The sequence below is a fragment of the Sneathiella sp. P13V-1 genome, assembly GCF_015143595.1.
GTDB lineage: Bacteria > Pseudomonadota > Alphaproteobacteria > Sneathiellales > Sneathiellaceae > Sneathiella.
Window position 1 is genome coordinate 1 of record NZ_WYEU01000002.1, and the last position, 57,671, is coordinate 57,671.

At 46.5% G+C, this 57,671-nt stretch carries 53 protein-coding genes (1 of these 53 running past the window's edge); 21 read left to right on the forward strand and 32 right to left on the reverse strand.

Features of this window, described 5'->3' with window-relative positions; translation table 11 throughout:
• Positions 1–347 precede the first annotated feature (347 nt).
• Positions 348–695, forward strand: coding sequence for a hypothetical protein (locus GUA87_RS06945; RefSeq protein WP_193715849.1), 348 nt, complete (start codon positions 348–350; stop codon positions 693–695).
• A 39-nt stretch (positions 696–734) separates the two neighbouring features.
• On the opposite strand, the gene katG is transcribed toward GUA87_RS06945, so the two are convergent.
• The 3 genes from katG to GUA87_RS06960 form a co-directional block, all read right to left on the reverse strand.
• Positions 735–2,885 (reverse strand): catalase/peroxidase HPI, encoded by a 2,151-nt coding sequence (gene katG / locus GUA87_RS06950; RefSeq protein ID WP_193715850.1) that lies wholly within the window; start codon positions 2,883–2,885, stop codon positions 735–737.
• Positions 2,886–3,001: 116 nt separating this feature from the next.
• On the reverse strand, positions 3,002–3,538 hold the full coding sequence (locus GUA87_RS06955) for a GNAT family N-acetyltransferase (protein WP_193715851.1): 537 nt from the start codon (positions 3,536–3,538) through the stop codon (positions 3,002–3,004).
• Positions 3,538–4,719: a hypothetical protein gene (locus tag GUA87_RS06960; RefSeq protein ID WP_193715852.1), complete on the reverse strand. Its 1,182-nt coding sequence runs from the start codon at positions 4,717–4,719 to the stop codon at positions 3,538–3,540. Before GUA87_RS06960 ends, GUA87_RS06955 begins: the two co-directional genes overlap by 1 nt.
• 83 nt (positions 4,720–4,802) lie before the next feature.
• On the opposite strand from GUA87_RS06960, the gene gcvA reads away from it, so the two are divergent.
• Complete coding sequence (gene gcvA, locus GUA87_RS06965; protein WP_193715853.1) at positions 4,803–5,741, forward strand: transcriptional regulator GcvA; 939 nt, start codon at positions 4,803–4,805, stop codon at positions 5,739–5,741.
• On the opposite strand, the gene GUA87_RS06970 is transcribed toward gcvA, so the two are convergent.
• Positions 5,738–6,187 (reverse strand): SRPBCC family protein, encoded by a 450-nt coding sequence (locus GUA87_RS06970; protein WP_193715854.1) that lies wholly within the window; start codon positions 6,185–6,187, stop codon positions 5,738–5,740. The two genes, gcvA and GUA87_RS06970, sit on opposite strands and share 4 nt — an antisense overlap.
• A gap of 240 nt (positions 6,188–6,427) precedes the next feature.
• Here GUA87_RS06970 and GUA87_RS06975 point away from each other — a divergent pair, with 240 nt between their 5' ends.
• Complete coding sequence (locus tag GUA87_RS06975; RefSeq protein ID WP_193715855.1) at positions 6,428–6,805, forward strand: VOC family protein; 378 nt, start codon at positions 6,428–6,430, stop codon at positions 6,803–6,805.
• Positions 6,806–6,861: 56 nt separating this feature from the next.
• Here the strand turns inward: GUA87_RS06975 and GUA87_RS06980 are convergent, their stop codons facing one another.
• From GUA87_RS06980 to GUA87_RS06990, 3 genes are all read right to left on the reverse strand, one after another.
• Complete coding sequence (locus GUA87_RS06980) at positions 6,862–7,479, reverse strand: hypothetical protein (RefSeq protein WP_193715856.1); 618 nt, start codon at positions 7,477–7,479, stop codon at positions 6,862–6,864.
• Positions 7,480–7,576: 97 nt separating this feature from the next.
• Entirely contained in the window at positions 7,577–8,089 is a 513-nt protein-coding gene (locus GUA87_RS06985) for a hypothetical protein (protein ID WP_193715857.1), read from the reverse strand.
• Positions 8,090–8,104: 15 nt separating this feature from the next.
• Positions 8,105–8,983, reverse strand: a complete 879-nt coding sequence (locus GUA87_RS06990; protein ID WP_193715858.1) for a helix-turn-helix transcriptional regulator — start codon at positions 8,981–8,983, stop codon at positions 8,105–8,107.
• 169 nt (positions 8,984–9,152) lie between these two features.
• Here GUA87_RS06990 and GUA87_RS06995 point away from each other — a divergent pair, with 169 nt between their 5' ends.
• Both GUA87_RS06995 and GUA87_RS07000 read left to right on the forward strand, forming a co-directional pair.
• On the forward strand, positions 9,153–10,055 hold the full coding sequence (locus GUA87_RS06995) for a DMT family transporter (protein WP_193715859.1): 903 nt from the start codon (positions 9,153–9,155) through the stop codon (positions 10,053–10,055).
• A 106-nt stretch (positions 10,056–10,161) separates the two neighbouring features.
• The gene (locus tag GUA87_RS07000) at positions 10,162–11,805 is read left to right on the forward strand and encodes a GAF domain-containing hybrid sensor histidine kinase/response regulator (protein ID WP_193715860.1); all 1,644 of its coding nucleotides are present in this window, start codon (positions 10,162–10,164) and stop codon (positions 11,803–11,805) included.
• Between the two features lie 8 nt (positions 11,806–11,813).
• Here GUA87_RS07000 and GUA87_RS07005 read toward each other — a convergent pair whose 3' ends face one another.
• Positions 11,814–12,215: an STAS/SEC14 domain-containing protein gene (locus GUA87_RS07005; RefSeq protein WP_193715861.1), complete on the reverse strand. Its 402-nt coding sequence runs from the start codon at positions 12,213–12,215 to the stop codon at positions 11,814–11,816.
• A gap of 233 nt (positions 12,216–12,448) precedes the next feature.
• Here GUA87_RS07005 and GUA87_RS07010 point away from each other — a divergent pair, with 233 nt between their 5' ends.
• Together GUA87_RS07010 and rimK are read left to right on the forward strand one after the other, a co-directional pair.
• The gene (locus GUA87_RS07010) at positions 12,449–13,756 is read left to right on the forward strand and encodes an alpha/beta hydrolase family protein (RefSeq protein WP_227711790.1); all 1,308 of its coding nucleotides are present in this window, start codon (positions 12,449–12,451) and stop codon (positions 13,754–13,756) included.
• A gap of 288 nt (positions 13,757–14,044) precedes the next feature.
• Complete coding sequence (rimK, locus tag GUA87_RS07015; protein ID WP_193716987.1) at positions 14,045–15,445, forward strand: 30S ribosomal protein S6--L-glutamate ligase; 1,401 nt, start codon at positions 14,045–14,047, stop codon at positions 15,443–15,445.
• Positions 15,446–15,474: 29 nt separating this feature from the next.
• On the opposite strand, the gene GUA87_RS07020 is transcribed toward rimK, so the two are convergent.
• On the reverse strand, positions 15,475–15,669 hold the full coding sequence (locus GUA87_RS07020; RefSeq protein WP_193715862.1) for a DUF2061 domain-containing protein: 195 nt from the start codon (positions 15,667–15,669) through the stop codon (positions 15,475–15,477).
• Positions 15,670–15,806: 137 nt separating this feature from the next.
• Here GUA87_RS07020 and GUA87_RS07025 point away from each other — a divergent pair, with 137 nt between their 5' ends.
• Positions 15,807–16,646, forward strand: a complete 840-nt coding sequence (locus GUA87_RS07025; protein ID WP_193715863.1) for a helix-turn-helix domain-containing protein — start codon at positions 15,807–15,809, stop codon at positions 16,644–16,646.
• A gap of 3 nt (positions 16,647–16,649) precedes the next feature.
• Here GUA87_RS07025 and GUA87_RS07030 read toward each other — a convergent pair whose 3' ends face one another.
• From GUA87_RS07030 to hemP, 16 genes are all read right to left on the reverse strand, one after another.
• Positions 16,650–18,227, reverse strand: coding sequence for a hypothetical protein (locus GUA87_RS07030; protein WP_193715864.1), 1,578 nt, complete (start codon positions 18,225–18,227; stop codon positions 16,650–16,652).
• Positions 18,224–19,321 carry a saccharopine dehydrogenase family protein gene (locus GUA87_RS07035; protein WP_193715865.1) on the reverse strand — a complete coding sequence of 366 codons (1,098 nt, stop codon included), beginning with the start codon at positions 19,319–19,321 and terminating at the stop codon, positions 18,224–18,226. Before GUA87_RS07035 ends, GUA87_RS07030 begins: the two co-directional genes overlap by 4 nt.
• Positions 19,318–19,914, reverse strand: coding sequence for a DUF4166 domain-containing protein (locus GUA87_RS07040; RefSeq protein ID WP_193715866.1), 597 nt, complete (start codon positions 19,912–19,914; stop codon positions 19,318–19,320). Before GUA87_RS07040 ends, GUA87_RS07035 begins: the two co-directional genes overlap by 4 nt.
• A complete protein-coding gene (locus GUA87_RS07045; protein WP_227711792.1) occupies positions 19,911–20,393 on the reverse strand; it encodes a DUF2269 family protein in 483 nt (160 codons plus the stop codon). The genes GUA87_RS07040 and GUA87_RS07045 overlap by 4 nt, the downstream gene beginning before the upstream one ends.
• 279 nt (positions 20,394–20,672) lie before the next feature.
• Complete coding sequence (locus tag GUA87_RS07050; RefSeq protein WP_321575885.1) at positions 20,673–21,224, reverse strand: PAS domain-containing protein; 552 nt, start codon at positions 21,222–21,224, stop codon at positions 20,673–20,675.
• Between the two features lie 130 nt (positions 21,225–21,354).
• The gene (locus tag GUA87_RS07055) at positions 21,355–22,068 is read right to left on the reverse strand and encodes a transporter substrate-binding domain-containing protein (RefSeq protein WP_193715868.1); all 714 of its coding nucleotides are present in this window, start codon (positions 22,066–22,068) and stop codon (positions 21,355–21,357) included.
• A gap of 107 nt (positions 22,069–22,175) precedes the next feature.
• Positions 22,176–22,961 carry a 2OG-Fe(II) oxygenase gene (locus GUA87_RS07060; protein ID WP_193715869.1) on the reverse strand — a complete coding sequence of 262 codons (786 nt, stop codon included), beginning with the start codon at positions 22,959–22,961 and terminating at the stop codon, positions 22,176–22,178.
• A gap of 110 nt (positions 22,962–23,071) precedes the next feature.
• Positions 23,072–23,812 carry an ATP-binding cassette domain-containing protein gene (locus GUA87_RS07065; protein WP_193715870.1) on the reverse strand — a complete coding sequence of 247 codons (741 nt, stop codon included), beginning with the start codon at positions 23,810–23,812 and terminating at the stop codon, positions 23,072–23,074.
• A 3-nt stretch (positions 23,813–23,815) separates the two neighbouring features.
• Positions 23,816–24,769, reverse strand: a complete 954-nt coding sequence (locus GUA87_RS07070; protein ID WP_265332206.1) for a FecCD family ABC transporter permease — start codon at positions 24,767–24,769, stop codon at positions 23,816–23,818.
• Positions 24,770–24,849: 80 nt separating this feature from the next.
• Positions 24,850–25,692 carry a heme/hemin ABC transporter substrate-binding protein gene (locus GUA87_RS07075; RefSeq protein ID WP_193715872.1) on the reverse strand — a complete coding sequence of 281 codons (843 nt, stop codon included), beginning with the start codon at positions 25,690–25,692 and terminating at the stop codon, positions 24,850–24,852.
• The gene (locus GUA87_RS07080; RefSeq protein ID WP_193715873.1) at positions 25,689–26,117 is read right to left on the reverse strand and encodes an ExbD/TolR family protein; all 429 of its coding nucleotides are present in this window, start codon (positions 26,115–26,117) and stop codon (positions 25,689–25,691) included. Before GUA87_RS07080 ends, GUA87_RS07075 begins: the two co-directional genes overlap by 4 nt.
• Positions 26,114–26,659, reverse strand: coding sequence for a MotA/TolQ/ExbB proton channel family protein (locus GUA87_RS07085; protein ID WP_193715874.1), 546 nt, complete (start codon positions 26,657–26,659; stop codon positions 26,114–26,116). Before GUA87_RS07085 ends, GUA87_RS07080 begins: the two co-directional genes overlap by 4 nt.
• Positions 26,649–27,719 (reverse strand): hemin-degrading factor, encoded by a 1,071-nt coding sequence (locus GUA87_RS07090; protein WP_193715875.1) that lies wholly within the window; start codon positions 27,717–27,719, stop codon positions 26,649–26,651. The genes GUA87_RS07085 and GUA87_RS07090 overlap by 11 nt, the downstream gene beginning before the upstream one ends.
• A gap of 8 nt (positions 27,720–27,727) precedes the next feature.
• On the reverse strand, positions 27,728–28,597 hold the full coding sequence (locus GUA87_RS07095; protein WP_193715876.1) for an energy transducer TonB: 870 nt from the start codon (positions 28,595–28,597) through the stop codon (positions 27,728–27,730).
• On the reverse strand, positions 28,591–30,630 hold the full coding sequence (locus GUA87_RS07100; RefSeq protein ID WP_193715877.1) for a TonB-dependent hemoglobin/transferrin/lactoferrin family receptor: 2,040 nt from the start codon (positions 30,628–30,630) through the stop codon (positions 28,591–28,593). The genes GUA87_RS07095 and GUA87_RS07100 overlap by 7 nt, the downstream gene beginning before the upstream one ends.
• Before the next feature lie 86 nt (positions 30,631–30,716).
• Positions 30,717–30,890 (reverse strand): hemin uptake protein HemP, encoded by a 174-nt coding sequence (gene hemP / locus GUA87_RS07105; protein WP_193715878.1) that lies wholly within the window; start codon positions 30,888–30,890, stop codon positions 30,717–30,719.
• Positions 30,891–31,139: 249 nt separating this feature from the next.
• Between hemP and GUA87_RS07110 the strand changes: the two genes are divergently transcribed.
• Both GUA87_RS07110 and GUA87_RS07115 read left to right on the forward strand, forming a co-directional pair.
• On the forward strand, positions 31,140–31,643 hold the full coding sequence (locus GUA87_RS07110; protein WP_193715879.1) for a PAS domain-containing protein: 504 nt from the start codon (positions 31,140–31,142) through the stop codon (positions 31,641–31,643).
• Between the two features lie 102 nt (positions 31,644–31,745).
• Positions 31,746–32,492, forward strand: a complete 747-nt coding sequence (locus tag GUA87_RS07115; RefSeq protein ID WP_193715880.1) for a pentapeptide repeat-containing protein — start codon at positions 31,746–31,748, stop codon at positions 32,490–32,492.
• A 75-nt stretch (positions 32,493–32,567) separates the two neighbouring features.
• Here the strand turns inward: GUA87_RS07115 and GUA87_RS07120 are convergent, their stop codons facing one another.
• A complete protein-coding gene (locus GUA87_RS07120; RefSeq protein WP_415774791.1) occupies positions 32,568–33,104 on the reverse strand; it encodes a fasciclin domain-containing protein in 537 nt (178 codons plus the stop codon).
• A 210-nt stretch (positions 33,105–33,314) separates the two neighbouring features.
• On the opposite strand from GUA87_RS07120, the gene GUA87_RS07125 reads away from it, so the two are divergent.
• On the forward strand, positions 33,315–34,064 hold the full coding sequence (locus GUA87_RS07125) for an SDR family NAD(P)-dependent oxidoreductase (protein WP_193715882.1): 750 nt from the start codon (positions 33,315–33,317) through the stop codon (positions 34,062–34,064).
• Positions 34,061–34,504, forward strand: coding sequence for a nuclear transport factor 2 family protein (locus tag GUA87_RS07130; protein WP_193715883.1), 444 nt, complete (start codon positions 34,061–34,063; stop codon positions 34,502–34,504). Before GUA87_RS07125 ends, GUA87_RS07130 begins: the two co-directional genes overlap by 4 nt.
• Positions 34,505–34,511: 7 nt before the next feature.
• On the opposite strand, the gene GUA87_RS07135 is transcribed toward GUA87_RS07130, so the two are convergent.
• The 3 genes from GUA87_RS07135 to GUA87_RS07145 are packed head-to-tail and all read right to left on the reverse strand — an operon-like array spanning position 34,512 to position 37,866.
• Positions 34,512–35,759, reverse strand: a complete 1,248-nt coding sequence (locus GUA87_RS07135; RefSeq protein WP_193715884.1) for an SAM-dependent methyltransferase — start codon at positions 35,757–35,759, stop codon at positions 34,512–34,514.
• A complete protein-coding gene (locus GUA87_RS07140; RefSeq protein ID WP_193715885.1) occupies positions 35,756–36,538 on the reverse strand; it encodes a DUF1365 domain-containing protein in 783 nt (260 codons plus the stop codon). The genes GUA87_RS07135 and GUA87_RS07140 overlap by 4 nt, the downstream gene beginning before the upstream one ends.
• Complete coding sequence (locus tag GUA87_RS07145; protein WP_193715886.1) at positions 36,538–37,866, reverse strand: NAD(P)/FAD-dependent oxidoreductase; 1,329 nt, start codon at positions 37,864–37,866, stop codon at positions 36,538–36,540. The genes GUA87_RS07140 and GUA87_RS07145 overlap by 1 nt, the downstream gene beginning before the upstream one ends.
• Before the next feature lie 132 nt (positions 37,867–37,998).
• On the opposite strand from GUA87_RS07145, the gene GUA87_RS07150 reads away from it, so the two are divergent.
• The 7 genes from GUA87_RS07150 (at position 37,999) to GUA87_RS07180 (ending at position 52,943) form a co-directional block, all read left to right on the forward strand.
• Entirely contained in the window at positions 37,999–38,601 is a 603-nt protein-coding gene (locus GUA87_RS07150) for a sigma-70 family RNA polymerase sigma factor (RefSeq protein ID WP_193715887.1), read from the forward strand.
• Positions 38,598–39,263: a ChrR family anti-sigma-E factor gene (locus GUA87_RS07155; protein WP_193715888.1), complete on the forward strand. Its 666-nt coding sequence runs from the start codon at positions 38,598–38,600 to the stop codon at positions 39,261–39,263. The genes GUA87_RS07150 and GUA87_RS07155 overlap by 4 nt, the downstream gene beginning before the upstream one ends.
• A gap of 153 nt (positions 39,264–39,416) precedes the next feature.
• Positions 39,417–41,192, forward strand: a complete 1,776-nt coding sequence (locus tag GUA87_RS07160; protein WP_193715889.1) for a peptidase domain-containing ABC transporter — start codon at positions 39,417–39,419, stop codon at positions 41,190–41,192.
• Complete coding sequence (locus tag GUA87_RS07165; RefSeq protein WP_193715890.1) at positions 41,189–42,472, forward strand: HlyD family type I secretion periplasmic adaptor subunit; 1,284 nt, start codon at positions 41,189–41,191, stop codon at positions 42,470–42,472. The genes GUA87_RS07160 and GUA87_RS07165 overlap by 4 nt, the downstream gene beginning before the upstream one ends.
• Before the next feature lie 3 nt (positions 42,473–42,475).
• The gene (locus tag GUA87_RS18195) at positions 42,476–44,692 is read left to right on the forward strand and encodes a CHASE2 domain-containing protein (RefSeq protein ID WP_193715891.1); all 2,217 of its coding nucleotides are present in this window, start codon (positions 42,476–42,478) and stop codon (positions 44,690–44,692) included.
• Positions 44,693–44,819: 127 nt separating this feature from the next.
• Positions 44,820–46,145: a TolC family outer membrane protein gene (locus GUA87_RS07175; RefSeq protein WP_193715892.1), complete on the forward strand. Its 1,326-nt coding sequence runs from the start codon at positions 44,820–44,822 to the stop codon at positions 46,143–46,145.
• A gap of 537 nt (positions 46,146–46,682) precedes the next feature.
• The gene (locus GUA87_RS07180) at positions 46,683–52,943 is read left to right on the forward strand and encodes a Calx-beta domain-containing protein (RefSeq protein ID WP_193715893.1); all 6,261 of its coding nucleotides are present in this window, start codon (positions 46,683–46,685) and stop codon (positions 52,941–52,943) included.
• 35 nt (positions 52,944–52,978) lie between these two features.
• On the opposite strand, the gene GUA87_RS07185 is transcribed toward GUA87_RS07180, so the two are convergent.
• The gene (locus GUA87_RS07185) at positions 52,979–53,752 is read right to left on the reverse strand and encodes a TIGR02285 family protein (protein ID WP_193715894.1); all 774 of its coding nucleotides are present in this window, start codon (positions 53,750–53,752) and stop codon (positions 52,979–52,981) included.
• 216 nt (positions 53,753–53,968) lie between these two features.
• Here GUA87_RS07185 and GUA87_RS07190 point away from each other — a divergent pair, with 216 nt between their 5' ends.
• Together GUA87_RS07190 and GUA87_RS07195 are read left to right on the forward strand one after the other, a co-directional pair.
• Positions 53,969–54,646 carry a nitroreductase gene (locus tag GUA87_RS07190; RefSeq protein WP_193715895.1) on the forward strand — a complete coding sequence of 226 codons (678 nt, stop codon included), beginning with the start codon at positions 53,969–53,971 and terminating at the stop codon, positions 54,644–54,646.
• Between the two features lie 223 nt (positions 54,647–54,869).
• On the forward strand, positions 54,870–56,309 hold the full coding sequence (locus GUA87_RS07195; RefSeq protein ID WP_193715896.1) for an aldehyde dehydrogenase family protein: 1,440 nt from the start codon (positions 54,870–54,872) through the stop codon (positions 56,307–56,309).
• Positions 56,310–56,362: 53 nt separating this feature from the next.
• On the opposite strand, the gene GUA87_RS07200 is transcribed toward GUA87_RS07195, so the two are convergent.
• The gene (locus GUA87_RS07200) at positions 56,363–57,235 is read right to left on the reverse strand and encodes a haloalkane dehalogenase (protein ID WP_193715897.1); all 873 of its coding nucleotides are present in this window, start codon (positions 57,233–57,235) and stop codon (positions 56,363–56,365) included.
• Positions 57,236–57,256: 21 nt separating this feature from the next.
• Positions 57,257–57,671, reverse strand: the end of a protein-coding gene (locus GUA87_RS07205) for an iron-containing alcohol dehydrogenase (protein WP_193715898.1). It continues 719 nt past the right edge of the window; only the last 415 of its 1,134 coding nucleotides appear in the window; its start codon lies beyond the right edge, outside the window; it ends in the stop codon at positions 57,257–57,259.

Below are 57,671 nucleotides of genomic sequence, written 5' to 3' on the forward strand. Positions count from 1 at the left end.
GAAAAAACGACAAGATCAGGGCTCGAAACATCCAACAAGATGTTCTGTCCACCCTCAACCGCAACAACTGTACCGCTTGCACTGCCACTTACTGTACCGTTTTCCGTCTTCGCCATTATCTCTCTCCGGCATCATTATGCTCATGAGCATTAAAATTGATTACGAAACATCACACTTCGTTTAATTGGATTACATACTATATTAGTATTAAATCAATTCCATCCCTCATTTGGGGTACATTCGCGGAAAAAGCGTAAAATTTTATCTTTTGGGTATGGTTAAAATTGGGCGTCGGGTTTCGAGCCTAAAAACCACAGCCTATAGTCAGCAAAATTGGGAGTATTCTTATGGTTCCAATCTTTAAACGCTTACTGGGAAGTGCGCCCTTGTGTGGGGTAGTGTGCTTTCTGACCTATCCCTCTATGGTTGTATCGGCAGAGGAGCCAAAGCAATATGAAGTTGGTGTGGCTTATATTCTGACGAAACCCGACGTAAAAATGTGCGGCTACTACCAAAACGATAACGGGGAAGAAGTTCCTGAGCTTTCAAAAATAATCAGGCGGAAAGATACGAGCGTTATCAAATATTCGGACGGTCGCACTATTCGAGGGAATGTGAAGATGACGGATTCTGAAAGAACGTGCTGCGTCAAAGGAAGATGCAGCTATCCGAAAGAGAACCTGTTTATAAAATAAAAACCCGGGCGGTGATTTTCACCGCCTGGGTTGAGGGGATTAAGTCAAATCAAAGCGGTCGGCGTTCATCACTTTTGTCCAGGCCGAGATGAAGTCGGAAACGAATTTTTCCTTTGCGTCATCTTGGGCATAGACTTCTGCATAGGCCCTTAATATGGAGTTGGAGCCAAAGACCAGATCTGCTCGGGTCGCTGTATATTTCACTTCACCTGAGTTGCGATCCTGAATTTCATACAGGTTTTTGCCTGCTGGTTTCCACGCATATTGCATATCGGTCAGGGTCACAAAGAAGTCGTTGGTCAACTGCCCTTTTCGTTCTGTAAAGACACCATGTTGGGATCCGCCGTAGTTGGTATCCAACACCCGAAGACCACCAAGCAACACGGTCATCTCTGGCGCTGTCAGGTTCATCAATTGAGCACGATCCAGCAGGAGTTCTTCTGGTGTGACAACATAGTCTTGTTTCTGCCAATTTCGGAAACCATCCGCAACAGGCTCCAGCGGGGCAAAACTATCTGCGTCCGTCTGGTCTTCTGTTGCATCACCGCGACCTGGAGAGAAAGGCACCTTCACCTGAATGCCAGCCGCATTTGCGGCTTTTTCAACACCAACATTACCGGCAAGAACAATCATGTCTGCCACACTGGCGCCGACATCGGTCGCGATAGCTTCCAGAACTGACAGGACTTTTGCCAAGCGCATGGGCTCATTTCCTTCCCAGTCTTTTTGCGGGGCAAGGCGAATGCGGGCACCATTGGCACCACCGCGCATGTCAGACCCGCGATAGGTGCGGGCGCTATCCCATGCGGTTGCAACCATCTCGTTGATGCTAAGACCGCTTGCAGTGATTTTCGCTTTCGCGTCTTCAACATCATAACCTGTTGGCCCAGCAGGGATCGGATCTTGCCAAATCAGATCTTCGGTAGGAACATCTGGCCCGATATAGCGGGCTTTCGGCCCCATATCGCGGTGCGTGAGTTTGAACCATGCACGGGCAAACACCTCAGAGAAGTACTCAGGGTCTTTGTGGAAGCGTTCGGAAATCTCTCGATAGATCGGATCCTTGATCATCGCCATATCCGCATCAGTCATGATCGGATTGGTACGAATGGATGCGTCTTCCACATCAGCAGGACGATCTTCCTCTTTGATATCCACAGGTTCCCACTGCCATGCGCCGGCTGGGCTTTTCTTCAATTCCCATTCATGTCCGAGCAACATATCGAAATAGCCGTTATCCCATTGGGTTGGATTGCTGGTCCACGCGCCTTCAATGCCGCTGGTAATGGTGTCGCGTCCTTTGCCGGATCCTGACGGATTGCTCCAGCCAAGGCCTTGATTTTCCACATCTGCGCCTTCTGGGTCAGCCCCGAGAAGACTGGCATCTCCGTTGCCATGGGCTTTACCAATCGTGTGGCCACCAGCGGTAAGCGCTACAGTTTCCTCATCATTCATAGCCATGCGAGAGAAGGTTTCGCGCACTTCCAAAGCGGTTTTAAGTGGATCAGGTTTACCGCCAACGCCCTCCGGGTTCACATAAATCAGGCCCATTTGAACGGCGGCAAGCGGGTTTTCAAGGCTGTCCGGTTTGTCATCACTGTCATACCGACCCCGATCCAACCATTCTTTTTCAGATCCCCAGTAAATATCTTTTTCTGGGTGCCAGATGTCTTCGCGGCCAAAGGCAAAGCCGAAGGTTTTAAGGCCAACGGAAGAGTAGGCAACTGTACCTGCAAGGATGATCAAATCCGCCCAGGAAAGTTTATTGCCGTATTTTTTCTTGATCGGCCAGAGAAGGCGGCGGGCTTTATCCAGGCTGACATTATCCGGCCAGGAGTTCAATGGGGCAAAGCGTTGATTGCCTGTGCCGCCGCCACCACGCCCGTCTGCTGTTCGGTAGGAACCCGCAGCGTGCCATGCCATGCGTACCATAAGACCACCATAATGACCCCAGTCTGCGGGCCACCAATCCTGACTATCTGTCATAAGAGCGTGCAGATCTTTTTTGACGGATTCAAAATCCAGTTTCTGAACTTCAGCACGATAATCAAAATCAGATCCCAATGGATTTGTTTTCTGATCGTGCTGATGCAGGATGTCGAGGTTGAGCGCGTTCGGCCACCAATCAGTGTTGGATTTACCTGATTGGGTGTTCCCTCCGTGCATGACGGGACATTTTCCTGAACTCATGATCTTCCTCCTTCGATGAACAATTGTGTTTTTCTAATGAAGAAGGTAGGGCCGTTTTTGCATTTAGTAAAATTGATTAAATTGAAAATAACGTTCAGTATTTTTGAATTATGGATCTAGGGGAGTGTCTGATCACTCTCCCCAAGGGGGAGCTGCATAATTACTGAATCCATCCAGCGACCAAATTTGAAACCGATAGACCTTATGGTGCCGGCGTGGATGAAGCCCATCTTTTTATGAAAATTGATGCTGGGGTGATTGTTAGAATCTCCAATCACGGCGACCATCTGTCGATATCCAGCGGCTTCACATTGCCGGATCAGTTCTTCCATTAATAGGCGCCCAATCCCAGATCCGCGGGCGTTTTGATCCACATAGATCGAGTTTTCGACCGTATACCGGTATCCGGGACGCGGGCGGTAGGAGGAGGCGTAAGCGTAACCCATCACCTGACCATCGACCTTTGCCACCAGATATGGAAATCCTTTTTCTGTAATGGTGGTTTGTCGGTCGGTCATTTCTTGCACAGTTGGGGGCTCGTCCTCCCAACTTGAAACTCCATTTAGTACCTGATCTTCATAAATCCGGTGGATTGCTGGTATGTCAGAGTTTTGAACGGGACGAATGGTGGCAGAGGCGTGTGAGAAGGTCATTAGATCAAACCTGATATGTACAAAGCGAGAAGCATAAGAAGACCAAATAATGCCTGCAAAATGGCACCTCCAGCAAGGATCTTGATGGATTTGTTTTCAGTTGAAGTTGCCAGAGCGTCTTTCCGAACCAGCCAATAGTAGCTGTCATTTGGAAAAATGGCGATAAAGGAACCCAGACAAATGGCAAAAACAGCAGAGGCTGGCGGCAAAGTGGAGGCTGCGACAATCGGTGCCGTGACGGGAGAGATTGCTGCAAACGTTGCCATGCTTGATCCTTGCATTAACTTGAACATAGCGGTGAGCGTGAATAAGCCAATAATCCCCAAGGCACCATCAACAGCTGGAAGCAGATTTTGAGCATCTAAGGATGTAGTGAGTATGGCGCCAAACGCGCTGGCTGCACCGATGATAAATAGAAGTAATGCGGAGCGACGTATGGCTTCTTCCAGACATTCTCTTCTTTTGTCAGATGCAATACTTGCCAGCGCGAAAGCCGCGGATAATATCAACGCCCCTTTAGGGGTGGTGAAAAAGTCCACTGCGGGAAAAGATGTGAAATCAACCATCCAGCCAAGGATTAATAGTCCAAATAGTAAGCCAAACGGAAACAGAGCGACTAATGCTGATAGGTCGCCTTTAATATCAGGAGGTGAGGCGTTTTCTGAGCTTATCGGTTTATACTTAAAATTGACCCACAAGATACCAGCGGCCCATACAGGGAACAGAAATACCAATCCGTAAATCAGCAAAGAAGGATCCGTTGCCCCAAGGCCCGTCGCAACGATCAAGGGGCCTGCAGGAAATAGAAGTTTAAATCCGCTATAGGCACCCATCGCGACAATGAGTTTGCGTCTTCCCGCAACGGGAGACAGCGCGGCATAGGCCGTGTCCGGGCAAATCATACCCGCACCGGCAACAGGTGACGTAAAGGCGGCAAGCAACGACGCATCCCCAACGGTTTTTCTGGATAGTACTGCGGACAAGGTAAAGGAGGGGAGCAGGATGAGCGCGAATTCCCCTAACGCATATCCCCATCCGCGATTGAAAGTGCTGACCAGTTCATTGGCTTCCATACCGTTCAGCAGGCCGAGGGATAAAGCTATGACGATAAGCCAGATAACCAGAGGCCAGTCAGGGAGTAATCTGTTTATGTTGATTGATGATAAGTTGGCTGAAGTCATGACGCGAAACCTTTTGTATGCTCATAACATCATGATAGATTTATAGTAGATCCTATAAAAACTATGATTTAGGAGTATTAATCATGAGTTTTTCTCATGGAGAAGATCATCTTCCATCCATTCGGATGTTGCGCGCAGTTGACGCTGTTGTCCGGTTGGGAAGTTTCACCAAAGCGGCGGATGAACTGAACGTCACCCAAGGAGCCATCAGCCGGCAGATACAGGAGCTGGAAAAGCTTTTAGGCGTTCAGTTGTTTACAAGGGAAGGGCCCAAGCTAACGGTGAATGAGGCTGGTCAGGAGTTTGTGAGCCATGCGGCCATTGCCCTTGGAACCATCAGGGAAGGAATGCGGGCCGTCAGGGATCAAGAAAAGGAGAGTTTTGTAACGCTTTCCATGTTGCCGTCGGTCGCGGCCAAATGGTTGGCGCCGCGGCTTGGTAGATTTTCTGCAGAAAACCCTGATATTGACCTTCGGGTAACAGCTTCCCGTAATCTGGTGAATTTTAAAAAAGACGGTGTAGATATAGCTATTCGATATGGCAAGGGTCATTGGCCGCACCTCGATGCAAAGCCTTTGTATAAGGAAAGTGTTTTCCCTGTCTGTTCCCCGAATTTTCTGAAAACCCACGATCTCAAAACTCCATCCGATTTGGCGAAAGTTATGCTTCTGCACGCGGATATTGAGGAGGATTGGCATGCCTGGTTTGCAAAGGCCGGGGCGGAGAATGTGGGCGTGCCGCGTGGGCCCAGACTTGGCGATGATACAACTATCTTGCAAGCCGCAATTGATGGTCATGGGGTTGCGCTGGGCCGTTCGGCCTTGGTGGTTGATGACCTGATGGCTGGGCGATTGGTCATCCCATTCGATATTTGTCTTAGCGCAACCTACAGCTACTGGCTGGTAACGCCAGAAGGTGTAGCGCCAACCGCCCAGATGCAGCAAGTGGAGCGTTGGATTGTGGAGGAGTTTACCAACATGCCCGCGATCAACCCGTCTTTATATGTGCCGCAAGCCAATTAAGTTTTCCGTCCTTCCAGATTATTTTTGATATTGAGAAGGGAGGCAGACGCCTCTTCATCAATGGCGGCGATCATTTTATCTGTGATGGGTTTGGGGCGCGCCGGATTGATGAGGGTACGGGTGTATTTACATTGATTCCCCACCTGTTCGGCGTCGTAGCGGACAATGATCGTTCCGGTGAATGGGGTATGTGTCTCCCCAATCCAGAGCTTGCCTTTCTCCCAATCTGTCACCTTCCAGTTGAGGATCGCTTCGCCTGTTTTCGTGTGCCATTTCTCAAGGAAGGTATCTCCGGTGACCAAAGGTCGATCTTCGCTTTCAATATGGTGAGAGGCAAAAATCCACTCCGGCCAGGAATTGGGATTGCTCACATAATCCAGAACTTCTTCGGGTGCCGCATCGATCAGAATATTGTGGCTGCGTTCAAACTGGTAAGTTTCGCTCATGGGTTTCCTCCTCCGGCTATTATTTTGATTTTTGGTGCCGGTTTAAAAAAGTTGTTACTCAACAACTAAATGCAGGCTAGGGCAGAACTTGAAAACCGTCAACATGGAAAATGCCGCAACTCTGGTTATAGAAAATCACGATCATGTGCATTCACGAAAACTATTCGTAATTCACAAAATCTGTGTTTAACATGACCGCCGACGATTAAATCCAATAACCAATAAACAACAGGAGATGGAATGTTTAGTCATGTAATGGTCGGTGCCGACGACATCGAAAAAGCAAAGACTTTCTATGATGCGATCCTCGGCGCGCTGGGTCATGAACCGGGTGTGGTTGATGAAAAAGGTCGTGTTTTCTACATCACCAAAAAAGGTGTGTTTTCAATCAGCAAGCCAATCGACGGTCAGCCTGCAACTCACGCCAATGGCGGCACAATCGGTTTTGCGGCGGCGTCTACTGAAGATGCGGATAAATTCCACGAAGCAGGCCTCGCCAACGGCGGTACAACATGTGAAGACCCTCCAGGCGTTCGCGAAGGCCGTGTGAGCATGTATCTTGCCTATTTACGCGACCCATCCGGCAACAAAATCTGTGCCCTGCACTATGTGAGATAATCTCTGAGTCCAGAAAATACAGCGCCTCCCGGCTTTCGGGCCGGGAGAAATGGTAGCTATTTTAGTTTTATTATTGGATAGCCGTTTGGAAAGGCATTATCCTTTACTTCAGGCGAGTAAGAAATAACTAGGTATATTTCATCAAATAAATTTTCTACTAGCTCTAATGTGTCTTTAAATTCCATAACATAACGGTATTTAAGGAAAGCTTCGTCTGTAAAGATTGTGAGCCAGATTTCCTGTAGATGGTCTGGTTTTCTTGATATTTTCTCGTTTTTTTTATTTATTATCTCGTTAATGGCGAATTCTAATTCGCCCTTGTCATAGACATGCCAATCGTTTGGATTGATGGATTGGTTAGTGTTTTTTGCTTTAGCGTATTGTGCAACTTTTTCCTCGTTTACAAGCTCAGTAATTTCAATGCCGATGTGCTTTTGTTCTTGAGTTATAGCTTGTAGATCAGGAAAAGGTTCGTTGCCCTCTTTATCGTCGAGAAGTGATAGATTGCTGTATTGTTCCAATCCCAAAGTATTGAGATGAAGGAGCAGCTCTCTGCCAACATCGAGTTCCTCTGCTTTTCTTGTTTCTTTGTCGGAGCCAGAATATCCAAAAAAATTGGCATAGCCTCTTCTCCGATTGACGATTTCGTGTACAAGTTTAGCTATTTCATCCACATCTGATTCAGAAATTAGCAATCTCCAAAAAGTAATCCTTTTGGTTATATATGTAATGTGAACTTTATTAGTACAAGTGGGATGACCTACTTGTTTCCTATGATTGCTTGTAAATTTCTCTCACAGCCGCCCACAACAATACCTTCGAATACCCCTCATGAAACCAGCCTAAAGCGCGGAATAGAAATCCGGTTCTTGGATTGCCGAGTTTGTCGGTTTCTTCGGGTAGGACGGCGGAGCCGAAATAGAGGTGGGTGGTGTCATCTTCACCGGGGCGGAGGGTAAGCCAGGTTCGGATGGGGCTGTTTTGCACGGCGAGGAGGAGTTCATTTTCCGATCGCTGTTCCACCTTCCACATGGCAAACTGATCACTTTTGCCGGACGCCAGATTTTCCACACCCTGCCGTGTGGTGGGGCTTTTCGCGGCGATTTTCAGGATAAACCGTTCCAGCTTGAACACCGGGCTGTCAAAGAAGGCGGTGATATATTGCTCCATGGTGATCGGGGTAGGGACTTCAACGCAAAAACAGTCCACCTGACAACCGAGGGTGTCTTTATATAGTTGCATGAAACTTGGATCGGGGAGGGGGGATTTCCGCACTTGTTTCATGAGCTACGCCTTTATTTACAAGGTTTGAAATTGCCGTGGGGTGAGGCCCACCGCCTTTTTAAAACTGTTGGTGAAGTGGGCTTGCGAAGAAAAACCGCAGGCGAGAGAGACTTCTGCGATGGACAGCCTGCCAGCGGCTAGCATTTCCTTCGCCTTCTGGATGCGGATATTGTTCAGGTATTTATGGGGCGGTAGAGCAAAACTCTGCTTGAACATGCGGGCGAAATGATAACTACTATATCCCGCAAGGGCGCTTAGATCCTCAATCCCCATGGCCTCACCAAAATGGGTGTGTAGGTACTCATCCAGCCTTTTGCAGATATGCTTGGGTAGGCCGCCTTTGACATCTGGCAGATCAGCGGGCTGCCGCGCGTAATTTTTCAGGATATGGATCATAAACAGATCCGCCGCCGCGGTGAGGGCGAGCTTGTTTGATTTCTCCTCCCAATCGAGGGGGAGAACCGCATATTTCAGGATATTTTCCGCGTAATTGTCCGCCTCAAAAGTGAGGTCCTGAAGCTCCACCTGTCTTGGGTCCCGATCCAGCACTTGCATCGCGAGAGATTTGATTTTCTCAGGACTGAAATAGAGGTGGAACATCTCCAGCGGTTTTGGGATATGCCAGCGGGAGCGATGATCCTCTGGCAGCAGGCAGATTTTCCCGGGCGCGCCGCCGATGCGCGGGCCATTGGAATAGATCCGCTCGACCGATTGGCCACCGTTCAGGTAGATGCTGAACGTATGGTGGCCCGGTTGATCATAGGCCGCTTCGCCATCTTCGTTATACCATTGGGCCACAGACAAGCCATCGCCCAGATCCGCAGATCGTAAGGCGGTTGCCCCTGCATGATGCAGGACATTAAATACATCCTGTTTGAAAACTGACTGTGTCATTGGCGCCCAATCCATAACTGACGCAAAAATACGGGGCTTTTAGGTGCGCTGCAACAAAGTTGAGTGTGCAGAAATCACAAATGCGCAAGATTTTGCAAAAAATACCTGAAAAATGAAAGAAAGGGGCGATGGATACTGGCAAAAAGCTCCTCCCTCAAAGGAGTTTAGTATGTCGATTTTTCTCTACGCCCTGACAGTTGTGATTTGGGGCCTTACCTGGTTTGCGATATCTTTGCAGCTCGGCCCTGTCCCGGTGGAACAGTCCATTGCCTATCGTTTTGGCTTGGCGTCTATCGTGCTGTTTGCAGCGCTTTTGGTGATGCGAAAAAATCTGGTACTGCCTTCGCGTGCACATCTAAGGCTTTTGGGGCAAGGGTTATGCCTCTTCTCCCTTAACTTCATTTGTTTTTATTTTGCCACGGATAAAATCCCGAGCGGTCTAGTCTCGGTGGTTTTCTCCCTCGCAACCATACTAAACGTCATTAACAACCGGTTGTTCTTTAAAACACCGGTATCCGCAAAGGCGGTATTCGGCGGCATGATGGGGCTATTTGGTCTTGCCCTTCTAGTGCTGCCCACCGTTGATCAAAGTGGTGACTTGCAGGAAGTTGCCATCGGCCTTTTGTTGGCCTTCTGCGGCACCTACTGTTTTTCTCTCGGCAATATGATCGGGAAATGGAACGCTGCCAACAATGTGGATACGGCGACAGGTAATGCCTTTGGTATGCTTTACGGCACATTGGTTTTGGTCGGCTTTAGCAGTTTTATGGGACAACCGTTCACCATTGATCTATCCCCCACATATTTGGGCGCGCTTGTCTATCTGGCGATCCCGGGATCCGTCATTGGATTTACAGCCTACCTGACATTGGTCGGACGTATCGGCCCGGAAAAAGCCGCCTACGCCACGGTCCTTTTCCCGGTGATTGCGTTGATGGTGTCATCCTTCTTCGAAGGCTATAACTGGACCCCCGCCGCCATAGCCGGCCTCGTCATCGTCATGATGGGCAACGTGATCGTGTTTAGCCCGGCGGGAATGTTTGGAAGCATGTGGAGGCGAAGTGCGGTGTGATTTACAGACAGGATTTAAGATCAAGGTTTCTTGCGCATTAGAAAATTATAAATAATACTTTAATTTTCTTCGGTCACTATATTGCGAATAGCAAGGGAGGTGACGAGTGCAGAGCGATCAAAACATCCTGGATCATCAGAGTGCTGATGATCTAGAAGAGGCGCGGCTTCAATCTCTTCAAAATTATGAGATCCTTGATACGGCAGCAGAGCAGGCTTTTGATCGATTGACACAGTTGGCGTCTACTTTCTATGCCTCCCCAATTGCGCTTGTCTCTCTGGTCGATCGGGATCGGCAATGGTTTAAAAGCAGGGTGGGACTTGATGCTGAAGAAACCCCTCGAAGTCTGGCCTTCTGTCACCACGCAATCCAAGGGGATCAGGCTTTTATCGTGAACGATGCGTCGAAAGACGATAGGTTCAAGGACAATCCTCTTGTAACGGGAGCTCCAGACATTCGATTTTATGCAGGCGCACCCTTAAAGACACCTGATGGCCATAAGATCGGAACTCTGTGTATTATTGATCAGGAACCCCGAACAGATTTCAGACAAGAGGACAGTGAACAGCTGAGGTTGCTTGCCGACATCGTTGTCAGCGAGATGGAGCTTCGGATCAAGAACCAGAACTTGAATCTGGCGATGAAGGAAGTTGAAAAAGCCTCCAAATCAAGGTCGGATTTCCTTTCGTCCATCAGTCACGAAATCAGAACCCCCTTGACTGGTGTGATCGGATTGGCAGATGCGCTAGCAGACTATGATATCGCACCGGAAGGTGCTGAAATTGTTGAAGGAATTCAGTCCTCTTCCCAGATCCTTATGGGCCTTCTGAACGATGTTTTGGATTATGCAAAGCTGGAAGCCGGAAAGTTCCAGATCCACCGAAAGAATGTAGATTTTCCAAAATTTATCGCCAACATCCAGCGGATTTGGCAGAAAATTGCAGAGGAAAAGGGTTTAACCCTCAAAATGAATTTAGAGGCAAACCTTCCAAAAGTGATGGCCATGGATGAGCTGCGTGTTAATCAGATTCTCAACAACATCCTGAGCAATGCAGTGAAATTCACCAAAGAAGGAGAGGTGCATGTCACGGTGTCACCTTCCAGAATCGACGGAAAAAAGGCCGTAAAGATTGTTGTTACGGATACCGGCATAGGTATGTCAGAGCAGCAACTTGCAAATCTGTTTTCTCCTTTTGAGCAGGCAGACGCTTCAATCGCTCAGGAGCATGGAGGGACGGGGCTCGGTATGGCGATTACACAGAACCTGGTCTCTTTGCTTGGAGGGCAGATCACCTGTGAAAGCCAAACTGGAAAAGGAACCACTTTTACGCTGGGCTTCTTGGTGCGACAGCTCAATTATGATCACGATAACACCCCGGCAGCGACCGGAGCCGTTCAGCAAACAAAAAGAATTCTGGTTGTTGATGATATGGACATCAATCGGATGATAGCAAAACATATTATCGTAAAAATGGGTCATGTATGCGCTGAGGCGAATAGTGGGGAAAAAGCAATTGAGCTTCTCAAAAATGGGGAGTTCGATGTCGTGGTAATGGACCTACATATGCCTGGTATGGATGGAGTGCAGACAAGTGCTGAGATCAAGAAAATGAAGAGTGATCAACGCATTATCAGTTTAAGCGCAGATGACACGATCGACATCAGGGGTGACCAGAGCGTGCTGTTCGATGGGAGTTTGATTAAGCCCCTCACGCGGGAGAAAATGGAGGAAATGCTGCGATGGTTCTGAACAGGGCTTTACTCATAAGGTAATTGCAAATCAGCAGGTAGCCCGAGCCATTTTTTGGCTTCGGTTTCATCTTGAAACACCATCATTTCAAATTTGTCGGGGTCTAGTGTGGCGGTGGTCATGCGGGATGTGGCGAACATGAACTGGGAGGAGACAAGTTGTGCAATCCGATAGAACCCTCGCTTCTCGTGATTGCGCGCCATGAATTTGGCGACTTCTCTTGTGTCTTCACTAGAAATGTTGATGTCAACGCAAACCCTGAAATCAACGAGTACAGGCGTTCCCTTTTTGAGATCAGGAATTGCGTTTAGTTCCTTGGACGCACCCAGTACGATTTCTTTGTTCAGCTTTTCTCCATACCGAACAAAAACAACCCCAGCTTCCCGATCATAATGCACTTCGTGCTGCATCCATTCCACCCGCATAATTCACCGCCAAGAACCATAACGGATCACCCCTTAACAAATACTATTTTTGCATGAGGTCATTTAGGAAATTAAGTGTTTTGTGGGTTTTTAGGTGAAAAAACTTGCGGATATTCGCTGTTTCGCAAATAAACGCTGATAAAATGAAAATAATATTCCCGTAACAGTTATCTGCCATTACACTGTAATTCAGGGCGTGCTGATATAAGGTGGGGAAAATGAAAAAAATAATATTAGGGTTGATGATGGGTGTCGTAATGGGTGGAACCGCGTTCGCCAAAGATAACAGGGTTGATGGATTGCGGCCGGATGCACCGGAACTTGCCAAGCCGGGCGAGGCTACCATCGGCGTCAGAACCGTAAGTCTGGTGAATAAAAACCAAAAAGATATCTTAAAGGTAAAAGCCGGTGAAATTCATCCAACTTATGACCGACCCCTCACATTGGAGGTTTGGTATCCTTCAGGTGAAGATAAGCGGGGAGGGGTGTATAAAGACGTCTTTATCCGGGATGGTCATACAAAAGTAGATCTTCACGGTCAGGCGGTGCGGGATGTCAAGCCTGCAAAACTTTCAAAACCGGCTCCATTGGTGATCATTTCCCATGGATATCCTGGGAACCGCTTTCTGATGAGTCATCTGGGTGAAAATCTGGCGTCCAAAGGTTATGTCGCCGTGGCGATTGATCATACGGAAAGCACATATGACAACAAGGCGGCTTTTGGCAGCACGCTTGTAAACCGGGCGCTGGATCAGAATTTTGTCCTCAATGAAATTGATCGCTTAAGTAAAGAAAAGGGTCATTTCCTAAACGGTCTTGTGGACACCTCTTCAACGGGGCTTATTGGATATTCCATGGGTGGATATGGCTCTGTCATCACTGCGGGTGGTGGTGTTACGAAAGCCAGCGTAGATTACGCATGGGGTGCGCCTGATAAGACGCTGATGCCGATGATGGCAGGGGCGAAAGAGCATGAAGCGCTGATGGATGATCGGTTTAAGGCGATCGTTTCTGTGGCTCCATGGGGTATGAATTATGGCTTCTGGGATGCTAAGGGTTTGAGCGGTGTGCGGGTGCCGATGTTCTTTATCTCCGGCAGCGTTGATGATGTTTCAGGTTATGAAAAAGGAACGCAGGCTATCTTTAAAAATGCGGTGAATGTGGATCGATATTTACTCACTTTTGAAAATGCAAACCACAATGCGGCAGCGCCAATTCCAGCACCAACCGAGTCATGGAAGCCAAGCAAACATCTAGATTTTGTCCCGTTCGAACATTATGCGGATCCGGTTTGGGACACCCTTCGCATGAACAATATCATGCAGCATTTTGTAACCGCATATTTCGGGATGCACCTGAAAGGGGAGGCGGACAAGAAAGCCTATCTGGATCTTGTACCAGATTCTGCTGACGCGGTTTACGCGGTGGAGAAAGACGGAACATTCAAACCTGAGCATAATTACTGGAAAGGTTTTGCGAACCGTACGGCAAAAGGGCTTAAACTAGAATTTATGCCGAAAAACTAAAGTTTCTCTAATGCGACATAAGCCGATCCTTGCATCGGCTTATGTTATAATTAGATGAAGGGCGCAAAAATGACTTGCGTCATGGCGCCTTGACCATTATCAGGTGCCGTCTTCTGCGTAACCTATTCAGTGCTTGAGATCGTAAACTAACTGAAGGAATATCGCAGATTATTTCAAATAAAATCTAATTGTGTAAACTTGCAATAGATTGCCGGATTTTAGCTGTTTGTCTTGTCGGAGGATGGTCTTTTGAGCAAAAAAGGAAATGGATCGGATACACCCATTGAAATCAGCGATTTAGTTCAGGACAAAGAACTGATTATCGGGTGGGATGAATGGGTTTCATTGCCCCAGTTGGGATTGCCTGCGGTAAAGGTGAAAGTCGACACTGGTGCAAGAACTTCCTCCATTCATGCTTTTATGATCGAACCATTTACACGAGCTGGTAAATCACGTGTGCGCTTTGGGATCCATCCCCTGCCTGAGCGACCAGATATCACCGTATTTTGTACAGCGGATCTTGTGGATCAGCGTGAAATTACGAGTTCGAACGGCGAGTCTGAGGTGCGCTATGTCGTCAAAACCCTCGTTCGAATTGGCGGTCAGGAATGGCCCATAGAAATTTCTCTGACGAACCGCGAGAATATGCAGTACCGCATGTTGCTGGGACGGACAGCGATTGGTGGAAACGTAATTGTTGACCCAAACTTATCCTGCGTGCAAGGCGAACTTTCTGCGGCTCTTTACGATGAATTGCCAAGGGCAAAAGGACCTCGCAAAAATCTTAAAATTGGTATCCTGACACGGGAGCCGAATAACTACTCGTCTGAAAGATTGGTAGCTGCCGCGGAAGAACGTGGTCATTTGATCGAATTGATCAATACCACTAGCTGCTATATCAATATCACCTCCCACCGCCCTGAAGTGCATCTGGGGGGGAAATCCCTTGAAGGTTTTGATGCCATTATTCCTCGAATTGGCGCCTCCATTACCTTCTACGGTATGGCCGTTGTCCGGCAATTTGAGGCTATGGGCGTATACTGTCTTAATTCCGCATCTGCCATTGGTGCGTCTCGCGATAAGCTCTATGCGCATCAACTTCTGGCGCGTGCAGGAATTGGTATGCCTGATACAGGCTTTGCAAGGTCACCAAAAGCAACCGATGAGCTTATCAAGTTTGTCGGCGGGGCCCCTCTTGTGGTTAAATTGCTCGAAGGAACGCAAGGAAAAGGTGTGGTTCTCACCGAAACAAAAAAAGCGGCGGAATCTGTGATTGATGCATTTCAGGGCCTGAAGGCGAACATTCTGGTTCAGGAGTTTATCAAGGAAGCCGCCGGCTCCGATATCCGATGTTTTGTCGTTGGTAATAAAGTTGTCGCAGCAATGCGCCGAGAGAGCCTTGACGGAGATTTCAGGGCTAACCTGCATCAAGGCGGCCAGGCAAAACAAATCCGGCTTACCAAAGAAGAGCGTGCGACCGCAGTAAGAGCTGCAAAGGTGATGGGACTTTCCATGGCAGGTGTTGATCTCTTGCGATCGGATAAAGGGCCGAAGGTCCTGGAAGTGAACTCTTCTCCTGGCCTTGAAGGTATTGAAAAAGTGACCAAGAAAAAAATAGCGGATCTGGTCATTGAACATATTGAAAAAAATGCCCGACCTCCAAAAGTGATTAAACCACGGCGGTTGTGATTAAAAAAACCGGCTGAAAGGCCGGTTTTTTAGTTTGTGAACCTTGCCCAGACACGTTCATGCAGGAAATACATCACAAAAGCGACGCTCGTCATCGCAAATGTCAGATTACCAGCGAGGCTGATAGATCCTGTTACAATCCACGTGGTAATGAGGGTGCTGAATATCCCAAGAGTTTGCCAGCTAACCGCTTTTAGCAATGATATTTTTTTTGTGTTTTGCATGAGGGGAGTATTTGAAAACTGCGCTGGTTTGACAAGGAAACAGTTGTCACAAAAGTCTAAATTGCTCTTATAAAATTTTGAGAAAGTATAAAAATCAAGAAAATTGATATTTATCTCTAATATGATAAATTCTCTTGATGGATAAACGGGATCGCGCTCAAATTTTTCGCCGAAACATGCTCTCTGCTATGGATACGGCGAACCTCAAATCATCACAACTTGCTGATCAGGCTGGTATTGATCGTTCTACGCTTGGGCAGTTATTGAGTGAAAATGCACCGCGATTACCCAATGGGCATACATTGGCGGAACTCGCCAGCGTGTTAGGTGTCAGTTCGGATTGGTTGTTGGGTCTCAGCCAACAGGCGCAGCCCGTGACCACTTTGTTGGATGGCGCTCTGAATTTCACTCCCAGCTTGGAACGCGCGCCTATGGACAGCAATCTGGAGGAGTGGTTCCGCGAGGCGTCTGGATATAAAATCCGTCATGTGCCGAGTACCCTGCCCGATATGCTCAAAACCAACGAAGTTCTTCGGTATGAATATCGCGATTTTGCTGTCAAAACGGGGGAACAGGCGATTACGGAGCGGGATCTTCGGCAGTCATACATCCGTATGCCGGATGTAGAGATGGAAATCTGTATTCCTGTCCAACGGTTCGCGCAATTCGCAGATGGATCTCATATCTGGCAGGATATTCCAAAGAAAACCCGGATGGAGCAGATTGAATATATGGCGGAGCTGACAGAAGAATTATACCCTCGCGTCAGGATTTACGGATTTGACCTTCGCACCCACTATTCAGTGCCTGTTACTATTTTCGGTCCATTAAGGGCGGTTATCTATATCGGGCAAGGGTATTTTGTCCTCAACACCAGCGGCCACATCCGCCCTCTTGCCCGCCATTTCGACGAGCTCGTCCGCAATGCAACCGTCCAAGCCCACGAAATGCCTACCTGGATGCGCGGACATTTGTAACTATCAATTTCCATACTTCTTCTTGTAGCTGTAAAAGTTGGCTAACTCGGTAAGCATTTTGATGCGTGTTTTAGTGTCACTGGAAAGAATGGTTTCATACAGTGTGTCAAATTCCCCAACGTAGGCATGTTGCGATACAAGACTGATAACGAATTGCTTTTTATGAAGGTCTGATTTCAGGCGGCTGCTAAGTTGATTGAGTAGGTCTCTCGTCATCAAATTCGGGGCAAGGATGCGATTAGCATATTGAAACCAAACATTATTCGGTGGATCAGCATCTATTTGAGATAGCTTATTACCAACAACAGTTACTGCTTCTTGTATATTGTAAGCAAGATATGTGGAATTTAGGATTTCGTCCCAGATTTCAAATTCAAAGCTAACCGATTTTTGAGATGGGCGAAGTGTCTCGATCAACTTGAATGCACTCTCAAAATACCCTCCTTTAGCCAAATTCTTTGCGAGCAATCTTTCTGATTGAGCTTTGGTTTCGCAGCACATTCCTGTTAAGGCATTTCTCGCATGGTCAAAATCTTGCGAGAGTCCGCTTTTCGCCCCGATAGTGCTCCAGGCTGCAACTGCATGGGCTGGTGTTGGTGAAAGGGCTGCAAGTTCTCGGGCTTGTGCAAGATTGGCTTGGGTTAGTAACTGACCGAAAATATTGGCGTAAGTAGTGGACCCTATCTTATCCAAGTAGCCTTCTTTCAAAAGTGCTTTGAGATATGAATATCTCTGTTCTTTCGCAGCCACAAAAAAGAGGATAACTCCGAGATTGCCATTGTTGGGGTCACCAATGTTACTTTCATAAATTTCAGCTGCTTTTTTTGGCGTGTATTCAATCAAAGAATACATAAAAGCAGAGGAAGCAAGCTCCTGTTTGGAAAGCCCGGTTTGCTCTGCTATTTGCTCGTAGGTTAAGTTTTTATACGCCAACCTAAAGGCATCGACTTGCGTCGGTAGATGTTTCTTTTTCGTAAGGGATGTAATTTTTAGAGCATCTATGGGCTTTCCATTTTCGACCATTGCTTCTGCAATGAAAACGAATAAGGCATCCCGTATTTTTTGATCCTCGATAGTTTCCGCAATGGATACTGCCTCATCAAATTTCAGATCAATCGCTTTCAGTTCTGAATAACGTGCATCATAAACTTCGAGGTCACCCAATAGAAACCCAGGCGGGGTGCTATCGTTGATGTCCCAATAGGAGAGTTCTGAATTTATCTGTTTACTTCTTTGTCGCCCAAACTCGCCAAAATAGGCACGTTGCACATTAGGTCGAATTTTTGGGAAGGAATGTATCCATTTTTTGGCGCCCTCTATTCGACCGTTTTGAAGAAGAGCGAGGGCGATATACGTGCTTGCTGACTTGTGGTGAAACCTTTGTCTTGAAGCCCTTCCATCATTGTTGGAGGTTTCCAGTTTTTTTAGCTCGTTTTGCGCCATTTGGATAAAACAATTTGCTTCGTTACATGACCGTAACTCGTCAATGGTGAGTGTTGTTTCAGAACTAAATGCAAGGTTGATGGTTGCGAACAGTACTAGCAAGCAAACTAACCAAAGTTTGATTTCTCCTATCTTCATTCTGTTACCTCTTCAGTCCAGTTAATGGCTAGATCTGATAATGCGCTTAAGTAATCGTCCTTGGTGATGAGGCCAACGCCAGGCGTGGCACCTGTTTTTGTAAGCTCCCCGGACGCGATTTTTTTACAAAGCAAAATGGCCGGCATGCAGGGGATATAGGGGCCATCCCCTTTGCGTGCAGTAAGTTCAAACAGGATTTGTTTGGTATTTCCGGCTTTATCCTTGCCAGAGATCTGCATGTGAAAGCCACTATCTTCGGAGCCGAAAACATCAAATAGGAAAGATGCTCTCAGCATGAAAGGGGCCAGCTTTTCTAACCGTGGGATTAGCCCCAATCGCACCAAACCTGATAGCATCCACAACGCCATGTGTAAGAATTTGAGTTCCAACCCTGCATAAAATCTTATGGTTTGCAGGCTGGGGTAGCGCTTTGGAAAGATACTTAAATCCGGGATATCACAGTTGCCAAGTAAACGCGTTCCAAGGTCTTTGTAATTTCTCGCTTTTAAGCCTTGCCACCCATAGATGGTTTCATTTTTCCCTTGAAGTAGGGTCTTAAAGGGCTTTCCTGTGTATCCTAAAATGGCGGCAGTTGTGGCGAGGCCGCGCGTTGTTTTTTGCGCGGTGGTGATGCCATAGTCAAGGCTTTCGAGGGTTTCAAATTCGAGCTCATAGTGATCCACTAATGCAGAGGTAAGGCAGGGGACTGAGCTTGCACCGCTGACAGCTAGAACCTCTGCTGCTTCAGCTTGCTCATTGAGCCGCTCGATGCCGACGACGAATTCTCTGCCGTCTGCTAAATCTATATAATGGGCTCCGATATGGATACAGGCCAAGGCAACCTCATAACCCTGAGCCTGAAATGGGCCTGAGGTGTGGATGACTATGTTGGGATTGCAGGCTTCTATCGAGTTTTTGATGTCGTCTGAAATATCAAGTTTCAAGGCATCAGCGTCAATTTCCAGTGCGAGTTTCTGTGCTTTTTGAAGAGATCTGCCTGCCACAATAATATGCAGGTTAGGGTCTTTGGATAGGGTAGACGCTATGTATTTTCCAAAATTCCCATAGCCACCAATGATCAAAACACGTTTCATTCGACCACCTCAAATCTTCCGCGATACTCGTATATTTTTCCCCACAACGGATGTGTAATATGGGTAAACATATCGAATGTTGTGTCATTTACGGCCACTTCTTCAGCATATCCCTTGCCAAGTATCATGGTTAGAGGAAGCGGAATAACTTTGTCCCAAAGATAAAGGCCGTATCCTTTGTGTTTTAGGATCACTCTGTCATTTTCCCAGTGATAGGTGAGACGCCAGCAAAGGTGAAATCGCATGATTTCAATAACTTCGTTGCCTTGTGTTTGAAGCATACGGGAATGAAAAATGTAGGGCGCGTCTTTTTTGAAATTGAAGGTACGCACAAAATGAAAAGCCGCCGATGTCTCTTCACTTTGAAATAAGACTTCAACCGGAACATCCTTTTCATTTTGCGCTGGAATTTGACCCAATAACTTCATAAGTGGGGCGATCCACTGGAGGGGCGCTTTGCAACTTACATCAAGCACGCCCGTAACCTTATGGGTGTCGTTGGAATAAGGGCGATTGGCATAATGCTTGACCATAACCGGTGGGAGATTTTTCCAGTTCTCTCCGAATATGGATTTGAAAGTTGGCTCACTCATATGGGTTTTGCTACCATCAGGTAAAAAATAATCAATAAGCCAATGAAAGCTGGCCACCCAAGTAAGAACCAAATCTGAAATAGCTTGTTGTATCGCTCTGGAAGTGCTGTTTTTGTCTCCCGCGCGTGGATAGCCATTTGCTTTAGTTGTATCTGAAGCCAAATAACGGGGATCCAGCAACATCCAACTAAGACATAAATAGCATAAGTTGCTAAGAGCCAGTAGTCGGTCCATGCAAATCCGCCTAGATGAACGAGAAGAGCCCCTGAAATCGGTTGGATAATGACAGCGGGGAGAGTAAAGATATAGTCAGCCACTACAGTGTTTTGTGCAGCATAAGCTTTTTCTTCTATTTTTACCGAGAAATAGGAACGAAGCATAAAGAAGGCAATACCTAAGCCTGTCCCAAACAGTATAGTTGAACTTAAAATGTGTACTGTCTTGGCGAGCAGGTAAAGATCTATACCTTCAAAATCCATCGATGATGTTCCGTCCACGGTTCATGGTTTTTAGTTTCCATTTTTAGATAATTAAAAGCAAGTAATTTATCGGAAAAATTGTGATTGAGGGGTGTGTTGAGGATTTAGAAAAGGGCTCCTTTTTAGGAGCCCCTAGAGTATCAGTTATCCAAAAAATCAATTACCTCTTCTGCGAAATTGAGGTCATCCTGAAATAAGATACTTGAGAGAGAGCCGGCCAGGCACCATCATTTGAATTGCTATGCGTCCTTTAAACCGGGGCATATGCAAAATTTATTGTCAGAAATAACTGACGACCGGATTGTTGGGGAACAGGCTTTTAAGATCGGTTTCTTCGTCAATTTCCAGATGCGCGAGAAAACACTGTGTAACTTGGTTTCGATCTGCAAGAGGAAGGTCGACACCTATAACACGGCGATGAGGGCGTTCGTGTTGATCAAGCTGCCCTTTAACCAACCCGATAAATGGAGAGGAGACCATTTCTTGAAAATATCGACCTTCAATCGATTGCCAGGCTTCGGGGGAAAGGGCGTTTTCACCGAGATATTTGTTGGTGTAGTCCGTTCCCCACCATTCGGTAAGGTCTGTTCCCCATAAGGTGAATTTGACATTGAAGGGGTTATTTTCGAACTTGACGATCGCTATTTTCCCCCACCACCCTTTGAAATCTAGAAAATCAAAATCTGACCGAGAGGGAAGGCTGTTGCCCTTGCGTTTACTTTGCCACATGGCAACAAGATCTTGAAAGGGCCCAAAATCAGTGGAGGGCGAGTCTAATGGGCAGCGGCCATACTCCCAATTCAATACGGGTTTTGCCTTATCGGAAATCAAACTGGAAACTGCCTCTATTCGTTGGAACTGTTATTAATACATATGTTATGAAGGTGTCATCTTACTTAACAAAGAACGCGACTTGAGATTTTTAAGCCAGCGACGACTTTAAAAAAAACTTCTGATGGAACTAGTGAGCCTCCGTCGCGGGTAATAAGGTTTCAATACCAATTTCTTGTCGGCGTATTGCGGCAGCCAGTTTCTCGTAGCATTCAACAGAATGCTCTTCTGACCCCTTTACCAAAAAAAGGTCGATGGAAATTGTCTCAATATGCCGACTGGAGAATGTCACATCCTGATTTTCATTTTTGAAATACTCGCAGACAATTGAGGCACAAAAAACAGCGTCAATTCGATCTGCTTTCAGCATCTTAATGCCAGAATCCATAGTTGGATACGAGGACATCGTAACCCCTAAACGTTCTCCAATCCCTACTTCCAGTGCATTGAATGCTACTGAACCAACGTTAATTCCGGTGAGTTGAAGTGAGGGCGGAATGGAAGTTGAACTTTTATACATAATACTGATGCCACTTCTAAAAACGCTTCTAAATAGAAAACCTGTCACACGCTTGTCTGAAAATGCAGAAGAGGGGTGAAGCAGCAATTTATCTTTTTCGTTCCATACCTTGGTGAGCCGATTAAAGGGTTGATACGTGAAAGTCACGTCTAGGCCCACCTCTTTTGCAGCTTTTAAAATAAGGCGATTGATGATGCCATCATCGGTATGTTGATTGGTTAAGGGGGGATAATGACTTGTGACAATCTCAATAGCTTGAGCATTTTTGGGGAAAACTGCAAAGGTAATCCATGCAACGCAAAGAAGCAGAAAAGATTTCATCATAAAAACCGATAAGCTACAGAAAGGTCACCAACCATAATCACAGTATTGTATTCCAACCTAGAAATAAAGTTTCTCTTTCTAGGCGAATTAAGTTCGTCTGTGTCCCGTTAGCCAAGGCGCCCGTAAAATGTCATGCGCCCTGTTTCTGATAAAGCCACCCCCGGAGCATTATTATAAGCAAGTACCACAAGCAAACGAGTTCTGTCGCCTTCGGTTGGAGTGACGCGGTGAATAGAATTACGCCCCCTGAACAGCGCCAAGGTGCCAGGCTCTGCAGACAAAGTGTCCACTTCCGTTTCCCCCTCGAGGACCGCTCGCACACCTTCAAAATTCATTTCCCCTGCATCAGCATCACGAAGGTCGCGCACATATTGAAATTCCCCACCACCTTTTGGTGCTTGCAGGAGGAGTGTGATGGCGAAGGACGAGTTATCGAAATGCCAGTTTAACTCGCGACCCTCATCTGCAAAATGAACATTGATGCCGGATAGGGGATCGGCGTACGGGTAAATGCCTTCTTCCTCTACAACATAGGCTACAAATTCTTTAAATGAGGGGTCGTCATATATGGCGTGAAGGCCAGACGTCTCTGGAATCTGATCTGTTGTAATACAGCCTTTGTTGGAGTTTAGTTGTCGGTTGAAAGGGTGATTGTTTGGCAGTGACGGATCGGTGGCAGTCAAATAGACGTTGTGTGTGTCCGCTGTGTAATAGACCTTGTTACTTTGCTCTTCTGCTTCAACGATCATCTGCTTCAATGCTGCTGGAAACAAGAAGCCGGGCAACAAAAGGCTACCGTTTGCTTCTAGCTCTTTACGGCATTCCTCTTTAAACGTGGTAGATGTGAGCGGATATTTTTCGAGGTCCACCCAATTCCCAATGTTACGGCCCATAGCTCTACTTCCTGAACATCTTCATATTGTTTGCCCTCAACTTATAATGGGAGGGGGAAAAGGCTCAAGAAAATAGTGATGAAGCAAACAGCTTGTGTTGGAGGGAAAGCTTAGAGGCTGTTAAACTGTTCTTCGGTTATCTCGTAGAGATCGCAGACAGAGTTGCTGTTTATTATCTCGCGGCTATCGCCTGCGCGATAAAGACCACCCTCTTTGAGCAGGATTGTTTTGTTCGTCATTTTACGAGCTAGATTGAGATCATGTAAAATTGCCACGATCGCAAAATTTAGATTTTCGCAAAGGGAAGAACAGAGATCGAAAAGTTGAAACTGATATTTCAGGTCGAGTGCTGACGTTGGTTCGTCCAAGAACAGGACAGCATTTCTCTGTCCCCACAATTGGGCCAACACACGCGATAAATGAAGGCGTTGCGCTTCTCCCCCTGACAATGTGTCTAGCTGCCTCTCTGCAAATTCAGTCGTTCCGGTAAGGGCCATGACTTCACGAATAATCTCATTTTGTTCAGAGATATCCTCATTGCGATAGGCGGCGCGCCCCAACGCCACAACATCTACCCCCTTAATTGGAAAGCCGATGGATACGTGCTGAGTGAGGACGGCCCTTTGTTTTGCCAGTTCTCCTCCTGAAAGGTCGCCAATAACTTTGTCGGCTATTTCAATTTTGCCAGTGTCAGGTTTTTGAAAACCCGCAAGACATTTCATAAGAGTGGATTTCCCAGCACCGTTAGGACCTAGAATTGCCGTGATTTCTCTCTGCTGAGCTTGCAGAGAAATATTCTTGAGTATTTGTTTGCCACTCAAAGACAAAGAGATATCAGTCGCTTTCAACATGATTTAGAACTTTATGCGCAGTTGTTTCATAAGCAGCCAAAGAAAAAACGGACCACCTATTAAACTGGTCAAAATGCCGACAGGCATTTCAGAGGGAAGAACAATAATCCGGGCGATTGTGTCCGCAAGGAGCAACAATCCAGCTCCCATAAGGGCTGATAAGGGAAACAAGTATTTATGGTCTGAACTTATGGTCAACCTTACCAGATGAGGGACAACCAGGCCGATAAATCCGATAAGCCCGCTAACCGCTACGGCGGCCCCAACTGATAGGGCAGACATGACAATCACATTGCGTTTGAGGCGTTTCGTATCCACCCCGACATAGCTGGCATTTTCCTCACCCAGCATAAATACGTTTAAATCAGAAGCTGACCTTAGAAGAAGAAAGAGGGTAGGGATCAGCAATGTAGCCAGAAAGATAACAGAAGGCCATAGTGCACCGCCCAGGCTTCCCATCGTCCAAAAGGTAAGGGCTCGCATTTCCTGATCATCGCTTAAGAACATCAGGAAGCCCGTTCCCGACATGGTAAGGGCGTTAAAAGCGATGCCAGCAAGCAGCATATGCATCACCGAAAATGCCCCGCCTATTCTGGCTAGATGAAGAATGAGAAGGCTGGTGGCAAGGCCACCTGAGAAGGCAGCAAGCCCTAACCCATACATCCCAAGGAGGCCGGGCAATGGACCAACGATGACAATCATCAACGCGACCGACAGGGAAGCTCCGCCAGAGATGCCAATGAGGCTGGGATCAGCCAATGGGTTCCGAAAAACACCCTGCATCGCCGCCCCGGAAATACCAAGGGCAGTACCAACCAGACAAGCTAATAGAATTCGTGGCAACCGAATTTCCGACAGGACCATCTTTTGAACGTCGCTTAGTTCGTTGCCGATAAGCGAGACAACGGAGACCGGAATTGCTCCTGCTGACAACGAAAACAAAAATATTGCTGCCAATAGAACTAAAAATATTCCCGACCACAATTGAAGTGGGGAGGCGACGCCAATTGTGACCCTGCCTTTGCTGACGCTTCTAATCATTTGATACTTAGCTGGTTGTAAAGATCGGTAGCTGCATCAATGGTGCGGGGCCCAAAACCCAATAGGCGTAATCCGTCCATTGCGATTATCTGTGCATTTTTCCCTGCAGGCGTAAGCGAGATGCCGGGTAAGGAGAGGAACTGCGCCATTCCACCAAGCTGGGCGATACTTCGCTCAGTGGTCAGGATGACGTCGGGTTGCATTTGGACCATCGCTTCCGCGGTGAGCGGCTTGTAACCGATGAATTTTGCGGCAGGGTTGCCAGCACCCACTAATGTCAAAATGGCGTTTGCCGAGGTGTCACCGCCCGCTGTCATTGGTGTTTTAGCGCCGTGTGTCATCACAAAGACAACTTTTTTTGTAATAGGATTTTTTGAAACACGTGCCGCTAGGGCTTTATGCTTCTGCAGAATGTTGTTCGCCAATTCTTGTGCCGCTTTATCACGATTAGCAAATTTCCCGATTTCCAAAGTGTTTGCAACAATGTCACTGATGTTTTTGGGGGCTTTGACCAACTGGATCGAAACACCCGTATTGCGAAGCTGTTCAATAGTGGCTGGTGGCCCAGCTTCTTCCGTTCCGATGATATGTGTTGGAGACAAAGAAAGCACACCTTCGGCCGCCAGTGTTCGTTGATACCCAACCTTGGGTAACTTGTTCGCGGCCATAGGGTAATAACTTGTTGTATCCGCGCCAACAATATGAGTGCCCCCGCCAATCGCAAAGAGTGTCTCTGTAACAGCCCCGCCAACTGAGACGATCCGAAGAGATTCTGATGCAGATAGAGATGAGGCCGCAGATAAAGTGAGAAGTAGGGCAAGGCATAACTTTTTGATCATGATTTTTCTCTTTGCATTAAAATATTTGCGGCCTGAATGCCTTTACTTTCCAGAAAGGTAAGGAGGGAAAGCAATCGCTCCAGAGACGTGCCACGATCACCTGCAATTACCAGTTCTTTTCCGGCATTTTCTTGCAAATGTGTAGGCAGTTGAGATTTCAACTCTCCTAAACTGCTGATATCTTTGCCATCCAGTGCGTAGCCTACCTGCTTGATTTCCAGGAATATGTGCTTTGAGGCTTTGGCAGGTTCAGTTTCCTCGGTTACAGCTGAGGGAAGTGTCAAATCCATCATTCGATAGGAAGCACCAGCGGTAAGGATAAAAAACACCAATAGAATGAACATGATGTCGAGCAAGGTGGTGAGGTCCAGCATGAGTGCCTGACTGTCATCCGTATCTGTATGTTGGCTGCTATGTTGGATCACAGAGCCTGCTCCTGCTGCAATTCCAGATTTAGGGAGCGCTGATTGAGTTCAGCAGTAACAGCGTCAAGAACTGCGTTCCTCCAAAAGGTCAAAAGGCCCGCCAGAACGACACATGGCAGGGCAACGACCAGACCTGCAGCTGTTGTGAGCAAAGCTTCCCAGAGGCCGTCGGCAATGAGATTTGGTGTCACCGGATCCGTCGTAGATGCAATCTTTCGAAAGGCGCTAATGATACCAAGAATGGTGCCTAAAAGACCGATGATTGGGCTTACTGTTGCGATTAGTTTTAGAAGATTAATGCCGCGATCAAATGGCTTTCTCGCTTTTTCAATATGTAAGCTGACTTGCTCATCACGAAGACGCCTGGAGGAGTTCTTTAAATCGTCCAGCAGTTGCCCGGATTGGCCAAGAAATTTTTTCCCGCGTCCATCAATGATGAGAATAAAGACAAGACGTTCGAGTAACACCATAACCGCGAAAAGGGAGCAGCCCAGAAGCGGCCCCCCCATCACCCCAAATCGATCCATTATCTCAGGCAGCATTCTGGGCCGCCTCATCGGTCAATTGCGATGTAATCGCGCGCCAACCGTCAAGTTCTGGTTCACCTGGTTTACGTTTGCCAAATAGGGTTGTGATAATTTCCCCATCTTTATCAAATACTTCTACTGCTGTGACGATGCCATCTTCTGTTGGCTTTCTTGTGATCCAGGTTCTGGCAATTTCTGCTTCGTTGAGGTGTAAGTTGAACTTAGGATCAAGAATATTGAACCAGCTTCCGTGATCAACCAGCTTGTTGACAGTACCTGTGTGGATCTGAATGCAACCGCGGTTGCCAACAAAAACCATGATTTCCAGCTTCATTTCCTGTGCAAGTTCAATGGCACTGCGCGCAACATCGTTGGAGACCTGAATAGCGAAGTGATCAGGAACATGTTTGAAGGCTTGTTCTCTGCCAACTTTAAACTTGCGAAGCATTGGAAAGAAGTCATGTGTATCCTTCATGCCCTCCCACGCTTTTAGGAATTTATCCCAATCCACTTCCTCATCAGCGGGATCAGGTGCTTTTTCTGGATATTCTTCGAGTTCTAAAATCGGGTTCTGATCAACTGCGCGATATTTGTTTAAGAGCACATCAAAATGGTCTTCGTTAGAATGATTGGTCAGATAGATTTTGTGGAGCGCTGTACCAGATTTGTCAAAAAACTGAATACTGCGACGTGTACCGACTTTAGTGTCTTCGGTAACTGCGAATATAAAACTCCAATGAGACATAAAAAGGCGCAAATCAATGTCTGGATTTACAAACAAGCCCGTACGCATTGGGCCCATTGTGTGAAACTGCGGGCCTTCATACACCCCTTTGCGTTCATGGACACAAGACTGGTTTCTTGTGAGCGCCATGACTTCACCAAAAGGTTCAATCTCTGACAGGATCTCTTCAGGTTTGTTTTCCAGTCGGACAATATTTTCCCCGAGCTGACAGGCAACCAGTTCCGCTTCGCTGACACCCAAATTCAAGGCCGCATCGCGAATGCGCTTGCCGGGATTTTCCTCTTGAAATTTCTGATATGATTGCAGCAGTTTTTGTGTTTTCGGTTCCATTTTACTTCCTATCGAATGACAAATTTTACGGGGACACGGACCCAACTTTTGACCTTGCGGCCATCTTCTTCACGAGGTTCAAATTCCCAACTTGCAACAGCGATGAGAGCCGCCTTGTCGAGCATTGTGTAGCCAGATGATTTTTCGACTTTCAAATCTCCAGGGCGACCTTGGTTGTCGACCAAAGCGTGCAGCATCACCGTACCTTGCTGACCTAACTGATAAGCACGGCGAGGATAGACAGGTGGGGTTCTGTGACGATAATTTGCGGTATGAATAACTGTGGAAACGTTATTTCCCGTGTTGTGTGCAACTGTTTTGGGGCTTGGTTGGACTGATGCTTTCGCCCGGACTACAGGTGCTTTAGGTTCCAATATGGGAACCTCTTTTTTTTCAATCTCGTGCTGAATAGAAGCTTTCTTCACGGTCGGTTTAACAGGCGGAACTTCCGCTTGTTGTATAAGATGCGCCGGGCGCGTTCTTGGGGAAGGGGTCGGTTGTAGCTTGGGTTCCGATTTCGCAAGCTGTTTGACGGCGTCTTCAATAACTTCTTTTTCAACTGGTTCTATGGGTAGAGCAATCTTCTCTTGTGCGATTTTCGCAGTTTTGAGGTTTTTAGGCGCAGGAGGTGCAGGCATAAAGACTTGTTGCGGTGCGGCTTTTACTGCCTCAGCCTTGGCAGGTGTCGGTGGAGCCACTGGTCTTGGAGCGGCAATAGAAGATAGAGAAATCCGGATCTTTTCAATAGGAGGGACATTGAGGTTGGGTGTGCTGATCGCAAGTGACGCCAGTGCAAAATAATTGACAGCAAAAGACAGGGCGAGAAATCCGCCCCATCTAGCCAAAACGTTCCTATTTTCAAGAACAGCAGTTACCATTTATAGGAAGCCCTCAGATTGAAACTGCGACCTTCCTCGTCCAGGACGGCATAGCGCTTGCTATATTCTTTGTCGAAAATATTGCTGATGCCAAAGTCGACGGTGAGATTTTCAAAGTTTCCATCAGCAGGGGCCCAGCGGTAATAAATATCGTGAACACCATATCCGCCAGTTGGATCATCTCCAGGATTTACCCTGTCATTTGCCTTGGCAAAGCGGCTGCGGAAACCAATGACACTGTCGTAACTTGCAACTGTGTAATTAAGGTCAGTCGTCAGTGTCAGCGGAACATTGTTGGAAATATACTCGCCGGTATCCTCATCTTCTGCGTGGACGTAGGACAGGCCTGCATTGGCTTCAAAGGCCCCAATTCTGTATTTGGAGGACAGCTCAAACCCATAAAGTTCAGCATTGTCGATATTGAGGAACTGAGTGGTTCCGGCACCAACATTGACCTCCTGTGTGATGAAGTCTTTACCCTTACTCAGGAAGATCGAACCTTTGACATTAAGAGCATCATCCGCAGTGAAAAGCTTATCCAGATCAACACCCGCACCTAATTCATAGGTGAGTACTTTTTCAGGTTCCAGATCAGGATTTGGGACAAAGTTATTGTCCGGCACAAATGGCGGAGCGCCGGGGAAGTGAAGGCCAGCGGCATATACTTCTGTCATGTTTGGGGCGCGGAAGGCTTGCGCGACACTACCGAAAATTACGAAATTGTCAGTTGGATTATAGCTGAGGGCAATTTTCGGAGAGACTGAGCTCTCATCCTGTTCATTCCCATCGTTATCTTCACTTTGGAAGCGGTCGTAACGAACACCGGGGATAATCAGGAAACGTCCAACGCCTGTATTGACTGTGATTTCATCCTGTAGGAAGAAACCGTAGTTCAGTGTTTCTGCATCTGGAACACCGGGTCGGCTGCCGTCACCGGTCGCTGTGCTCTTACCTTCTTGGTCGTCTTGGTAAATCTCAAGGCCATAGGTAAATGTGTGGGCATGGGTGTTTGAAACCAGCCATTTAGACTGATTTTCCGCAGTGAAGCCAAGTGTTTCAATGGCACGGCTTTGAACGCGACCCGCATTCGTTCCTGTAATATCGGTTTCTTCAACTTCTGTGTCGTTGAAGTAGGCGTGAAGCTTGGTGTTTAACCAGTTATTTCCGGGATCCTCGAAGGCGTATTTCAGACTGTATTGTAGATCACGAACGGTTTTATCAACGATGGGGTTAGAAGATCCGATAGCGCCTGCGCCATTGTTTGGCTCTTGCCCATCATTATTGGAACCTTGAAATTCAAATTTCAAAGTATGCCAGTCGGCGACCGTTACACCTGCTTTAAATAAACCAGAGAGAACACTGTCGTCGGTATCCAATTCTCCGCCGCCGCCAGTCTGAATGTCACCGGATTTTCTAAAAGAAATACTCCCAATTAAATCGACATATTCTGTTCGGCCATACCCACTCATGATCGTGGAAAACTCTTCGTTTCCGGATCGCCCGCCTACAGTGAGGGAAGCGCCAGCAGTTTGCCCTGGGTTAAGCAGGTCGGCAGCGTCTTTAGTTTCAAACGCCACAACGCCACCGACCGCGCCTCCCCCATAGATTGAGGACGCCGCACCCTTGACCACTTCAACGCGCTTTAGAAGGGAAGGGTCAATGAAGAACCGTCCGTCATGGGCCGCTTCAAAATTTTGACGGCGCCCATCTTTGAGAGTGATAATGGCCTCTGCGTCAAAGCCACGAATTGAAACAGTTTGTCCATTTCGCCGAGGGCCATTATCCACCTCAACACCAGGAACGTGGTTCAGGAGATCTTTAGTGCTGCTGGAAAGTGCGTTTCCTGGGGCTTCGGTGTCGATAACATTGACAATAGCAGGCACGTCAAAAGAAGAGTTCGCGGATTTAGTCGCATAAACTGTGACCGTATCTAGCTTTTGAGAGTTGCCAGCTTTTTCCTGCGCAAAAACAGGGTGTAAACAGGTCGTTGTGAGTAGTGCAGCCGAAAGGGCCACGCAAGACGCATGTCGCATAATCATTCCTACAAATGAAGTGGCGATCGCTTGCTGCCTTGCTGGTGCCGTGGCACGTGGCTGAGTGGCTAGCTACTAACCGAAAGTTACTTTGTTAAAATCAGTTTTCCGTTACCGGTCAGGCGCAATTTATATTCTGCATCATTATGCAGAATGCACAGTTCCTTACCCGTCTTGAATAACGCGGCACTTTCGATAGTGCGGTTTTTCACCGGGATGAACCATTCTGATGATGACGGTGCATCAATCTTATTTGCCATACCAATACTCAAACTGACAGTGATTCCAAATTTGTTAGGAATGATTATCAATAGCGGTATTTTGTGTCAATGATTTTGTATATAATGTGAGAAAAGAATTAATTGGTTTTGCATGAGTTTGCTTCCCGACACATTCGTACTTGTAGGAATTCTGTCAATTCGCGTAACCTATTCTTAATCTAGAATATATAGAAATTTCCAATGCACTGTGTCTTTTGGAATGAATGTTGACGTTTTAAGGGGAGCTCATTGTCAAATAAAGACGCTGAGATAGATGAACTACATAAGAGTTATGTGAAGGGTAAGGAATTGCTTTCCACGATAACGCAATGGCAATTGAGAGAATTGCTTGAATACTGGTTGGAAAAACACCCAAAAAACAGGCTGCCGAAGAGAGCGGATTTTGATCCGATCGATATTCCAAAGACATTACCATATATCGTAATGATGAATGTTGAGCGCAACCCGTTCAGGCTCAAATTTAGACTTGTGGGCACAGTAATTACAAATGCCTTTAACAGAGAACTGACAGGACTGTATTTCGACGAATCCTTTGATAATTATCTTGAGGCGGAAGGGTATACGCAGCGCAAAGAAGTTGCTGAAGACGGCGAGCCTAAGTATTTCTTTGGAAAAGGAAAGTTAAAGTACGATTTGGACTTTACATCAATAGAGTGGGTGCTGCTTCCCTATGCAGAAGATGGGGAAAATGTTGACCTGATTATCGCTGCGCTTTCCTACGGGGGAGAATAATTTCAGATTTTCGGCGGTATTTCCCAACAGGTTAACAATCCGTAAAAGATTACCCTTTAGCTTTATAAGCAAACAAGTAATGAAGTTGAGTGAGGTATCTGAATGAACCGAAAAACAGAAGGCGATGATCTAGACCTGAACGGACCAAACGCAGGTTTTGGGCATAACAGACCTGACACACCCGAAGATGAACTCGCCCGAGAGTTAGAAGAGTTAAGAGCCGCAGAACTTAAATCGCGCAACCTGCCCTCTATTGAACCTCAACTTATTGAATTTATCTATGAAGTCCGCTTTTACCCTGGCGCAAACCTTTTACGGGGCGAGCTACAGGCGTTTGATTTGTCCCATGCTGAGCGAGTGCTTCACGTTATTCTTGGCCTAACGCGCTTGCCTGTAGATACCCGAATTGTCCCTAAATCCGAAGAGGATGAGCGTATACGTGTGAACCGTGTGGAGAGAAATCGTCGTGCACTCAGAAAACTGACCAGCCATCACCATTGGTTGCAAGGAAACGCGGATGGGGCTCGTGCGGATTTCGCCGGTGAAGATTTAAGCGATGCTGTATTGGAGGGTAGAGATTTAAGCCATGTAAGCCTTGCGAATGCCCGTCTTGCCGGAGCTCGTCTGTCAGGGGCGAAACTGGTAGGTGCCGATTTGAGTGGGGCGGATTTAAGTGGGACCGACCTATCCGGGGCAGATCTTACTAACGCAACCCTTGCGGACGCAAATTTGATCGGTGCAAATTTGAAGGGGGCAAAGTTGTCAGGTGCAGATGTTTGGCGCGCTAATCTCGCGCGGGCAATTATTTCACCTGAAGAGCTACACCGGGTTTTGGGATGTCAGAAATAGCAAATACCTGCCATTCTTATAGAATGACAGGTATTCGGAAGTCCAAGGCAAAAAGCCTTTTTCTTCAGCCGCTCCCTAAGACTTAGGCAGAAGAACTGTATCGATGATGTGAATGACACCATTGCTGCTCTCGACGTCAGCGGCGACAACGGAGGCATCATTGATCATAACACCACCATCTTGTGCGTTGATCATCAGCTTGCTTCCCTCCACTGAACCTGCGTCCAGTTTTTTACCAGCGATGTCGGAAGACATAACTTTTCCAGAAACCACGTGATAAGTAAGGATTTGGATGAGTTTGTCTTTGTTTTCAGGCTTTAGAAGTGTTTCAACAGTTCCTGCAGGTAACTTGTCGAATGCAGCATCTGTCGGGGCGAAGACTGTGAATGGCCCTGGGCTTTTCAGCGTCTCTACCAGATCAGCAGCTTTTACTGCAGCGACCAAAGTATTAAATTTGCCTGCAGACACAGCAGTATCCACGATATCTGCTTTCGCCATCTGGTCTTTCTGCATGGCAGTTTCATTTGCGTTGCTTTGAGCGCAGGCGGCTAGACCAGTCGCAAGTGCAATTGCTACGAATACTCCAGATGTTTTTTTCAGGGCTTTCATGATCTTCTCCTCTGATTAACAGGTCGGTTGATATCGAAAAAATCTAATCTGATTGTTGGTTCGACCTTGTTTACGGCAGGAGTGAAACTGTGGATCACAAAAATAGAGAAAAATAGTCAAATAAAAACAATATCTTAATTGTTTTCAATTTTTTGATCCAACCGTCATCGGAAAACGTAGAAACTAGTGCGATTTTTGAAATTGGGTGAATTTATGACACATGAACCTGTCTGGGTTATTGGCGCAAGTAGTGGGATCGGTTTTGAATTGGTGAAGCAGTTTTTGGCCGAAGGAAGGCTGGTTGTGGCTTCTTCGCGTAATGTTTCTCCATTGGAGGAGTTGAGAGCCATGTATGGCGAAAACCTAAAATTGATATCCATGGATGTGACGTCTAGTTCCTCGGTTCAAAATGCAGTGAGTGAAATCCATAACCAGGATTTGGAGATAGAAGCGGTCCTGATAAATGCCGGTGGTTACGTTCCCGTGAGTGAAACTCAGATATCAGAGGATGTCGCCCTCTCAATGATGAAGGTCAATTATTTGGGACCTGTGTCAGTTACTGAGAGAATATTACCTGGCATGTTGGAGAAAGGGCATGGCCATATTGTATTTGTTGCCTCTGTGGCGGGATATTTGGGGCTGCCAAAATCGCTTGCTTACGGCCCCAGCAAAGCTGCACTGATCAACTTCGCGGAAGGTTTGAGAGTTTCCCTGCAGAAAACTGGTATCAAAATACAGTTGGTAAATCCTGGTTTTGTTAGAACGCCCTTAACCGCGAATAATACATTTAAGATGCCGTTTTTAATGGGGGCATCAGAGGCTGCTACGCGCATCGTGAAGGGTATGGAAGGGTCAAAATTTGAAATCAGCTTCCCTAAGCGCTTTACCTATTTTTTGAGACTCCTTCAAATGCTTCCCTATGGTTTTACGTTAAAATTTCTGAATGAAAGAACAGTCAAATGAGTGTTTCAGACAAAGTTATGATGGGATGCAGAAAATACGCTACGTTCTTTGAAAAGCTGAACCGCAACAACATTTACCAATTGGAAGAATTGGTGACCGAAGATTTTTATTTCGAAGATCCGTTCAACAAATTATCAGGTGCACGCCCCACCATGATCATGTTCGATCGGATGTTCCTTCAAGTGGGAAACCCGAAGTTTGATATTTTGTCCATCAGTTGGTCTGAAAAACCGGAAAGCGCCATATTGAAATGGCGGTTTACTGGTGATGGGGGGCGAATTGGAAAGATTGATTTTGTTGGCCTGTCAGAGCTTTGTTTCGATGATGAAGGCTTCATAAAGTCCCATGTTGATTATTGGGATAGCGGTGCACATTTTTACGGGAAGCTTCCGCTTGTGAAGCATGTGATCAATTACATCAAAAAGAAACTTCATGGGTAATGTGTTTTCAAGGTTTCGACACCTCGAAAATGACGACATCAATCGTTTTGTGTAAAAACCCTGCTTCACAATATTTGAGATACATTTCCCATTTTCGTTTAAAGGTTTCGTCATAGCCAAGGCCGTTAATTTCAGGCCATCTCTCAAGAAAACGTGCGTGCCACTTGTTGAGGGTTAGTGCGTAGTCGGTGCCAAACTCCTCGCACGCTTTGGCGCAAAGATTTTCCTTCTCAGCCGCTTCAATAAAAGCCGATTTGGTCGGAAGGAAACCGCCAGGAAAAATGTGCTTTTGAATAAAATCCTGCTTTCCTTTGTAGCGATCAAATCTGTCTTCGGAGATAGTGATCACCTGAACAGCTGCTTTACCACCACTTAGCAGGTTTTTGTGTAAAGTTTTAAAATAGCGAGGCCAGTTTTCCACTCCGATAGCTTCAAACATTTCAATGGAAACAATGGCGTCATACCTTCCCTTATGTTCCCGAAAATCCTGCAACAGGAAGTTAGCCTGACCGGTTGACGGGATACCTTCAAGCCGGTTTTTGGCAAAAACAAGTTGTTCCTTCGAGAGGGTCAGGCCTGTGGTCTCTGCCTTGAAGATGTCTGCGGCGACTTCTGCAAAACCACCCCACCCACAGCCAATCTCAAGTACTTTATCTCCGGCCTTAATGCCTGCTATTTCGCCAATTCTCGTGTATTTGCGGAGTTGGGCCTTCTCAAGATCATCCTCAGGATCTTCAAAAATCGCAGACGAATAAGTCATCGTCGGATCGAGCCAAAGGCTGTAAAAATCATTTCCCAAATCATAATGATATTCGATGTTCTTTTTACTGTTCCGCAAATTGTTCCGCTTAAACAGACGTCTATATAATGCATTGAGTTTGGTGAAACTACTCGCGGCAAGACCTGAGTTAAATGCCTGCTCGTTCGCCAACAATAGCCTCATTAGGGAAAGCAAATCCGGACTTTCCCATTCTCCGGAAATGTAACTTTCTCCGAAACCAATATCGCCTGCTTTCAGGATCTGCTTGGGGGCTTCATAGCTGAAAAAGCGTATTTCTGCTATTAATTCAGTTTCTGGATCATTTCCAAACTGGTAGCGGATCCCATCAGGCAGAATAACAACCAACTGCCCCTCTCTAATTTTCTTAAAAGTGTGTAGAAGGGCGTTCATCCACGGGTGAAAATGAAATGGGTTCTCAATTCCATCAATCATTCCCATTGAAGTTGATCTAACGTTTTCTTCCGAAACTGTCATTTGGTAGGACCTTCTAGCGAAACTTTTTGCGGATTTGTCTCTTTGTTCTGTCGTTTTATGATTGGGAGTCCCTTGAGCCAGAGTTTCAAGGCTTCCCAATGGATCGCACTGATGATTTTGAGGCCAGACACAGGGTTTGTAAGATAGTGTTTTACAAGATTAGGAGAAGAAAAGGGGAGCCTCACGCCAACAAACGAGGCGTTCAAAGCATGTTTGCCTTCACTTTCAAGTTTGATGGAGATGGCAACCTTTTCATCCGGCAGGACAACAGAAAAGTCGTATCGGCCCGTTTCTGGAAAAAACGGGGAGACGTAAAAATTCTTGTTTTTGCTATGCTTGAGTGCCGGTTGGGTGTTTGCGTCTTCTAATGAAACCGCGTACCTGTGCTTTTCCCCAAAGGTATTGTTTACTTCATATATGATGCCGTCGCATTCACCCTCTTTATTATAAAAGAGGTAGGTAGTGAGAGGATTGAAGCCAAACCCCATTATTCGGGGCATATGAAGCAACTTTATTTTGTCGCCCGACACCCGTGCGCCGATTGATCTTGCCATATCGATAATTTGAGGTTTCAAATCGTCAGTGGAGAACCCTAGATCTTTTGCAAGAAAAGAAATCATGTTCCACCGGTTTAAGGAAAATATAAAAATTTCCTTTTCCAACTTTTGGAGTTCATCCACATCAAACAGACAATAAGTGGACCGATACCGCAATAGGTGGGCGGTAGGGGTTAGTCTTCTGTGAACTACAACGCCCTTATACAGACTGGAGAGAGGCACTAATCAACCCTTTCCTTCTGATTGTTTTTCCCATACTCAGGCAGGGAAATGCGTGATTTTCTTAAACTGAAATTCCAAGGCCTTTGCGCGCCGCCAATCGCTTCGGCTACGGCTAAACCCGATTGAATTCCATCTTCATGAAAACCATAGCCGAAGTAACTACCACAAAACCACAAATTGTTTTTGCCTTGCAGGTTCCACAACATTTTCTGTGCGGCGATGGACTGGCTGTCAAAAATCGGGTGCTCGTAGGGAAAACTCCGAAGAATGGTACCTTCTTTTGGTGGCGAGATAGGGTTTAACGTTACAATATAGTTTTTCTCTGACTGGATGTGCTGAAGTTTGTTCATCCAATATGAAACGCAGAGTTTCTGCTCTTCACCTGTTTTCCCTTCCTGGGAAAGATAGTTCCAGCTAGACCAGGTTTTCTTGCGCTTAGGCAGAAGAGTTTCGTCAGTATGTAGGACAGCGAGATTTTTTTCATAGGGAAACGCTCCTAACAACTTGGTGTATTCAGGCGCTGGTTCTTTTAGGAATGACAGAGCCTGATCAGCATGGGTTGCAATAACAACATCATCAAAACGGTCGATATGACCGTTTCGGCACTCAACAAAAACGCCTTCGCGGGTGGTGCTTATATTTGTGACAACACTGTTGAGCCGTATGTCGCCGCTAATCTGTTCTGCGATTTTATTGACATAAGTTCTGCTACCACCGGACACGGTTCGCCACTCAGGTCGGTCTGCGATTTGTAGCAAACCATGATTATCACAAAAGCGGACGAAAGTTTCAGCAGGATAATCCAGCATATCATTTGCCGGAGTTGACCAGATCGCGGCTCCCATTGGAAGAAGGTGCTTTCTAATAAAAGCATCTGAATATCCGCCCTGCTTTAGATATTCCCCAAGGGTGAGGTTTCGACCTAAAAAATCGAACTGAAGGTTCGGAGCTTCTTCATAGAACTTTTTGATGTCCAGTAGCATTTTGATGAAACTTGGACGCAGCAGATTTCGTTTCTGGGCAAATAAAGCAGCCAGCCCAGAGCCTCCATATTCCCAGCTTCCGTTATTCATGGAGACACTGAACGACATTTCAGTTTTCAAAGATCTGATCTTTAATTCGTCAAAGAGGCCTACGAGATTGGGGTAGTTTTTGTTGTTAAACACAATGAACCCAGTATCGATTGCATGGCCATCGACCTCAACAGTGTTACTATGCCCACCGAGCCGATCCTGTTTTTCATATACCGTCACTCTATGGCTTTTTGATAAAAGCCAGGCGGCAGATAGCCCTGAGATTCCTGTTCCGATTACTGCGATTGATTTCATCTAACGATCCAATTTGTTTCTGAAAATCTTCTACGCGGACAAGCACTATTTGGTTCATTATTATTTTTGATGTGATCCGATGTGTTCTTTTCCCCGTAAAGACCTATACTGACCAAATGAGAAGAGTTCGGAATGCAACGGCTGAATAACCTAATGGACGAACCTGAGACCATTGATGACCAACCCTTAACGGCTCAAGAGTTAGATCAACTTCTGGGCCAAGTGGCGGAGTCATCTGATCAAGCGTCCTTTAGGAAGCTGTTTGATGCTATTGCGCCGAGGCTCAAATCGTTTTTGAGGACGCAAACAAGGGATGACGGTGAAATAGAAGTCATTTTGCAGGAGACGATGTTAAAGGTCTGGCGACGAGCTGAGACTTTTGATCGAAATAAATCTTCTGCTGTGACCTGGATTTATACTGTCGCTAGAAATGTGAAGATCGATCGACTGCGGAAAATGTCGCGGCCTGAACCCGATCCGAACGATCCTAGCTTCATTCCTGCGCCCGTCGAAGATGCCGAACAGATGGTAAACCGTCAGCAGCAAGGTGATTTACTTCGCAAAGCGGTGTCCATACTTCCAGAAGGTCAGAAAGAAATTATCATGTTGGCTTTCTTTGAAGAAAAACCTCATTCAGAGATTGCTGAAATTCTTGGGGTTCCTCTTGGAACCGTTAAGTCCCGGATACGTTTGGCTTTTGGTAAAATCCGGAATGAATTGGAGCGCCTGAAATGAGCATTCAACATCATATCAACGATGATACGCTGTTGGCTTATGTGAATAACACTCTGCCTGAGACCCTGTCTGTCGTTGTCGCAACACATTTGGCAATATGTCCAGACTGTAGGAAATCTGTCGAGATGATGGACGATTTGGCGGCTATGTATGTTCTCAACTCGGATCCGGCAGAGTTATCGTCCTCTGAAAGACATATTCCAGATATGCCCGGCTTTAAACATGCTGATAAGTCTGATGCATCAGGAACCCGCGTATTAGAACGCGATAAAGGGGTGCCCGCGCCTTTGTCTGATTATTTGCCCGTTAATCTGGATGATGTCCCGTGGCGTCGATTGGTTCCTGGCGTGAGTCATTTTCCTCTGAGCACTAAATCCAGAGATGGGAATAAAGGTGCTCTCAGGCTGTTAAAAATTGCCCCGGGTACACCGTTGCCTGAACATGGACATGGCGGGCAGGAGCTCACACTCATCCTGAGTGGATCCTATATTGACGAAATGGGACGTTTCCGTAAAGGAGACATCGCGGATCTGGATGAGGATGTCGAGCATCGACCAGTGGCGGATACAGAAAAGGATTGTATTTGTTTGATCGCGACGGACGCGCCATTACGATTTAAAGGTTTGATTAGCCGAATGCTTCAACCCATGATCGGTATTTGATAGTTTTTCCCCTTTTCTGCGATATTTAAACCGCATCCCACAAATAAATTAACCTTTGTCCTGTACCCAAAGGTTGCTACTCTTGCAAAAGCGCGTGAGTGGTAACCTATAGTAGTTGTGTGCGTTTTCTGTCCGTTGCTACCTGGGGGACTTATGTCGGGACAAAGGAAATGGTTTAAATCGGTGATAGGTAAGGCGCGGCCTTACTTGTTCGAACTGGTAACCTACTCTTTATTTGTGAATCTTTTTGCACTGGTTATCCCTTTATTTGTTCTGCAAACTTATAACAGGGTAGTTGCCTTTGGAAATCTAACCACTCTTCAGGGGTTGGTAATAGGTGTTTGTCTAGCCCTTGTTTTTGACTTCATACTGCGTCAACTCCGTAGCCGTATCTTGCAGCGTGCGGCCATGCGTGTAGAGATTGATCTTGCTGATCAGGTAATGAAGAAATTCTGGGCTTTGCCTTTGCGGGTTCTGGAAAACAGGGCAAGCGCCTATTGGCATGGTATTTTCCGTGATGTTGATACAATTAGAAATACGATCGCAGGACCGCCGTTTCTGCTTATCGTGGACTTACCATTTGCTGTCCTGTTCATCATATTGATCTTCTTGATTGCAAAACCCATCGCCTGGATTTTCCTGTCAATTGTTCCTTTGTTTGTTCTGCTGGCGTTGGTGTCTAGCATTGTCATGCGACGCTCAACCGATATCGAAAAGGAAAGCCAAAGAAAGCGAGATGGCCTTGTCGCGGATATGGTCGGGAGCAGAGGGACCGTAAAGGCGCTGTCGCTGGATCATGGAATGGCTCCATATTGGGAAGATGTTCAATCCAATACTATTGAAAATGCCATGAAGCGCGGGGCGCGTCAGGATGGATTTATGAACGCGGGCACCATCATGACACTTGCGACCACGGTTGTGATTACTAGTTTTGGTGCCATTGCAATTATAAATCAGGAACTTAGTATCGGAGCGTTAATCGCTGCCAATATGTTGTCAAGCCGGGTGATTGGCCCTTTTAGTCAGTTGGTTGGAGGCTGGAGATCATTTTCCGCTTACCGCCAATCTAAAGAACGGCTTGTCGAATTAATGTCGTTACCGGAAGAGCGGCAGGATATTTCCATCAAACTTGAGAAACCAGAAGGCGCCATCAAGATCGAAGACCTTACCTTTCGCTACCGTGAAGAAGGTGAACCAGTTCTGGATAATGTAAATGCGACTTTTGTCCCAAACGCCATACATACGATCATGGGGCCTAATGGTGGTGGTAAAAGTACGCTGATTAAATTGCTGAAAGGACTGTATTCACCTCATAAAGGGCGGGTGATGCTGGGTGATGCTGATCTTCAGCAATTTACACGCAGCCAGCTTTCAAACTGGATTGGATATGTGCCGCAGGAAACCGTTTTGATCGGCGGTACAATTCGGGAAAATATCGCGCGCAAGAGGGATGATATTCCAGATGAAGAAGTTATCCGTGTGGCCAAACTTGCCGGTGTTCATAATATTATATTGGACTTACCCGATGGTTATGCAACAGACGTTGGTGAGGCCGGAAGCGCGTTGTCTGGTGGCGTACGACAACGCATATCAATCGCGCGGGCACTGATAAACGATCCCCCTGTGCTCATTCTCGATGAACCCTCTTCCAACCTAGACCGACCTTCAGAGCAATCTTTAAGAGAGCTTCTCTCACGACTTTCTCAAAATCACACCATCGTGGTTGTCTCCCACAGTCCTGTTTTGCTGGGGGCGACTGATTATCTGCATTTGTTGGATGACAGGCGGTTTGTCTTGTCGGGACCTCGTGAAAGTGTCATCGCAGAGATAGAAAAAAAGGCGCGGCAACAAAAAGAGAGCCTGCAAAGGAATAATCAAAACACAGAAGGTACAGCTGCGAAGCAGGGTGAGGGGAGTATATCCTCATGAAAAAATACAGTGACCTTGAAAAACACTATCCCTTGCCCGCCCGGCGTTTAATTGGCTGGACGGTTATTCTGATCGTAGTGGGATTTTTGATATGGACGCAGGTTGCAAAACTGGATGAGGTATCCGTTCTGTCAGGTGAGGTGGTTCCGCAGGATCAGGTTAAAGTTATTCAGCATCTGGAAGGCGGAATTGTTAAAGAGGTCCATGTGAGAGATGGCAGTATCGTCAGAAAAGGCGATCCGTTAATGCAATTGGATCTGGCGGTTAATGCGATTAATGAAGATGCGCTGTTAATTCAGCTGTCTGGGGCTCAAATCAAAAGAGCGCGACTGGTTGCTGAAGCTGAAGGTAAAAAGCCAATTTACCCGGTCGTCAGCAATGAAGCTGTTCTTCCGGTTTTGAATGCTGAGAAAAAAGTCCATGCCGCGCGTCAGGCTCAACTGAATTCAAAATTAAGAATACTAAAAGATAAGGCTCAACAAAAGCAGCAGGATGTTGAGCAATTAAGCATCAAGATTTCAACGGTGAGCTCTGATCTGGAAGTGTTGCGCCGTAAATTTGCCATGTCTACAGAGCTGCTGGCCTCCAAGTTAACTCCCAAGATAGAACATCTGGAACTGGAAACGGAGCTTACGCGCCTGCAGGGTGAAATGAGAGTTCTCAAGGCGTCTGTTCCCAAAACGCACTCTCTTGCTTCAGAAGCGAAGGAGAAAATAGAAGAGGAGAAACTAAATTATCGGCTGCAAGCACAAGAAGAACAGGCGTTGGTAGAACAGGAAATTGCTCGTTTGAAAGAGTTGCTGATTACCGCAGGGGATCAGGTTACGCGTACCACAGTTAGAAGTCCAATTGACGGAGTTATCAAAAACCTTCGTTACAATACGATTGGTGGGATTATAAGGGCAGGTGACATTATCATGGATGTAGTGCCAACAAGCGATCGATTGGTTGTAGAGGCCCGCCTTAATCCTGCTGATCGAGGGTTTGTAGAAGTTGGTCAATCGGCAGTAGTGAAGCTGACAGCGTATGATTTTTTCATTTATGGAGGGATTAAAGGCAAAATTTCCAACATTGCGGCAGACTCCACAACTGATCAGGACGGGCAACCATTCTATAAGGTGGTGGTAGAAACTGATGACGCAGATGAAAACTTGAAAGGCCTTTTAATTTCTCCAGGGATGCAGGCAATGGTCGATGTTCATACGGGGAAGAAAACCGTCATGCAGTATTTGTTGCAACCAGTATTGAAGATGAAGCATGAAAGTTTTAGGGAACGCTGACACATGCTCAAACGCGCAATTGTTAAAACTTATCGGTTGATTGCAGGGTCTTTTGGTCAAAAACTCGTGTGGGCGATTTTGCTAGCCCTTTTATATATCCAGTATTTGAACACCCCACTTATGGAGGGGGTTAGAAATCGTGGATTTGATCTCTATCAGAGGATTGTTCCAAGAGTTGAAGCGCCAATTAATCCTGTTGTGGTTTTGGACATCGATGAGAAAAGTCTGGCTCGTATTGGTCAGTGGCCATGGTCCCGTGACGTCTTGGCGGAGTTGATTGAAAAGCTGACACGCCTTGGTGTTGTCGTGATTGGTTTCGATATAGTGTTTTCCGAAGAAGACCGTCTTTCCCCCCCTCTTCTTGCGAAGACTTTGCGGGATGTTGACGATGAAACACGCAAAAAGTTATTGAAAATGCCTGGAAATGACCTCCTCATGGCCGAAGCTATGAAGCGAAGCCGAGTGGTTCTTGGTGGGTTTGTCAGTAACGAGGATGGGGTTACTGAAAGCCGAACATTAAAGAGGCTTTCAAGTATCAATTATATCGGCCAAAACCCCAATAGGTTTGTCCGGCCTGCTATTCATTTTGTTGGGAACTTGCCGATACTGGAAAATGCGGCCAAAGGATTTGCCAACTTCACGCTCGATAGTGATTATGACGGGATTATTCGACGGGTTCCTCTGTTTAATAGAGTTGATAGTAAGCTCATCCCAATACTTGGATTGGAAATGCTTAGGGTGGCGACAGGGCAAAATCTACTTGTTAAGGCTAATGAAAACGGTATTGAGGGAGTTGTCGTCGCCCGCACCTTGATACCTACTGATGGCTTTGGGCGCATGTGGGTGCGTTTTTCGCAATTCAATCCAAGCAACTATATTTCAGCAGTAGATGTGCTGGACGGAACCGTTAACCCCGAAAGGCTGGCAGGGAAACTTGTGCTTGTAGGCACTTCCGCGACAGGCTTGAAGGATTTACGTTCCAGTCCTGTAGATCCAATCATTCCAGGTGTGGAAGTCCATGCGCAGATGCTGCAGACTATCTTGACAGGAGAGCATCTCTTTCGCGGAGATTTGATGAGGGCGTTTGAATGGTTTGGGCTGTTGTTCGTTGGAGGAACCCTAATCATTGTAATGCCTTTACTCGGCGCTCGGACAACTTTTCTTGGTTTGACGGCTCTTGTCGCGGGATGGTGTGCTACATCAGGCTATCTGTATGTGGAAAAGTCAGTTTTTCTGGACGTGACCTATTTCCTCATATCAACAACGATAATGTTCTTCCTGTTGGTTTATTTTAGTTTTCGCTCAACAGAACAGCAGCGTGGTAAGATACGAAGTGCTTTCTCACATTACCTATCTCCTGCCATGGTGGATCAATTAACCGAGGCACCTGATCAGTTGAAGTTGGGCGGAGAAGTAAAGGAGATGACTTTCCTATTTTGCGATGTGCGTGGTTTTACAACCATTTCAGAGCAGTTCAACAATGACCCGGAAGGCTTGACGCAGCTTATCAATGATTTTCTGACCCCAATGACAGATATTATTCTTAAACATCGCGGAACGATCGACAAGTACATGGGGGATTGCATTATGGCGTTCTGGAATGCTCCACTTGACGACCCAGAACATGCTCGACATTCTGTGGAAGCGGCTAGAGAAATGATTGCAAAACTCGGGATCGTTAATACTGACCTTGAGCAAAAAGCAAAAACTGAAGGGCGTCAGCATATTCCCATCAAAGTGGGGGTGGGACTTAATACTGGATCCTGTGTTGTCGGTAACATGGGGTCAGAGCAGAGATTTGATTATTCCGTTCTTGGTGATGCTGTAAATCTGGCCTCCCGTCTTGAAGGACAGTGCAAGTTTTACGGATTTGAAATTATCATCGGACCAGATACCGCAAAAGCACAACCAGAAAACTCTGTTCTTGAGCTGGACTTGATTGCAGTGAAGGGAAAATCAGAGGCCGTCAAAATATATGGGTGTATTTCAGACAATATGGTTGATGGAGAACCTGCGGGTCTTGTGATCAAAAATCGTGAAATGCTGGCAGCTTATCGTGAACGCAATTGGGCAACAGCAGGCAATCTTGCCTCTGACTGCCTTTCTATAGCTCCAGCTCTAGGTCATTTTTACGAGCTTTATCAGGAGCGTATAGCGAATTTTCAGCGCGAGGCACCTGATGAAAACTGGTGCGGTGTATATGCGCCAACAACAAAATAATAATTTTCTTAGTAGTAGTAAAAGTTGTGAAGCGACAGAAATGCTGGTATTGAGAAGTAATTAAGTGTCGCGGTCTAGTAAGAAATTTTGTTCATAATAACAATATAACGGGCCTTCTGGGGGCAACATGAAAACAGCGTTTCTAAATAGTCGGGCTATTTCTGGATACATCACACGCTTGACTTGTAGCGTTTCAATGCTTGCCTTGGGAGCTACTGCAGTAGTTGCTGGGCCATTGGAAGAAGAACTGGCGTTTTTATTATCCACCCATCCTCAACTTGATATTGGTCGCGACAATGTCACCGCTGCAGAAAGCGGTGTGGATGCCGCCTTGTCGGGTTTCTTGCCGAAGGTAACGGTAAATGGTGATCTAGGGTGGGAATACACTGATAATGATACTCAGACGGATACTTATGATACCGATCGCTACAGTGCCGGCGTGGAAATCCGTCAGAACCTTTTTGAAGGCAACAAGACCACCGCAAATATCGAAGCCGCAGAAACAACCAAGGCTCTAGCGGACATCGACCTTTTATTCAGACAGCAACAACTCATGTTTGAGGGAATAGTTGCCTATTTGAATGTTGAGCGGTTTGGTTTTTTGAAGCTTCTCTCAGAAGAGAATGAAAAGACACTTAAACGCCAATTGCAACTTGAAGACGAGCGTGTGGAGCGCGGCGCTGGGATTGAAGTTGATGTGCTGCAAGCCAAGTCTCGATTGCAGCGTGCTGTGGAAAGGCGTGTTGCTGTAGAGGGGAGCCTAAAAGAATCTCATGCGAGATACTTGCAGGTTTTTGGCAAACCAGCTGATGACGGCGGTGTATTTGAGGCTGTACCGCCGGTTGATAAACTACCAGCTAGCTTGGATGACGCATTAACGCGGGCTAAAGAAAAAAACCTGCAGCTTTTGAACAGTAAAGAACAAGTGAAGATTGCAGACGCTCAAAGGCGTGTGTTTAAAGCTGATTATGCTCCAACACTGGATGCAGTGGCGAGGTATGACTGGGAGCAGGATATTGATGGTACCGAAGGGAGAGAGGATGCCTTTTTCGCCGGTCTGGAGCTTCGTTGGGAAGTGTTCTCGGGTTTTCTTACAGATGCCCAAGTAGAGCAGGCATCCGCGCGACACAATGCTGCTCTTTCCTCAGTCCGATACACCACTCAAAAGGTTGAGGAAGAGGTCCGTGTCGCATGGCGTGCCCTGAAAACAGCGCAAGAACGCGAGCAACTTTTGGAAAATGCCGTCAATATTGCGGCTGAAGTTTTCATAGCGCGTCAGAAATTACGTGAGGGTGGTAAAGAAACAGCATTGAACGTACTTGATGCGGAAAACGAGTTTTATGCTGCGCGGATTGCTCAAGTGTCAGCCGCTTATGAAGCAAGAACTGCTGTTTATAGAGTTCTTCTCTCAATTGGTGAATTGACAGCTGAGAACTTGGGAGTCTCGTCTTAATCCCTTGTATATTAGAAAATATTGATTCGATTTTTTCGTTAAATCAGGGTTTTGTTTAGAAGGTGCTTGTGGATTTGGTGGTTACCGAAATTGGTTTGTTTCTCTATTCCGAATTCCACTATTATGGCTTCTATATGGTTAACAGGCTCGACAATTAATCCCCCTTTTTGGGGTGGGGAGGCAGTATACAGGGCTTGGTTTTTCCCGCCTATTTTAACTAATAAGCTACATATCTAAAAATAATTAATTAAAATCAGAAACTTAGAGGGTTTGGTAAAAATTCTCTTAACATTTTTCCCCGTTTCATCCGTTTGAGGGATGAAATAAGTAAAAACATGTGTTGAATAGTGGCAGTTAAATAATCGCTATGATTTGGAAAGCGCTTAATTTCTTTCCATATCGTTAAAATAAGCGTAAATTTTGGCTAATATTCGTGAGTGTTGTGTATGAGAATTTCCTCGCTCCGATAGCAGAAGTAGTAAGTGTTCCATAGTTAAGTAAACCACTATCGATACATGGTCATCGAGGGGAAAAAAAATGGCACTCCGTTCTGATTTTGAAACCGGCACCTCAACTGGTCAAGGCGCAGGTAATCTGAATGTTTTGAATTCAGAGGAGATTACTTCCGTTGAGATTCCTCACGGGAATTTCATTCTTCATGCAGAATACGCTCGTGATGGGCAGGATTTGGTCCTTACCGATGAGTATGGGCGCGAGGTCGCTGTAGAAGGTTATTTTTCCCATTCCCCGCTACCTGATTTGACAAATGAGGCAGGTGCCCGTGTTGAAGGTGCTTTTGTCGAGAAACTTGCAGGTCCGGGACAGGTTGCACAAAGCGGAAATCAGGCTGCCGCTCTTGGTGAGCCGGTTGGCGCCGTCGAAACTTTGGAAGGTGTTGCAACAGTTCGCCACAAAGATGGGACAAGCGAGCAATTACAGCTAGGTGATGAAATCTATCAAGATGACATCATCGAGACGTCAAGCAATGGAAATCTAGGCGTTCTGTTAAAAGACGGGTCCATAATGGGTGTTGGCCCTGGATCGCGGATGACAATTGACAGCTTTGTATATGACTCAGAAACGAACGACGGCAATGTGGGGTTGTCATTCCTCAAAGGCGCTGTTTCTTTTGTTTCTGGCAAAATTGCTAAAAATGATTACGAGGATGTCAACATCAAGGTGCCATTTGGGACTATTGGCATACGTGGAACGGAGTTTGTAGTTGAAACAGGTCCAGATGGTCTGGCAACGGTTTATGTTTTGGAAGGTCGTGTCCTGACTATTTCCAATGGTCAGCAAGTTATTTTGGAACCCGGTGATCTAGCCTCTATCACGACCGCTGGTTTGACATCAATTCAGCAACTCCCTGTAGTGCAAATTCAAGAGTTGTTTAAAGAAGTCCTCCGTTCACAAGAAGGTACCCGTAGCATTAGGGATGGTCGTGCGGATAACAGCGAAGGTGAACTGGACGCAGAGCCTGCTGCTGGGGGGAATCAACAAGCCGATGGAACCGGCAATGACTCGGGAGAAGAAAATCCTGAGAATTCCAAGTCTGACCGAGAAGAAGACTTCGCGCTTGAGGAATTCGATCCAAACCTAACCTCGTCGGAGGTGGGTAATATTGATATTTCTGTGCTGTTTACAGGTTCATCAGGTTCTGACCCAAACTTCCAGGAAAAAGGTGATCTTGATACATTTGAGGGCGCAATTGCGTTCTTTGGTAGTGACGGAGACGATGTGTTTACTGGAGGTGGATTCGGTGATTTCATTTCTGGTATCGGTGGCAACGATAGCCTGTCTGGCGCAGGTGGTAATGACAGTGTTTCTGGCGGTGAAGGGAATGATACACTCAATGGTGATGGCGGAGATGATACCGTAGATGGTGGCGTAGGTAACGATGTTCTGCAAGGCGGGGAAGGAAGTGTAGATATCCTTCTTGGTGGCGAAGGTGATGACCTTCTTTATGGAGATAATGCCGACGATCCGGATCCGACAACGGGCGATATGGATACCCTTTTTGGCGATGGTGGCAATGATACGCTATACGGCGGCGGTGGCAATGACCTTATGTTCGGTGGCTCAGGTAACGACGAGTTATATGGCGGATATGGTTCGGATGAACTGAATGGTGGTGCCGGACATGATGTACTTCTTGGTGGCGCAGGCGATGATACGCTTAACGGTGGTTCTGGGAATGACGTTCTGCAAGGCGGAAAAGGGAGTGTAGATAGCCTCAGCGGTGGTGAGGGGGACGATCTTCTTTATGGCGATGACGCCGTTGATCTGGACCCTGAGTTGGGGGACCTGGATACCGTATCTGGTGATCAGGGTAATGATACATTGTATGGTGGCGGTGGCGCGGATCTGCTCAATGGTGGCGAAGACGATGATTTACTCTTCGGAGGGTTTGGTTCAGATGAAATACTTGGTGGATCAGGCGCGGACACACTGAGTGGTGATGCCGGTAATGACACGCTGGACGGTGGAGAGGGAATTGACACTGCATTTTATGCAGGCAGCGCTTCATCCTATGAATTCTCCTACAAAGACGGTCAAATCATTGTAGAGGACACCGCTACAGGTGATAGTGATACACTTTCAAATGTTGAGAGGGCCAAATTCAGCGAAGAGGGAGATTTTTCTCTTGTCACTTTTTCCATATCAGGTGATCAGGATGTCGTGGAAGGGGGAGTGGCCTCATTTGAGATTTCTCTTTCTGGAACCCCTCTTTCTCCAGGTGAAACTGCCTCTGTCATCGTTAGCTTAGAAGGCGCAGGGGGCGATGTCGGGTCTTTGTTTGATGCGCTGTCAAGTGCGGCTGCTGAAAGCTCTGGTGTTTCTGTTGTTGCTTTAGATGAAGGCGTTGAAGTCACCTTTAGTGGTGGGTTAGAAAGTGCCTCCTCTCTTGTTTTTGAATTAGCAGCTCATATAGATGGCGAGATTGAGAGCCCAGAGAGTTTTGATGTTAAAATAACGCCTCGGAATACGGATTCTTCAATAGCGGTTGTTATTGATGATACAGTATCAACAACCATTGAAGATTTGCCCCCAGTGGAATTTTATCTGGGGGGCGCTGATCAGATCGCTGAGGGTGCTGAAGGCGGCTTCCAGATTGGCTATACTGGCAACATTCCCGAAGGCGGAACTGCTTCTATTCAGGTTGCCTTTTCTTCAGGCTCAACAGAAGAAGGTGATGTTGAGAGTTTCTACACTGCTCTTCAAGCTGCTGCGGATAACGTAGATGGCGTTAGTTTCGACCGGGAAACCAGAGTGTTGGAGTTTTCAAGCGGGACAACCGAACTGGCCTTCTCGATAGGAGCGATAAACGATACTCTGACAGAGGGAGATGAAAGCTTCTCTGTTACCATCGCTGATCCGATTTCTGACGTGGTATACGTATCGGTTGATGCTGCAAACGAAGCCGTTACAACTCGCATTATTGATAACGATGCTATCGGGATTTCTCTACAAGGTTCTACCAGTGTTCGTGAAGGTGAAGCGGCTGATTACAATATTGCTATAGACGGAGAAATACCAGCAGGAGAGACAATTTCCGTCGATGTAAGCATTTTGGATGGACTTGAAAATACAGCTTCAGAAGATGACTATGGAAGTCTCGTGGCAGCATTGGCAGCTGCGGCGAGTGAAACCTCTGGGGTGGAGGCCAATGGGACAACCCTAACTTTCGACTCCACCGTGACAGAGTTCAGTTTTTCTCTTGCCACCGTTAGTGAAGATGAATTGGAGGGAAGTGAAGATTTTGTAGTCACTCTGAGTAATGCCGTGGTGTCCAATGGTGGCATAGCTAACTTGGATGGCGAAGGAGCTGTCACAACTTCAATAACTGAGCCACCTACTGATGTCGCATTTTCACTGATTGGAGATCCGAGTGTTTCCGAAGGAGCGAGTGCGTCTTATACAATCAGTTACACCGGTGGTATAGCTTTTGAAGAAACTGCTTCTGTCCGGGTTGTCCTAAATGAAGGAAATCCTGAGGCTAGCGCTGACGCTACTGATGTAGAAAACCTTATCGCAGCCTTGCAGGAAGCGGTTGACGCCACGGCAGGTGTTACCCTCGATGGCGATACATTAATATTTGACAGTAGTTCTACCTCCCTGAGTTTCAGTTTAGGAGCCGTCGATGATGGACTGACAGAAGGTCCTGAAGGCTTCTCAATATCATTGGTAGATGCCAGTGCGTCTTCTGGCGCAGCGAGAGTGGTGGAGCTGGATGGAACCGTTGTTACCGAAATCACAGATAATGACACTCTTAAAGTAGAGCTCACAGGCGACAACTCTGTTAGAGAGGGGAGCGCTGCGGAGTATACGATTAACATTATCGGTGAAATTCCTGATGGCGAGACTGTTTCCGTCGATGTGCTTGATCAAATTGATACTGCAAGTTCTGAGGACTATCAAAATCTCGTCGCAGCATTGAACAACGCTGCCGCAGCAACGACCGGTGTCTCTGTTTCCGGTAATACTGTAACTTTTGATTCAACGGCATCTAGTTTCACCTTTAGTCTAGGAATTATTGAAAATGATGGTGAAGAGGGTGTCGAAACCTTTGCCATTACTCTCGATAGTCCGGAAATATCTAATGAAGGAGATGTTGAAATAACTGGCTCAGGAACGGTTTCAACGACCATCACTGAACCAAGTTATATTGTCTTCTCGATAAGCGGTGATGAAGCTGTAATTGAAGGCGCCTCTGCCAGTTATACAATTGGATACACTGGTATGATTGAGGACGGCGAAACTGCATCCGTTCGTATCGCCTTCAACGAGGGCAGTGCCACTGCTGAAGATCTGAGTACCATTGTTGCCGCCCTCCAAAGTGCGGCAGATAATACGGCGGGTGTCTCATTTGACGGTGTTGACCTTGTTACTTTTGATAGTACTTCCGGCCCTCTAGAATTTGATCTTGGTATTGTTGATGATGGACTGACAGAGGGGGATGAAACCTTCTCCATTTCCTTGTTTGGGCCGATCGGTTCTTCAGGGTTTGTGAGTGTAGACCCACTTGCTGGTTCCGCGGGGACACAGATTGATGATATTGACTCAATACAGGTGGAAATCGTTGGCGATGCGTCTGTGGTTGAAGGTGGGACTGCTACATATAGTATAAGTCTAACAGGTGGCGTGCCTTCAGGTGAAACTGTTTCCTTTGAAGTGAGGATACAGGAGGGCTCTACCAATTCTGCTGACATATCAGATTATAGTAGTCTGGTTGCTGCTTTGGCGACTGCTGCGGCGTCAACTCCTGGAGTGACTTCGGATGGTAACACGCTGACATTTGATTCAACAGCGAGTGCACTTTCCTTCTCTTTGGATATTTCTGAATTGGACGGCGTTGAAGGGGTGGAAGATTTTGTTGTCACTCTTGCCAATCCGAGTGTTTCGAACGGTGGTGATATCGAAATGGGCCCTTCGGGAGAGGTGACAACAGAGATTTTGGAGAATTTCTCTGTTCAGGTTGGCTTTTCAGAAACCGAGGTGGTCAGGGAAGAAGGACAGACTTCCCGATTTAACATTGAACTTACGGCCACATTCGGACCGGGGGTCGCGACTCTTCCTGCCGGTGCTGAAATTGTTTTTAGCTTGGCGTTCCTCAATATTGATACGGAAGCAGCTGATTTTGATGGAATGCTTTCTGACTTTATGAGCAGTTTCCCTGCCGGTGTCGAGGTGACTGCCGAAGAAGAAGGAATTTTAATCACCGTAACGGATCAAGCTGTTTTCACAAATGGTGACTTGGTTCTTCCAGTGGACGTGATCTCTATTGGTAGTGATGGTATTGAATCTTCCGAAGAGTTTGCTTTGAGTATTGAGAACGTAATTGGAACAGGAACCGGTATCGAAGTTGTTGAAGGCAATCTGATTGCCGTCGGTACGCTCACAGATGATGGAATTGTCGCAATCACACCGACAACTGAAGATGATGATTTGCAGGGCACTGCGGATGCGGATCTGATAGATGCGCTTTCCGGTGATGATCGTGTTGCTGGCGGTGCAGGTGACGATACACTTATTGGTGGCCAGGGGCGTGATCGTATAGAAGGCGATGCGGGCGCTGACAGTCTCGTAGGTGGTGAAGGAGACGACTCACTGTTTGGTGGAGAAGGCACTGACACCCTTATCGGTGGCTCCGGAGATGATGCCCTCGATGGAGGAGAAGGAGCAGGATTACTTGATGGTGGATCAGGTAATGACACTCTCACTGGCGGATCAGCTGCGGACACTCTGCTGGGTGGTGAAGGGCGTGATGAACTCAGGGGGCTTGACGGGAACGACCGACTCGAAGGCAATGAAGGAGATGATACCCTCATAGGTGGTGCTGGCGACGATACTCTAATAGGGAGCAATGGTGCTGATCTTTTGATTGGTAGTGAAGGCGACGACATTCTGACAGGTAATGGAAATATTGATATCTTTGCATTCATTCGTCTGCAGGATGCAACTCAAATGACTACCAATGGGATTTTCTCTGGTACCAGTGATGAAATTACCGACTTTGGAAATGGAAAAGACCTTATCCAATTGGCTGAAGAGTTTGAATTCGTTGGGGAGTACAATGCGTTTGACGATTTCCTAACAACCATTGATGGTCAGGCGTATGACGGTACCAACGCTGATTACAGTGGTGGTCAGACCGAGGGAGAAGCGAAAGTTATCTTCGATGGAACGCACCTCTATTATGATGCAAATGGAAATGACGATGGCTATACGGTTGTCGCGCACATTTCATCCGGCACCGTTGTGGGAACAGACATTACGACCTCAAATGGTGGTGCATAGATCGAAAAGGCAGCAAGGATTTTGCTGCCTTTTCTTTATTCTTTCAAGTTTTCAGGCAACCAGCGATTTCGGCTGCGCTGAAAACTTCCATCATCACCGATTGAACTGATCGCAGCGTTTAAATTGGGCATGAAATCGCGACTCCATAACCCTTTTGAACACCCAACATACATTTTTGGGCCTTCGTGATTTCCTTGGATTGGATAAAAAAGGACCTGCTTTTCAAGACCCTGTTGAACAGCTTGGTAGTAATTTTCAGTGACGTGACCTAACGTTGCTTGGATGCGCCCATAAGCAATCTGTTTAATCAGAAGGCCGCTTTTCGGAAGGCCTTTCCTTACTGTTATCTTTTCTTTGTAAGCGCCATTGTTTGATTTGATTAGTTTGTCAATTGCTTGACCGTAAGAACGTTCCGCCATGACTTCCAACTTAAGTGTGTTGCTCTCAAGGAGATGCTCCAAATCGATGTGGTTGTTAGCATTTAGATAGGGAGAAAGTTTTTCTGATTGTAAGCTGGACGTGATTAAAACATTTGGTGAAAGGGTGGAAATCGGATCTGAAAAGGCGATGAATTTTTCGCGTTCAGCTGTCTTGAACAATCCGGCAAAGCACACCTGTCTGCCCGACTTAAATTCCTCCATAAGACGGGAGAGGCTGACAGGGAGATGTTCATGGTTGTAAGAGGGGATTCGATTGGTGAGTTCCTGAACGATATGGTCCATAATTCCCTGATTTTTGAGTTTACCTTCCTGGATGTAAACTGGAGGGAAATCAACACTTCCCCAAAATACCGTTTTCTCTGCTGCCATTCCTTGGCTAGTCCATAAAAAACAGAAAAGGCTTATTATTCGAAACATTATTATTGACCCGATTGCAAATATTTGCGCCGAATAAAATGTATCGGTGACATCTTAACAAAATACTGCTTAACTAAAGTGGTTGTCATATTTTGCTAAACTGTTACATTCAGATCATAAATCTAACGTACGTTAGAAAAAAATCTAAAAAACAAAAAGAGTAAGAAGATGAATGTAGAGGAAGCTATTCTGTCACGGCGCTCGGTCCGTGCTTTTACAGATCAGTCAGTGGAAAAGTCACAGGTTCAGCATATTCTGGAAGTCGCTCAGCGAGCGCCCAGCGGAACTAATACTCAGCCTTGGCACACTTATGTTTGTGCTGGTGATGTGCGCAATAGTATCGTCCAGGATGTATGCGCGTTGTTTGATGCAGGAAAATCCGAAAAGTATGAGGATTACGATTATTATCCTCCTGTATGGGAAGACATACACCGTAAACGCCGCCAGGGCGTAGGGTGGGGACTTTATGGCCTTCTTGGCATTGAAAAAGGGGACCGTGAAGGCAGTATGCGTCAATCCAAACGGAACTTTCGTTTCTTTGATGCACCGGTTGGTCTGTTTTTTACGACTGACAGCTACCTTGGAAAAGGAAGCTGGTTGGACATGGGGCTATATATTCAAACCATCATGTTGGAAGCGCGTCAGCTGGGACTGCACACTTGCCCGCAGGCCGCATGGGTTGCTTTTCAAAAACCTATTTTTCACCATTTGGAAATTCCGGAAACACAATCTCTCGTATGTGGGTTGGCGTTAGGGTATGAAGATACGAGTGCCATCGAGAATACGCTGGTGAGTGAACGCGAGAGCTTGGAGGACACTGTTAAATTCTACGGATTCGAAGAATAAGAGCAAAAAAGTAAAAAAGACGGGTCTCAACGCTGCATAATGTTAGTGAACGAATTAGTTGGCCGCGTAGAAAGTTAAAATGATCCATTTTTTCTCTGAGTTTTTGAAAAAATGTATCATATTTTATATCTGTATCTTGCGTGAGCCAGTGACGCAGCGTAAATATGGAACATGCATTCAGGAATGATCAAGTTTAACAAACGATAAGAACCGGAGTGGCGGGATGTTAGATAAAAGAAAATTTTATATTAATGGTGAATGGGTCGATCCAGCGACTCCAAAGGATTTGGACGTTATCAACCCTTCAACAGAAGAAGTGTGTGCGGTTATTTCTGTCGGTTCCGAGGCCGATACAAATGCTGCCGTTGCAGCTGCGAAAGCTGCGTTTGACAGCTGGAGCCAGACACCACTTGAAGAACGTATTGGATATGTAGAGAAAATTCTGGAGCTCTATAAAGAGCGTTCAGCCGATATTGGTGAAGCTATCTCCACTGAAATGGGCGCACCTGTTGCGCTTGCAAACACGGCGCAGGCTGGAAGTGGCGCTGCCCATATTAAAGCGTTTATTCGCGAACTTCAGAAATTTGAATTTGATCAGATGCTGAACGATCGCGCGCCTAACGATCGCATTCTGTATGAGCCAATAGGTGTGTGCGGTCTGATTACGCCTTGGAACTGGCCAATGAACCAGGTGACACTGAAAGTGATCCCTGCAATTGCTGTTGGTTGTACAGTTGTACTGAAGCCTTCTGAAATTGCACCATTGTCCTCAATGGTTCTGGCCGAAATCATTGACGCTGCAGGTCTGCCAAAAGGTGTGTTTAACCTTGTAAACGGTGACGGCGTTGGTGTGGGTACACAGCTTTCAGGTCATGAAGATGTCGATATGATCTCCTTCACCGGCTCCACACGTGCCGGTATCGCGATTTCCAAAAACGCTGCTGATACAGTTAAGCGTGTTGCACTGGAACTTGGCGGTAAAGGTGCGAACATTGTCTTCGCTGATGCCGATGAAAAAGCTGTGAAACGCGGTGTTCTGCATTGCATGAACAACACAGGTCAGTCCTGTAACGCCCCAACGCGTATGCTGGTTGAACGTTCCATCTATGACGATGCTGTTAAAGCTGCGAAAGAAGCGGCTGAAATGGTAACTGTTGGTTTGGCATCTGAAGAAGGGCGTCATATCGGTCCGGTTGTTTCTGAAGCTCAGTTTAATAAAATTCAGGGCCTCATTGAAAAAGGTATCGATGAAGGCGCCAAACTGGTTGCGGGTGGTCTTGGCCGTCCTGAAGGTTTCAACAAAGGGTACTTTGTTCGTCCAACCGTGTTCGCAGATGTGAATAACGAGATGACAATTGCCAAAGAAGAAATCTTCGGTCCAGTTCTCACCATGATCCCGTTTGATACAGAAGAAGAAGCGATCAAGATCGCTAATGACACTGTATACGGCCTGACAAACTATGTTCAGACACAGGATCACGGTAAAGCAAACCGCGTTGCACGCCGTCTGCGCTCCGGGATGGTTGAAATGAACGGTAACCCACGTGGTGCAGGCGCCCCATTTGGTGGTTATCGCCAGTCCGGCAACGGCCGTGAAGGCGGTGTATGGGGTATCGAAGACTTCCTTGAAGTGAAGTCTGTAAGTGGTTGGGTTGAAGAATAAAACTCTGTCCAAGTTAAAGAAAAGCCGCGCTGTGAAGCGCGGCTTTTTTTCGTTTAAAGGTTGCCGAGGAATTCTTTAACAGCAGATCCAATTTCAGACGGGCTGTCTTCCTGAATGAAATGGAGACCTTTGACGGTCACTTCCTTTTGGTTAGGCCAGCTTCTGCAAAACTCACGTTGTGGCCCTACTAAGATTGAGCCTGGTTCTGCGTTGATAAAGAGCTTCGGTATGCTCTCATCTTGAGCCAACCAATTTGCATAATCATCGACGATTTTCACAAGATTTTCTGGCTCGCCATCAATTGGGATCTGACGTGGCCAGTTAAGCGTTGGCTGACGATCTTCTTCTTTAAGGAACGGGGCCCGATAGGCGTTCATTTCTTCTTCTGTAAGATCGCGAATGATTGAATTTGGAAGGACTTTTTCAATAAACGCATTTCTATGGATCACAAGATCTTCGCCATTCTCAGAACGGAAGCCTTTAAAGATACCTCGCGCTGCCTCCGGCCATTCGTCCCATGTGACGGGGCGGACAATCCCTTCCATATAGGCAATGGCCTTAATAGCGTCTTTGTGTTTGTTGGCCCAATGGAAACCTAGTGCACTTCCCCAGTCATGAATTACCAAGGTGACATTCTTTTCCACACCAAGAGCAGCCAACGTCGCTTCCAGATATTCGTAGTGCTTTTCAAAAGTATAGCGATCTGCCCCTTCTGAAGCAGGCAGTTTCTCTGAATTCCCCATGCCTAGAAGGTCAGGGGCAATACAGCGCCCAACTCCTTCAAGTTCTGGAATGACGTCCCGCCATAAGTAGCTGGAGGTTGGGTTGCCATGTAGAAAGACAATGGGATCTTTCGAGGGATCACCTGCTTCAATATATGCGATTTCCTTCCCCAGCACGGAAACAGTTTTCTTTTCGTATTTCATTTTTGCCTCCAATTTAAAATCTTACTGGTTTAAGGCATCCATATACATAGAGATATATTCATCCACAGTAGGCTGCACCGGGTTAGAGAAATGGCAGGCATCGGTCATGCAATGCTCTGCAAACCCCGGTAGCATCTCTTTGGTGACACCAATCTCAGATAGATTTCGAGGAAGCCCAAGAGAGATGCTGTAACTTAAAATCCAATCAGAAATATCATCCTGATTACTTAACCCCATTGCCGCCTTGATCTTTTTCATTTTCTCCGGAACATGTGGAGCATTGAACCGCAAAACCGTTGGAAGAAGAATAGCGTTCAAAGTTCCGTGGTGTGCCTTCAAAACCGGGTCCGCACCAACAGCGTGGCTCATGGAGTGAACGGCACCCAGACCTTTGGCGAAGGCCATTGCTCCTTCACTTGCTGCCATCATCATATGC

Coding starts and splice junctions, on each gene's coding strand:
- GUA87_RS06945 (WP_193715849.1), top strand. CDS start 348: ATGGTTCCAATCTTTAAACGCTTACTGGGAAGTGCGCCCTTGTGTGGG.
- katG (WP_193715850.1), bottom strand. CDS start 2,885: ATGAGTTCAGGAAAATGTCCCGTCATGCACGGAGGGAACACCCAATCA.
- GUA87_RS06955 (WP_193715851.1), bottom strand. CDS start 3,538: ATGACCTTCTCACACGCCTCTGCCACCATTCGTCCCGTTCAAAACTCT.
- GUA87_RS06960 (WP_193715852.1), bottom strand. CDS start 4,719: ATGACTTCAGCCAACTTATCATCAATCAACATAAACAGATTACTCCCT.
- gcvA (WP_193715853.1), top strand. CDS start 4,803: ATGAGTTTTTCTCATGGAGAAGATCATCTTCCATCCATTCGGATGTTG.
- GUA87_RS06970 (WP_193715854.1), bottom strand. CDS start 6,187: ATGAGCGAAACTTACCAGTTTGAACGCAGCCACAATATTCTGATCGAT.
- GUA87_RS06975 (WP_193715855.1), top strand. CDS start 6,428: ATGTTTAGTCATGTAATGGTCGGTGCCGACGACATCGAAAAAGCAAAG.
- GUA87_RS06985 (WP_193715857.1), bottom strand. CDS start 8,089: ATGAAACAAGTGCGGAAATCCCCCCTCCCCGATCCAAGTTTCATGCAA.
- GUA87_RS06990 (WP_193715858.1), bottom strand. CDS start 8,983: ATGACACAGTCAGTTTTCAAACAGGATGTATTTAATGTCCTGCATCAT.
- GUA87_RS06995 (WP_193715859.1), top strand. CDS start 9,153: ATGTCGATTTTTCTCTACGCCCTGACAGTTGTGATTTGGGGCCTTACC.
- GUA87_RS07005 (WP_193715861.1), bottom strand. CDS start 12,215: ATGCAGCACGAAGTGCATTATGATCGGGAAGCTGGGGTTGTTTTTGTT.
- GUA87_RS07010 (WP_227711790.1), top strand. CDS start 12,449: ATGAAAAAAATAATATTAGGGTTGATGATGGGTGTCGTAATGGGTGGA.
- GUA87_RS07020 (WP_193715862.1), bottom strand. CDS start 15,669: ATGCAAAACACAAAAAAAATATCATTGCTAAAAGCGGTTAGCTGGCAA.
- GUA87_RS07025 (WP_193715863.1), top strand. CDS start 15,807: ATGGATAAACGGGATCGCGCTCAAATTTTTCGCCGAAACATGCTCTCT.
- GUA87_RS07030 (WP_193715864.1), bottom strand. CDS start 18,227: ATGAAGATAGGAGAAATCAAACTTTGGTTAGTTTGCTTGCTAGTACTG.
- GUA87_RS07035 (WP_193715865.1), bottom strand. CDS start 19,321: ATGAAACGTGTTTTGATCATTGGTGGCTATGGGAATTTTGGAAAATAC.
- GUA87_RS07040 (WP_193715866.1), bottom strand. CDS start 19,914: ATGAGTGAGCCAACTTTCAAATCCATATTCGGAGAGAACTGGAAAAAT.
- GUA87_RS07045 (WP_227711792.1), bottom strand. CDS start 20,393: ATGGATTTTGAAGGTATAGATCTTTACCTGCTCGCCAAGACAGTACAC.
- GUA87_RS07055 (WP_193715868.1), bottom strand. CDS start 22,068: ATGATGAAATCTTTTCTGCTTCTTTGCGTTGCATGGATTACCTTTGCA.
- GUA87_RS07060 (WP_193715869.1), bottom strand. CDS start 22,961: ATGGGCCGTAACATTGGGAATTGGGTGGACCTCGAAAAATATCCGCTC.
- GUA87_RS07065 (WP_193715870.1), bottom strand. CDS start 23,812: ATGTTGAAAGCGACTGATATCTCTTTGTCTTTGAGTGGCAAACAAATA.
- GUA87_RS07075 (WP_193715872.1), bottom strand. CDS start 25,692: ATGATCAAAAAGTTATGCCTTGCCCTACTTCTCACTTTATCTGCGGCC.
- GUA87_RS07085 (WP_193715874.1), bottom strand. CDS start 26,659: ATGCTGCCTGAGATAATGGATCGATTTGGGGTGATGGGGGGGCCGCTT.
- GUA87_RS07090 (WP_193715875.1), bottom strand. CDS start 27,719: ATGGAACCGAAAACACAAAAACTGCTGCAATCATATCAGAAATTTCAA.
- GUA87_RS07095 (WP_193715876.1), bottom strand. CDS start 28,597: ATGGTAACTGCTGTTCTTGAAAATAGGAACGTTTTGGCTAGATGGGGC.
- GUA87_RS07100 (WP_193715877.1), bottom strand. CDS start 30,630: ATGCGACATGCGTCTTGCGTGGCCCTTTCGGCTGCACTACTCACAACG.
- hemP (WP_193715878.1), bottom strand. CDS start 30,890: ATGGCAAATAAGATTGATGCACCGTCATCATCAGAATGGTTCATCCCG.
- GUA87_RS07115 (WP_193715880.1), top strand. CDS start 31,746: ATGAACCGAAAAACAGAAGGCGATGATCTAGACCTGAACGGACCAAAC.
- GUA87_RS07125 (WP_193715882.1), top strand. CDS start 33,315: ATGACACATGAACCTGTCTGGGTTATTGGCGCAAGTAGTGGGATCGGT.
- GUA87_RS07130 (WP_193715883.1), top strand. CDS start 34,061: ATGAGTGTTTCAGACAAAGTTATGATGGGATGCAGAAAATACGCTACG.
- GUA87_RS07135 (WP_193715884.1), bottom strand. CDS start 35,759: ATGACAGTTTCGGAAGAAAACGTTAGATCAACTTCAATGGGAATGATT.
- GUA87_RS07145 (WP_193715886.1), bottom strand. CDS start 37,866: ATGAAATCAATCGCAGTAATCGGAACAGGAATCTCAGGGCTATCTGCC.
- GUA87_RS07150 (WP_193715887.1), top strand. CDS start 37,999: ATGCAACGGCTGAATAACCTAATGGACGAACCTGAGACCATTGATGAC.
- GUA87_RS07155 (WP_193715888.1), top strand. CDS start 38,598: ATGAGCATTCAACATCATATCAACGATGATACGCTGTTGGCTTATGTG.
- GUA87_RS07160 (WP_193715889.1), top strand. CDS start 39,417: ATGTCGGGACAAAGGAAATGGTTTAAATCGGTGATAGGTAAGGCGCGG.
- GUA87_RS07165 (WP_193715890.1), top strand. CDS start 41,189: ATGAAAAAATACAGTGACCTTGAAAAACACTATCCCTTGCCCGCCCGG.
- GUA87_RS18195 (WP_193715891.1), top strand. CDS start 42,476: ATGCTCAAACGCGCAATTGTTAAAACTTATCGGTTGATTGCAGGGTCT.
- GUA87_RS07175 (WP_193715892.1), top strand. CDS start 44,820: ATGAAAACAGCGTTTCTAAATAGTCGGGCTATTTCTGGATACATCACA.
- GUA87_RS07180 (WP_193715893.1), top strand. CDS start 46,683: ATGGCACTCCGTTCTGATTTTGAAACCGGCACCTCAACTGGTCAAGGC.
- GUA87_RS07185 (WP_193715894.1), bottom strand. CDS start 53,752: ATGGCAGCAGAGAAAACGGTATTTTGGGGAAGTGTTGATTTCCCTCCA.
- GUA87_RS07190 (WP_193715895.1), top strand. CDS start 53,969: ATGAATGTAGAGGAAGCTATTCTGTCACGGCGCTCGGTCCGTGCTTTT.
- GUA87_RS07195 (WP_193715896.1), top strand. CDS start 54,870: ATGTTAGATAAAAGAAAATTTTATATTAATGGTGAATGGGTCGATCCA.
- GUA87_RS07200 (WP_193715897.1), bottom strand. CDS start 57,235: ATGAAATACGAAAAGAAAACTGTTTCCGTGCTGGGGAAGGAAATCGCA.